Below are 55,855 nucleotides of genomic sequence, written 5' to 3' on the forward strand. Positions count from 1 at the left end.
GAGAGTTACACTACCCAGACCTGCTCGTGCTGCCTTAAAATAAGTGACAGTAGTCCGAAAGGTAGAGCAGGCTTGCGAATAAGAGGATGGGCTTGTGCTAAGTGTGGCACATGGCATGATAGAGATATCAATGCTGCTAAGAACATCCTTGCGGTCGGGCTTGACCGTCTAGATGTAGGAATCCCCTCGGTTTAGCGAGGGGAGGAAGTCAAGATTTCTACGATAATTATTGGCGCTTTTCTTCCTGAAGAAAGTACTCCAGATGACTCTGTAGTAGGATTACTTGCTGGGCTAATTTTATCTATTACGATTATTTATTTATCTATTAAGCAAGGTAAGTCTGCCCAAAAGATAGAAAATAATCAGATTAGGAATCTAACAGCAAAGCCTTTGTTTAATATGGATTTACAGCAGATAAAACCACCAAGCTTAAAGCTAAATAAAACCCCTGACAAAGAGACTGAGGTTAAGAAAAAGCGATCCTTCTTTGAGCAAAGAAGAGTCAGGTCAGAGACTTATAAACAATTAATGCTAATGGCAAGTGATGGAGAAATAAGCCAGGAGGAGGAAGAAAGAATTAAAGAGCTGCTGATGGAGGCAGAGCTTACAGACAAGCAGGAGTTAAAAGGTTTTATTAAAGCTTATAAAAAAGCTTACGAGCATGTTGTGTCTGATGAAGTGGTTACTGAGCAAGAAGACAAAGCACTAGAGCGAATACAAAGACTGTTTAATATCCCGTCTGATATGATTGCGGCAGAGCTACAGGTGTTAGATAAACATAAACTATTAAGGCAGATTCAAAGCGGTATTTTGCCGACTTGTCATACCAATATCATTTTGAAAAAAGATGAAGTTGCTCATTTTAGCTATTTTGCAGATTTAATTGAAGAAAGAGCAGTGAGAGGGCGTTACCAAGGTGGTTCAGCAGGGGTAAGTATTAGAGTGGCAAAGGGAGTTAGCTTTCGAGTGGGGCAGTCTCGGGGTACTTATCAATCAGATAGAGAGCCTGTCGCTGTCAGTTCAGGAAAGCTTATAGTCACTAATAAGCGCATTATTTTTGATGGGGATAAGAAAAGTTTCAATATAACTATTGGGCAACTATTATCTTATGAGGTTTTTGATAATAGCATTTTGGTTAAACCAACACGAGGGAACCCAAGATTGGTTGAATTAAGAGATACAAGCTATGATCCGGATATTTTAGACATGGGAATCAATAGTATTGTTTATAGCTAAACGAGAGAGTAAGTGGTTAAAACTATGTTGGTACTGTAGATCTCAGTACCAACATCTATACCAACAAATATACCGCAATTTTATAAAATTATTCTGAGCTTTAGAAGGAAGGCAGAGTAGGGAGAAAGCGGTAAGATTTAAAATGCCAGTTAAATCAAAAGTTTACAGCCATAAAAAAAGACCTGCCATATTAATATGACAGGTCTTTTTCATGTTTGGTCGGAACGGCAGGATTTGAACCTGCGACCCCTACACCCCCAGTGTAGTGCGCTACCAGACTGCGCTACGCCCCGATGGACAAACTATTTTACTCATAAAAATATTTAATGCAAGCCCTAGCCAGCTATTAACCCAAAATCTCTTTCAAAATCTGGTTAACTTGCTGTGGGTTGGCTTTACCGCGGCTGGCTTTCATTACCTGACCGACTAGACCGTTAAAGGCTTTGGCTTTACCACCTTTGTACTCATCAACCATAGCTTGGTTATTAGCAATAACCTCTTCAACCATGGCCTTAATGGCTCCGGTATCCGTCTCTTGCTTCAAGCCTTTGGCTTCAATAATCTTATCAGCGGCATCTGCGTCTGTACCGCCTTCACCGTCATAAAGTGCAGTAAAGACTTGTTTTGCTAACTTACCTGACAAGGTGTTGTCGTTGAGGCGCTTTAACAAGCCAGCTAACTGTATTTCACTGATAGGAGACTCAATGATACCTTTGTCTTCTTTGTTTAAAGCGCCCAGTAAGTCACCCATGATCCAGTTGGCAGCTAACTTAGCGTGTTCCTTACCTACGGTGTCAAGAACAGCCTCAAAGTAGTCAGCCAGCTCACGGCTACCGGTTAAGATACGCGCATCATACTCTGATAGGCCAAGCTCTTCTTCAAAGCGGGCACGGCGGATAACCGGAAGCTCTGGCATGCTGGCACGAATGGCATCAACAGTTTCTTGTTCGATGCGAACAGGTAGCAAGTCAGGATCTGGAAAGTAGCGGTAATCGTCAGCATCTTCCTTGGTACGCATGATGCGAGTCTCATCCGCTTCTGGATCATAAAGCATGGTGGCCTGAACTACTTTTCCACCATCCTCAATAATGTCGATTTGACGCTCGATTTCACGTTTAATCGCATTTTCGATATTACGGAATGAGTTTAAGTTTTTCAGCTCAGTACGGGTGCCGAACTCTTCGCCAGGTTGACGCACAGATACGTTACAGTCACAGCGGAATGAGCCTTCAGCCATGATAGCGTCTGAGATATCAAGCCAAGTAACCAACTGATGAATGGCTTTAATATAAGCCACTGCTTCGCTTGCTGAACGCATGTCTGGCTCAGACACAATTTCAATCAATGGCGTGCCAGCGCGGTTTAAGTCAACACCTGTCATACCTGCTACAGCATCGTGCACAGATTTACCCGCATCTTCTTCTAAGTGGCCGCGTGTGATACCAATACGTTTGCTATATTCGTTCTTCTCGCCTTCATTAACTACAACATCGATGTAGCCTTTACCAACGATGGGGTTTTCCATCTGGGTAATTTGATAGCCTTTTGGTAGGTCAGGGTAGAAGTAGTTTTTACGGTCAAAGGTATTTAGCATACCAAGCTCTGCATTCACCCCGATACCAAACTTAAGCGCACGCTCAATCAAGCCTGCGTTCAATACAGGAAGTACCCCAGGTAGACCTAAATCAACGATGCTGGCCTGAGTGTTTGGCTCGTTACCAAATTTGGTTGATGAGCTTGAGAAGATTTTACTTTCAGTATTTAGTTGGCAGTGAATTTCAATACCAATGACCACTTCATAGCCGTCAACTAATAATTCTTTGCGAACCGGCTGGTGGGTGGTGTTACTTTCAGTGATAGCAGTCATTAGATGCTCTCCTGTGCAGTAGCAGATAGCTTAGTGTGATAGTCAGTGTGTTGCTGGAAGATGTGAGCGGTAGATAATAGCTTGCTGTCATCCCAGTGATTGCCAATTAATTGCAGACCCACAGGCAAGCCAGATTCAGTGAAGCCAGCAGGGGTACTGATGGCAGGTAGACCGGCTAGGTTAACCCCGATGGTATATACGTCACCTAAGTACATGGTAACTGGGTCTAAAGCGGTATCTAACTTATAGGCCGCAGTAGGGGCGGTTGGGCTAGCAATAACATCACACTTCTCAAAAGCTTTGGTGAAGTCTTCTAAGATTAAGCGGCGTACTTTTTGAGCCTTGGTATAGTAAGCGTCATAGTAACCGGCAGATAGAGCGTAAGTCCCCATCAAGATACGGCGTTGTACTTCATCACCGAACCCTTCAGAGCGGGAGCGGGTGTATAGGTCTTCTGAGTCTTTTGGTTCTTCACAGCGATAACCAAAACGCACCCCATCAAAACGAGATAGGTTTGAAGAGGCTTCAGCAGGAGCCAGCATATAATAAGTGGCTAGCGTAATAGCAGGATCAGTAATGTTTACTTCCACAATAGTAGCGCCTAAGTCTTCGTACTGTTTTAATGCCGCACGAACGTTTGACTCTACTTCTGAATCCAAACCTTGGCCAAAGTATTCTTTTGCCACACCAATGCGTAGACCAGTAAATGGCTTGTTAGCGTCCGCTTGTTCAGCAGCGCTGTGCATCTCTGCGATATAGTCAGGCACATCGCGTTTGATAGACGTGGCATCACGAGGGTCATGGCCCGCCATAGGCTGTAGCAAATAAGCACAGTCTTCAGCAGAGCGGCCAAAAGTACCGGCTTGATCCAAACTTGAAGCATAAGCAATCATACCGAAGCGTGAGACGCTGCCGTAAGTGGGTTTAAAGCCTGTTAGACCACAGAATGAGGCTGGCTGGCGAATAGATCCCCCAGTATCACTACCAGTCGCAAAAGGTACGAAGCCTGCAGCCACAGCAGCAGCAGAGCCGCCTGATGAGCCACCTGGAACACGGCTGGTATCCCATGGGTTATTCACTGCACCATAGTAAGAGCTTTCGTTGTCCGAGCCCATCGCGAACTCGTCCATATTCAGCTTACCTAAGCACACAGCACCCGCTTCACGAATGTTAGATACGATGGTGGCATCATAGGGTGACACAAAGTTGTGTAGCATTTTTGAGCCAGAAGTGGTCAGTAGACCCTTGGTACAAAATAAATCTTTATGAGCCATAGGTAGGCCAAGTAGCGTTGAGGTATCGCCTGCACTGCGCTTTTCATCAGCAGCTTTGGCCGCCTCGCGAGCGCCTTCTTCATCAACGGTAATAAAGCTGTTGATTTTCTCATCAAGTTTATTGATGCGTTTTAAAAAGTGATCAGTCAGTTCCACGCTGCTAAACTGCTGGTTTTTTAGACCATCAGCAAGCTGAGCAACAGATAAGTGATGTAGGTCAGACATATTGGGTGTCCATTATTATTAATTGAAAGTAAGGGTAGAAAATAAAATTATTTGGCTATTCATCATCAGCTGTGGTTTTATAAGCCTTTTTATAAGTTTTCGCTTTAAGCCGGTATTTGTTTTTTAGCCACACTCTGCTTTAACTCAGGTGGGTTTTATTTAATTTTAAGCAAAGCCAAAAATGAAGTAGCGAAATAGACAAGGGGTGTTTAGTCAATAACTTGCGGTACCAGATATAAACCTTGCTCTACAGCAGGAGCCACAGATTGGTTTAATTCACGGTCAATATCTGCATTTGGAATATCAGCACGTAATTCTTGAGCCGCTTCATGTACGTTGGCTAGCGGAGCTAAGTTATCGGTATCTACGCTTGAAAGGGTTTGCATCATGTCTAAGATTTTAGCGATGTCCTCAGCGAAGTTTTGTGCCGCTTCTTCATCTACCGCAAGGCGAGAAAGCTTGGCTACTTCCAAAATATCAGTGGTACAAATTTGATCTTCGCGGTTAGGCGATTGCGGATTTGGTGTGCTATTGGTAGTCATGAGACAAAGCATCCTTTTTGAAATCGGTTAATAGAAAAGTTAGCAAACACAGCGAATAAAAAAGTTAACAAAAATTAGTGCAATAGAAGTTTATCAGACTGTTTTGTCGTATCGGGCTATTATAAAGCAACTGACACTTATTTTCAGTGGTTACCTTGATATGCGATCGGATATTAAAATTGCAAATATTAGTCACATCAGTTTTCAAAATAAGTCACAATAACTCCAAAATTACTATTAACACGGTATCATTATTAGCTAATTAATGATTTTGACATGAGATGTTGCAATTTAATGCTGTATAGTCATATGAAAAATATGATATTTGAATGATTTATCTATAATTAACCGCTATAATTTGCACCACCTGAATATTTGAGCAAATTTTCAAGGATTATTCTTGTCGTCATGCTTTACTTTAGTTAAAGTGTGTCATTTCTATTCGACAAAATCTTAAAATATTTTTTAAAATATTAGACTCTTTTTTTTGAGAGCCAGTCTCTGCTTATTGAATGCACGGGATGATGACGCTACTCTTTAACTCGCAATACGCTGGAACACGATACATGAACCCGTTTGGATTTCTATCTAACAATATCGCCATTGACCTTGGTACTGCCAATACATTGATTTATGCGCCTGGAAAGGGTGTGGTTCTCGACGAGCCTACCGTAGTGGCTCTGCGTAGTAATCGTACTCAGAACCCAACGGTAGCTGCTGTCGGCATTGATGCAAAGCAAATGCTAGGTCGTACTCCCGATAATATTACCGCAATTCGACCTTTAAAAGATGGGGTTATTGCAGATTTTGAGGTGACTCAAAAAATGCTAAAACACTTCATCAATAAAGTGAAAGCCAGACGCTTTTTGGCTCAGCCCAACGTTGTGGTTTGTGTGCCTTGCAAATCTACTTTAGTTGAGCGTCGCGCTATTCGTGAAGCGGTATCTTCAGCGGGGGCTAACAAGGTTTTCTTATTAGAGGAGCCTATGGCAGCAGCAATCGGTGCAGATTTACCCGTTCATGAAGCCAGTGGGTCAATGGTTGTAGATATCGGTGGTGGTACCACAGAGATTGCAGTTATTTCACTATCAGGTTGTGTCTATGCAGATTCAATCCGTATTGGTGGCGATATCTTTGATGAAGCGATTATCACTCATGTACGCCGTAACCATGGCTGTGTGATTGGTGAAACTACTGCTGAGCGTATTAAGCAAAGCGTAGGTTCTGCCATTGATGAAGACGCTAAGCTTGAAGTTGAAGTTCGTGGTCGTAGCATGGCAGAAGGGGTGCCTAAGACTCTAACCGTAACTTCTGAAGAAATCCAAAAAGCCTTAAGCGACTCATTAACCGGTATCGTTAGTGCAGTTAAAACCGCTCTTGAGCAAACCCCACCTGAATTGTCATCAGATATCGCTGAGCGTGGTATTGTGTTGACTGGTGGCGGTGCCTTGCTACGTAACTTTGATAAATTATTGTCAAAAGAGACTGGTCTTCCAGTGACTGTGGCTGAAGATCCGTTAACGTGTGTGAGCCGTGGTGGTGGTGCTGCATTGGCCTTTATTAATAACAAAAGTTTAAATATGATTTTTGTATAGTCTATAAGTTTGTAAGTTCACTATGCCAACGACCCTCTTTGCTCAGTACAATCTTACTTTAAAAAAAACGGCGGCCGTATTATTGGTCGCTATGGTTTTGATGTTACTGGACAGCAAAAATCCTGACTGGTTTAATCCCATACGCGATACTAGCCATTCAGCGATGCAGCCCATTTATCAAATGTCGGTACTGCCAACCTTTGTCAGTCACTGGGCAGACGGGACTTTGATGAGTAAAGAGGCATTACGCCGTGAAAATGTGCAATTGCATGCCCAGTTGTTACATGCTCAGGCGAAGCTACAACAGCAAGATTATGTGTTGGCTCAAAATGCGCGTTTGCAAGGTATTTTATCTACCACTAAGCCGGATCAGTATGAATTAAATTTGGCGCAGGTGATTGGTACTGATACCAACCCCTTAAAGCAAATTGTGGTATTAAACAAAGGCAGTAAAGATGGCGTACAAGTCGGGCAAACTGCCATTGATGAAAATGGTATCCTGGGCCAAATCATCAATGTCTATCCCAATACCAGTCGCTTGCTACTGATTACCGATGAGCTTCAATCTGTGTCGGTTACTGTTAGAAGAACAGGTCAGCGTGCTATTGTTACTGGAGAGGGGACACCAAGCTCACTGAAGCTTGATTATATTTTCAAAACTTCAGATATTCGAGTGGGTGATGAATTAATCTCTTCAGGTCTAGGGGGCCGTTTTCCAGCCGGCTACCGTGTAGGACGTGTAGAGTATATCAACCCTGAACAAAACGAAAACTTCATGAATATTGAAGTGACGCCGGCAGCTGACTTCGTTAACAGCTCTTATGTGTTAATTATGCAAGACAGTGAACATGCGCCCAACTATAGAGACGATAGATTCACAGGCTCTTTAGAACTTACACAGACCCCTTATGTTCCTCCTAGCCGCTCTCCTGATGCTAAGTGAGTGACACAATAATGTCTGTTAGCCTACCTCTACAGCCCAGTTTTTGCCCTCAAGTTTTAAAGCCTAGCTTGTCAGCTAGGCAACAAGGGTTTGCCGGTGTTGTTTTTGACCTCATTTTTCTCATGACCTGTCCCCTCATAAATAGTCATTGCCTAAGCTTATCTATTGAGGCTTCTTAAAAGGCGCTACTGCTATTATGATGAAAACTCCTTTAAGTCCCTTCCAGTCGTTGATGTTAGTTATTGCAAGCTTTGTAGTAGCTTCTGTGATCAATATCTATCCTATGGGACTAGAAGCCTCCTTACTGCGCCCAATGGCCCTCATTATGGTGCTGATTTTTTGGTTAATATTTAAGCCAAAATATGTGGGAGTGGTGACCGCTTTTACCATTGGGATTATCTCAGATTTGCTATTAGACACGCGCTTAGGTCAGCAAGCCTTTGCTGCTGTGATTATGGCTTTTTGTGTTAGGTTTCTAGGGCAGTATATTAAAGAGTTGAATTTATCTATGGCTTGGGGTGTGGCAACCATTGCCTTAATAGTTTTTCAGGTCATTCTATGGTCGGTGCAATATCTTACCCAGAACATATTTTTTGCCAACGCCTTATTTAGTTTATTAATTAGTATCGTTACCTGGCCTTTGGTATTTTTATCCCTGCACCGTTTTATAAGAAAATACTAATTATAATAAAGTCCTAGGACAACTCCCGCTATCTTGGCTTGAACAGGCCTACACTTGAATTAAGCCCTCTTAACTTCCTGAAAATCTTGAGCATGTAATGAAAATTATTCTGGCTTCTACTTCTCCTCGTCGTCAACAATTATTAGCTTTGGCAGATATTGACTTTGTTACTCAAGCGGTAGAGGTCGATGAAAGTGTGCTGCCCGATGAGACGCCTCAGGATTACATTGTCCGAATGGTGCAAGCTAAGGCAGCAGCTGCTGGACAAGACCTGACTGAGCTGTATGAGACAGGGGAGGGTCATTACTTAGTGATAACCTCAGACACTATCGGTGTGCTTGCTGATGGGGTATCTATATTAGTAAAGCCCACTGACAAGGCGGATGCCTTTGCTATGTGGCAAAAGATGTCTAATACTCAGCATGCGGTTTGGACGGCAGTTCAGTTAACTGTGTTTGATAACAAAGGCAACTCGCTACACACAGAAAACATCTTAGAGAAGACAGAAGTTACTTTTGTTGAGTTGGATGAGCCTGCCATGGAAGCTTACTGGGCCAGTGGTGAGCCTGCTGATAAAGCTGGGGGCTATGCCATTCAGGGCAAAGGCGCAGCTTGGGTAGAGCGTATCAATGGTAGCTACTCTAATGTGGTAGGGCTTCCTTTATCACAGACCTTGGTAGCAATTAAAAATATTGAGAAGAAGGTAGCAGGCTTATAGTAGACGAGATAACAATTTTTTAGCGTCAGTGGTACACTGGGGCTAATAAAAAGATATTTTCGTCATTTGCTATAAAGGCAAAATATCTCGCTATAATTAGTTGTCTTTACCAAAATATATTTAACCAATAATAAGATAAAAAGGTCTGCTATGTCAGAAGAGCTACTCATTAATGTCAGCCCAATGGAATCTCGAGTTGCCGTTTTGGACAATGGCGTGGTCAGCGAGGTTTATATTGAGCGTCATAATAAGCTTGGCTTGGTGGGCAATATTTATTTGGGCACAGTCGTCCGTGTTCTACCGGGTATGCAAGCGGCGTTTGTGGAAATTGGGCAGTCTCGTACTGCTTTTTTGCACGTCAATGATATGCGCCGATTACCTCGGCCAACGGTCATAGAAGATAAGACTTCTGCCGCCCGCCATCATAATAAACAAGAGCCTACGGTTTTAACCAGTATTCCTGTCGACCGCTCTGAGCATATTGCCGAAAACAAGTCGGGTGAATCTTCCTCATCAGAGTCTGAGCTGGCTAATTCTTCCAAAGTAGAGGTGGAGCCAGGCAGTCTTAGAGAAAAGAAATCTGCCTTGGCTGATGAAACTGAAAATCTGCAAAGTGACTTGCTGGATAACTCTTTATTAGATAACGACTCCCCCGATAAAGTGGGCAATGCGATTACTCAAGTAGAGACGCCGCCTACTGCTGCTAAGGAACGTCAAATCATTGAGCCGCCACGTCACGAACTGATTCAGTATCGCTTGCATGAAGGCCAAAAAATTCTGGTGCAGGTCACCAAAGACCAATTAGGCACCAAAGGCGCGCGTCTTACCACCAACATCTCTTTGCCATCTCGCTATTTGGTTTATTTGCCTTCTAGCGAGCATATTGGTATTTCGCAGCGTATCGATAATGAAGAAGAGCGTCACCGCTTAAAGACAGAGCTGTCACAGCTGATGCAAACCGTTAACTTGACGGGCGGGCTTATCGCGCGTACAGCAGCAGAGCGGGTCCCTGTGGCCAAGCTTGAAGAGGATATTTATTACTTAGTACAGCTATGGCGTACCATTCAAGCGCGCAAAGAGGCTTCAGCAGGCAGTGGTAAAACAGCGGTTCTGATTTATCAAGAGCTCTCCTTGCCACTGCGCTCAATTCGAGATTTGGTACACCCAGATACCGAAAAGGTCATCGTTGATCATGAAGGCATGTATAACGAAGTGCGTCAGTTTGCCAAAGAGTTTGTGCCTTTTATTTATCCGCGTATTTTACCTTATATGGGGGAGCAGCCTTTATTCGATGTGCATCGGGTAGAGGAGGACTTAAGAGATGCGCTAAAGCGTCGGGTGGATTTAAAGTCGGGCGGTTATCTAATTATTGACCAAACCGAGGCGATGACCACCATTGATGTCAACACAGGCTCGTTTGTCGGTGGTCGCTCGCTTGAGGACACGGTATACAAAACCAACTTAGAAGCCACTCACGCCATTGCTAGGCAGCTTAGGTTGCGTAACTTGGGCGGCATCATCATTCTTGACTTTATCGATATGTTAGAGCAAGAGCATAAAGATGATGTGCTAGAGAGTTTGCAGCATCAGCTGTCTCAAGATTATGCCAAGACCAAGATTACTCAAGTCAGTGAGCTTGGGTTGGTTGAGATGACCCGCAAGCGCACCCGTGAGTCATTAGAACAGCAGCTGTGTGAGCCTTGTAAGACTTGTGAGGGTAAGGGCTTTATCAAGACCGCTGAGACGGTGTGCTTTGAGATTTTCCGTGAGATTATGCGCTGTGCACGCACCTATAACTCACCGAAGAAGTTCACTGTCGTTGCTCATGCCTCTGTCATTGATTTACTGCTGTCTTCTGAGGCAGACACTGTCGCTGACCTGGAGTATTTATTAGGTAGAGTCATCACTTTTGAGGTAGAAAACCTATACACCCAAGAGCAATATGACATCGTTTTAGATTGATAATTAAGGGCGAGATAGAGAAGGGGGCAGTAAGTGTTATTAAAATGTAAAAGTGACAATTTATTCCCCTTTTATCCTCATTAAAACTTAGGAATACCCTTGCAATCGATTATCAAGTGTGTATAATACAACCCACTGAATTTATATGAGCGTTTCAAGTAAGTGTGATCAAATACGGCAGCGTATTGAACTGTAATCACTTGTAAAGCTTGACGTTAATACAGCTGAAGCATCGTTTTCGGCACTAATTTCATTCTTCTTTGCTACCTTCCTATATGGAAATGGTGGGCAAGGATTAAACTTATTTTGTTTTTTGAATTGTTGAATGTGATTAATCTCACGATTTAACCAAAGAATAAATCATTTATATAACGGCTATTTATCATTCAAGACCTACCATTAGGGTAGCAACGATGATAAAACCACTTATTAGGAGCTTGCTGGCATGGCTAACCAGAGAATCCGTATCCGACTAAAGTCTTTTGATCATAGATTGATCGATCAGTCGGCACAAGAGATTGTCGATACCGCAAAGCGCACTGGTGCGCAAGTTTGTGGTCCTGTACCGTTGCCTACTCGCATCGAGCGTTTCAACGTCCTAACCTCGCCACACGTCAACAAAGACGCGCGAGATCAGTACGAGATTCGTACTCATAAGCGTATGCTTGACATCGTGCAACCTACTGATAAAACAGTTGACGCATTGATGAAATTGGACTTGGCTGCTGGTGTAGACGTTCAAATCGCATTGGGTTAATCAAAAGCGCGTATATTTAAGCGTAATGATTAATGAGACGCGACTTTTAGAAATTACCCCAAACTATTAATTGAAGATATAAAGAGGTTTAACATGGCGATCGGTTTAGTCGGTAAGAAATGCGGCATGACCCGTGTCTTCACTGAAACAGGCGCTTCTATCCCTGTAACGGTTGTTGAGGTCGATGCAAACCGCATTACTCAAATTAAAACCAATGACACTGACGGCTATCAAGCCATCCAAGTAACCACTGGTGAGCGTCGTGACAGCCGCGTAACTGCAGCACAAAAAGGTCACTTTGCTAAAGCTGGCGTTAAAGCTGGCCGTGGTACATGGGAATTCCGTGTTACAGAAGAAGAACTTGAAGGACGTGAAGCGGGTAGCGAAATTGCTGCTGACCTATTCGAAGCAGGGCAACTTGTTGATGTTACAGGTCAAAGTAAAGGTAAAGGCTTCCAAGGTGGCGTAAAACGTCATAACTTTAGTATGCAAGATGCTACGCACGGTAACTCAGTATCGCATCGCGTATTGGGTTCAACAGGTCAGAACCAAAGCCCAGGTAAAGTTTTCAAAGGTAAGAAAATGCCAGGGCAAATGGGTAACAAACGTGTTACCGTTCAAGGACTTGAAGTCGTGTCAGTAGACGCTGAAAAAGGTCTTCTAGTCATTAAAGGTGCCATTCCAGGTGCCAATGGTGGCGATGTCATCGTACGTCCGTCAATCAAAGCCTAAGCAAGGGGATTAACGTGAATTTAAAAACTGTTACAGGCGCAGCGGTTGAGCTGTCTGACACGGCATTTGGTCGTGAATTCAACGAAGCCCTCGTTCACCAAGTCGTCACTGCTTATTTAGCAGGCGCACGTCAAGGTAGCCGCGCACAAAAGACTCGTGCTGAAGTTTCTGGCGGTGGTAAGAAACCATGGCGTCAAAAAGGTACTGGCCGTGCACGTGCTGGTTCTACGCGCAGCCCAATCTGGGTTGGTGGTGGTCGAGCGTTTGCTGCTAAGCCACAAGACTGGTCACAAAAAGTGAACCGTAAAATGTATCGCGGTGCGATGCAGTGTATCTTAGCCGAGTTAGTTCGCCAAGATCGTCTAATTTTAGTTGAAGACATCACTGTTTCAGCTCCAAAGACAAAAGAACTAATTAGCAAATTGGAAGAACTTAATGCACCACGTGCATTAATCGTGACCAATGAAGTTGATGAGAATCTATACTTAGCTGCCCGCAACATTCCACATGTGAATGTACTTGGTACTAACGAAGTGGATCCTGTTAGCTTGATTGCGTTTGATAAAGTCATCATGTCTGTTGACGCAGCGAAACAATTTGAGGAAGCACTAGCATGAATAACGCAAGACTTTATCAGGTCTTAAAAGGGCCTGTGTTCTCAGAAAAATCTCAGCTGTTAGGTGACTCACTAGGTGTGCAGGTTTTCAAAGTTGATAACAATGCCACTAAGCGTGAAATCAAAAAAGCAGTCGAGTTAATGTTTGAAGGTGTGGAAGTTACTAAGGTAAACACCTTAAATGTTAAAGGTAAAACAAAGCGCTTTGGTCGCACTGTAGGTCGTCGTAATGACTATAAAAAAGCCTATGTGACTTTAAAAGCTGGTCAAGATGTACAAATGGCTGATGCTGGTGAAGAGATTGCAGACAATGCAGCTTCTACTAGCGAAACAGCGAACAACGAATAAGGATACAAATCATGCCTATCGTAAAAGCAAAGCCAACATCACCAGGTCGCCGTTTTGTTGAAAAAGTGGTGCATCCACACCTTTACAAAGGTCGTCCGCATGCCCCACTTGTTGAAGCACAAGGTAGATCAGGTGGTCGTAATAACAATGGTCGTATTACGTCACGTCATATTGGTGGTGGACACAAGCAACACTATCGTATTATCGACTTCAAGCGTACTAAAGACAATATCCCAGCAACGGTAGAGCGTATTGAATACGATCCAAACCGTACTGCACATATTGCATTACTTAAGTATGCTGACGGTGAGCGTCGTTATATCATCGCTCCTAAGAAACTTAAAGTTGGCGATACTGTAATGTCAGGTGAGTCATCACCTATTCGTCCAGGTAACTGCTTACCACTTAAAAACATCCCTGTAGGTACTACTATCAGTAGTATCGAACTAAAAATCGGTAAAGGCGCGCAATTAGCTCGTTCAGCTGGTGCTTCAGTTCAACTACTAGGTAAAGATGGTATTTACGCAATTATCCGTTTACGCTCTGGCGAAACTCGCCGTGTACACGTAAATTGCCGTGCAGTTATTGGTGAAAACTCTAACTCTGAAAATAACCTAAAATCACTTGGTAAAGCAGGTGCAGCACGTTGGCGTGGCGTTCGTCCACAGACTCGCGGTACTGCGATGAACCCGATTGATCACCCACACGGTGGTGGTGAAGGTCGCACAATGGGTAAACATCCAACTACGCCATGGGGTCAGAAGACCAAAGGTCTTAAAACGCGTCACAATAAGCGTACTGACAGTATGATCATCCGTCGCCGTCGCGCCAAGAAGAAATAAAGGAAAATTTCATGCCTCGTTCATTGAAAAAAGGTCCATTCATTGATGCGCATCTGTTTGCCAAAGTAGAAAAAGCTGTTGAGTCTAACTCACGCAAGCCAATCAAAACTTGGTCACGTCGCTCGATGATTCTGCCACAAATGGTTGGTCTAACAATTTCTGTTCATAATGGTCGTACACACGTACCGGTTATCATTAGTGAGCAAATGGTTGGCCATAAACTAGGTGAATTTGCCCCGACTCGCACATATCGCGGTCATGGCTTTGACAAGAAAGCAAAAAAATAAGGTGCTCACTATGGAAGTAACTGCAAAATTACGCGGTGCCGCCATTTCGGCACAGAAAGTTCGACTTGTCGCAGATGAAGTTCGTGGTAAGTCTATTGAGCGTGCTTTGGATATCCTTGCGTTCAGCAATAAAAAAGGCGCAGTATTCGTTAAGAAATGTCTTGAGTCTGCTATCGCTAATGCTGAACACAACCACGGTTTAGATATCGATACGCTTAAAGTATCAACTATCTATGTGGATGAAGGCATCACGCTAAAGCGTATCCTACCACGTGCAAAGGGTCGTGCTGATCGTATCAGTAAGCGTACCTGTCACATCACTGTTAAGGTAGGAGAATAATTCATGGGACAAAAAGTACATCCAATCGGAATTCGTCTTGGTGTTGTAAAAAAACACAACGCTAACTGGTATGCAGACCCAAAACAATATTCTGAATACCTACTTAACGATCTACAAGTACGTGACTATCTTCGCAAGAAGCTAGACAATGCTATGATTAGCCACATTTTGATTGAGCGTCCTACTGGCGCTGCTAAAATCACAATCTCAACGGCTCGTCCAGGTATCGTTATTGGTAAGAAAGGCGAAGATATTGAGAAGTTACAAAAAGAATTAACCAAAATGATGGGCGTACCAGCTCAGGTTAATATCGAAGAAATTACTTCTCCAGATTTAGATGCTCGTCTAGTTGCTGAAGGTATCGCTAGCCAACTAGAACGCCGTGTTATGTTCCGTCGTGCTATGAAGCGCGCAGTACAAAACAGCATGCGTTCTGGCGCTCAAGGTATTAAAGTTGAACTGTCTGGTCGTTTAGGCGGTGCTGAGATCGCTCGTACTGAGTGGTATCGTGAAGGTCGTGTACCTTTACACACTCTACGTGCAGATATCGATTATGCATCAGTTCGTGCAGAGACTACTTACGGAACCATCGGTGTTAAAGTATGGATTTTCCGTGGTGAAATTCTAGATGGTATGGATAGCGTTTATAATCCACCTAAAGAAGATAAGACTCGTGCGCCAAAACGCCGCGGCCGTGGAAACCGTCGCAATTCAGACAGAGCAAACACAGATAGAGGTTAAGCTATGTTACAACCAAAACGTACCAAATTTCGTAAAATGCATAAAGGGCGTAACACGGGTTTAGCACATCGTGGTAGCACTGTTGCATTTGGTCAGTTTGGCTTAAAATCAGTTGGCCGTGGTCGCATGACTGCTCGTCAAATTGAAGCCGCACGTCGTACTATTACTCGTAAGGTTAAGCGTGGTGGTAAAATCTGGATTCGTGTATTCCCAGACAAACCAATCACCAACAAACCATTAGAAGTTCGTATGGGTAAAGGTAAAGGTCCTGTAGAATACTGGGTATGCGAAATCAAACCAGGTAAAATGCTTTATGAGATCGAAGGGGTTTCAGAAGAATTAGCACGCGAAGCGTTCACGCTTGCAGCAGCTAAGCTTCCCTTCAAAACTACCATTGTTAAGCGGACGATAATGTAATGAAGATCAGTGAATTACGAGACAAATCAGTAGAAGAGCTGACTGGATTACTAGACGAGAAGCAACTTGATGCATTCCGTCTTCGTATGGCGAAAGCCACCGGTCAACTAGGTAGCACACACGAAGTCAAAGCAAATCGCCGTGCGATTGCTCAAATTAAGACTTTGATTAATGAGAAACAAAGAGGCGCCTAATGAGTAACGATATTCAACAAACCGAAGGTGTAGGTATTGTTACTGGTAAGGTTGTCAGTAACAAGATGGATAAGTCTATTACAGTGCTAATCGAGCGTAAAGTTCGTCACCCACTATATGGCAAACAGATCCGTCGTTCTACAAAAATTAAAGCCCACGACGAAAACAATGTCTGTAAAGAAGGTGACGTGGTTCGTATTATTGAAACACGCCCAATCTCTAAGACTAAGTCTTGGAAACTAGTTGACGTTGTGGAAACAGCGGAAAAAATATAAGCAAATTGCAATTGGCAATAATTACTGGTAAAATACGTCCCCTTTATGGCGACATACCAGATTAGTGAATACTTCATGTGGTTTTCTATAATTGCATGAAGTTATTCACCAGTATTGTTATTGCCTGTTGTATATGATTGGAGTAACGCGATGATTCAGACTGAAACAATTCTGGAAGTTGCAGATAATAGTGGTGCACGACGTGTACAGTGTATTAAGGTACTAGGCGGTTCACATCGTCGTTATGCCTCTGTAGGCGACATCATTAAAGTATCTGTTAAAGAAGCAATTCCACGTGGTCGTGTTAAAAAAGGCGATGTAATGAATGCTGTGGTTGTACGTACCAAAAAAGGTGTACGTCGTCCAGATGGTTCAGTACTACGTTTTGATGACAACGCTGCAGTATTGCTTAACCAGAACAAAGCCCCGATTGCCACTCGTATCTTTGGGCCGGTAACTCGTGAACTACGTGGTGATCAATTCATGAAGATTGTATCACTAGCACCAGAAGTACTGTAGAGGTAACCCATGGCTAAATTACGTAAAGGCGACAGTGTTATTGTTATTGCTGGTAAAGACAAAGGCAAACAAGGCACTGTGCTAGCGGTAAAAAATGACCGTATCAAAGTTGAAGGCATTAACATCGTCACCAAACACCAAAAGCCAAATGCGGCAACTGGTGCTGAAGGTGGTATCGTTAAGCAAGAAGCATTTTTACATATTTCTAACGTCGCAATTTTTAATGCGCAAACCCAAAAAGCTGATCGTATTACTTATCAGTTTGACGAAGACGGCAACAAACAACGCGTCTATCGTTCAAACGGTGAAGTAGTGGCGACTGCGTAAAACACTAAGGGTGTAATAGCAATGGCTAGATTAAAATCACTATACAATGACCAGTACAAGCAACAGATCAAAGATGAACTAGGCTTGGAAAACGTCATGCAAGTACCAAAGATCACCAAAATTACTCTTAACATGGGTGTTGGCGGTGCTTCACAAGACAAGAAGCTTTTAGAAGGTGCCGTAGCGGACATGACTGCAATTGCAGGTCAGAAGCCGGTAATCACTAAAGCTCGTAAATCTGTCGCTGGCTTTAAAATTCGTGAAGAATGGCCAATTGGCTGTAAAGTGACACTTCGTGGCGAGCAAATGTATGAGTTTTTAGATCGTCTCATTGCTATTGCTATCCCACGTATCCGTGACTTCCGTGGCTTTTCACCAAAAGCTTTCGATGGTCGTGGTAACTACTCGTTAGGTATTAAAGAGCAAATCGTTTTCCCAGAAGTCGATTATGATAAAATTGATCGCCTTCGTGGGCTTGATATCACTATCACGACATCTGCTCAGGACGACGAGCAGGGTCGCGCACTGCTTAAAGCATTCGGCTTCCCATTCAAATAGGAATAAAGCATTATGGCAAAAAAGAGCATGATTAATCGCGAATTAAAACGCGAGAAAATGGTTGCTAAGTATGCTGAGAAGCGTGCAAATCTTAAAGCAATCATTAGTGACATGAACGCAAGTGATGAAGAAAGAATGGAAGCCATTCTTGAACTTCAATCACTTCCACGTAACTCGTCTCCAGTTAGACTACGTAACCGTTGTGGTGTAACTGGCCGTCCTCATGGTTACTTCCGTAAGTTTGGTTTATCACGTAACATTTTACGCGAACGCGTAATGCAAGGTGATGTTCCAGGCGTTCGTAAAGCTAGTTGGTAAGGGAGTAATACTATGAGTATGCAAGATACAGTTGCTGATATGCTAACCCGTATCCGTAACGCACAAATGGCACGTAAAGTTTCTGTTGCTATGCCAAGCTCAAAACTACGTAAGTCAATTGCTGACCTACTAGTTCAAGAAGGTTACATCGCATCTGCTGAAGTAACTGAAGAAGGCAATGGCAAAGCAACTTTAAGCATTGAATTAAAATACTTCGAAGGCAAGCCTGTTATCGAAGTAATCAAACGCTACAGCCGTCCAGGTTTACGTCAATACCGCGGTAAAGACGCAATCCCATCGGTACAGCAAGGTTTAGGTGTTGCGATCGTTTCAACCAGCCAAGGTATTATGAGTGATCGCGCTGCTCGTGCCGCTGGCATCGGTGGTGAAATCATCGCATTCGTTGCTTAAATCATATTTTGTATTATTTAACTTTTTTAAATTCTATTAATAGGGTATAATGGGCGCCTTTATTTAGGCACCTAGTTACTCATAATAGTTAAAAGCTTAAGTAATATAGAGCTGATTATTTAAATTAACAGGCCTAGTGCCTGTTAATTTTTTCATAATCATTCGTTATTTATCTGTTATTAAGGAATATTCCTATGTCTCGTGTGGCTAAAGCCCCAGTAGCACTGCCTAAGGGCGTAAGTGTTACTTTGAACGGTCAGCAGGTTGAAGTTAAAGGCAGTAAAGGTACTATGTCTTTACACCTGCATGATTTGGTCGAGCTAAAACAAGAAGATGATCAACTGATCTTATCACCTGTTTCTGACTCTAAAGAAGCTTGGATGCACACTGGTACCATGCGTTCATTAGTGAACAACTTGGTGGTAGGTGTTTCTGAAGGTTTTGAAAGAAAACTTCAGTTGATTGGTGTTGGTTACCGTGCTCAAGTAGCTGGTAGCAAAGTAACTCTAAACGTTGGTTACTCACATCCAATCGAATACACGCTTCCAGAAGGTGTTACTGCTGAAACCCCAAGCCAAACTGAAATCGTTTTAAAATCAAACGATAAGCAGGCACTAGGTCAAGCTGCTGCGAAAATCCGTGGTTATCGTCCGCCTGAGCCATATAAAGGTAAAGGTATCCGTTATAGTGACGAGCATGTGGTTCGTAAAGAAGCTAAGAAAAAATAAGGTGAAATGACATGTTTGATAAAAGAGCTGCTCGCTTACGTCGAGCTAAAAAAACACGTGCCCACATCCGTCATTTAGGTGTGCATCGTTTAGTTGTTAACCGTACTCCACGCCATATCTATGCTCAGATCATTTCTCCAACTGGCGGAGAAGTATTGGCTCAAGCTTCAACACTTGACAGCACTTTACGCTCTGGCGCTACTGGTAACGTTGATGCAGCTACTGCTGTAGGTAAACTTATCGCTGAACGTGGAAAATCTGCTGGTATCACTAAAGTTGCCTTTGACCGTAGTGGTTTCAAATACCACGGCCGCGTTAAAGCACTAGCTGACGCCGCTCGTGAAAATGGATTGGAGTTTTAATCATGGCTAAAGTAGAGCAAAATGACGGTTTAGTAGAAAAATTAGTTTCTGTTGATCGTGTATCTAAAGTTGTAAAAGGTGGTCGTATTTTCTCATTCACAGCATTAACTGTTGTTGGTGATGGTAACGGCCGTGTTGGTTTTGGACGTGGTAAAGCTCGTGAAGTTCCAGCTGCTATCCAAAAAGCACTTGAAGCTGCTAAACGCAACATGATCACTGTAGATCTTGATGGCGTTACTTTACAGCATCCAATTGTTGCCCGTCATGGTGCAAGTAAAGTATACATGCAGCCAGCTACTGAAGGTACTGGTGTAATTGCCGGTGGTGCAGTTCGTGCCGTACTAGAATCAGCTGGTGTAGAAGACGTATTAACTAAGTGTTACGGTTCAACGAACCCAACAAACGTAGTACGTGCAACATTCAATGGTTTACGTGATATGTCGTCTCCTGAAAAGGCGGCTGCAAAACGTGGTAAATCTGTAGACGAAATCTTGGGCTAACCATTATTTAGATATTAAAGTAGGTGAGTTACGATGAAAAAAATGAAAGTTACTCAAATTAAATCTGGTGCCCATCGCCTCAAGAGCCATAAAGCTTGTCTTATGGGCCTTGGTTTACGCCGTATTGGACATACAGTTGAAGTTGAAGACACGCCTTCAACCCGTGGAATGGTGAATCGCATCAATTACATGGTTAAAGTGGAGGAAGCGTAATGGGACTTAAATTAAACGAATTATCGCCAGCCGTAGGCGCCAAAAAAACTGCACACCGTAAAGGTCGTGGTATTGGTTCTGGCCTAGGCAAAACTGGTGGCCGTGGTGTTAAAGGTCAGAAGTCACGTTCAGGCTCAAGCATCGGTGCTGGTTTCGAAGGCGGTCAAATGCCTTTATACCGTCGCGTGCCTAAGTTTGGTTTTACCAGTCAAATGGCATTAACTACTGCAGAAGTACGTCTTTCTGAACTTAACAAGATCGATGGCGATGTAGTAAGCGTTGAAACTTTAAAAGAAGCAAACATCATCCGTCATGACATGAAACGTGCGCGTATCATCTTATCTGGCGAGATCACTAAAGCTTATACATTTAAAGGTGTTAAAGTGACCAAAGGTGCTAAAGCTGCTATTGAAGCTGCTGGTGGCACAGTTGAGGAAACTCAGGAGTAATTTAAATGGCGAAGCAATCTGTGCCTACCTCTGCAATTCCGATGAATCCGCTTGTCTTTATTCGTAAGTATGATGAGCTATGGAGTCGCTTGTTGTTTTTGATGGGGGCGCTGGTTGTTTACCGTTTAGGTTCACATATTCCAGTTCCTGGTATTAATCCAGTCAGCCTAGCTGAATTATTCTCTCGTAACGAAAACACCATCTTGAGCATGTTCAACATGTTTTCAGGTGGTGCTTTAGAGAGAATGTCAATTATGGCGCTTGGAATCATGCCATATATCTCAGCTTCTATTATCGTTCAGATGATGTCGGCCGTAATGCCGTCATTAGAAGCTTTGAAGAAAGAAGGAGAGTCTGGCCGCCGTAAATTGAATAAATATACGCGGCAGGGGACTCTCTTTTTGGCATCTATCCAAGCCATCTTTATGTGTACTGGATTAATCAGTCAAAACCTGACATTGTCTTCAGGATTAACATTTTATATACCTGCTGTGAGCTCCCTTGTAGCAGGCGCCATGTTCTTGATGTGGCTTGGTGAGCAAATTACAGAACGCGGTGTGGGCAATGGTATTTCAATGCTTATTTTTGCGAGCATTGTGGCCAGTGTACCTAGTATGTTAGGTCAGTCCTTTGAGATGGTAAAAAACGATCCTCAAAGTCTGATTGTACTGCTGGTATTTGCGGTATTAGGCATTGCAGTAACAGCAGGCATTGTGTTTATTGAAAGAGCACAGCGCCGTATTCCTGTGAACTATGCCCAAAAGCAGCAACTGGGTCGTAAAATTTATGCTGATCAACAATCACACTTACCGCTGAAAATTAACATGGCAGGGGTTATCCCAGCTATTTTCGCAAGTGCGTTGTTGATGTTCCCGGCAAGTTTAGGTCAATGGGTGGGTAACTCTGCCGATCCTAGTGCCTGGCAGCAATTTTTACAAACCATGTCATTGGTTCTAGCACCGGGTCAGCCATTATATTTGGCTCTATTTGGTGCAATGATTGTTTTCTTCTGTTACTTCTATACGGCGCTAGTTTTTAGTCCTAGAGAAGTGGCAGAGAACTTGAAGCGCAGTGGTGCTTATATTCCAGGTATTAGACCGGGTTTACAAACACAGCGTTATTTAGATCATGTTTTAAACCGTCTAACCTTTATCGGTGCGATTTATATGACTGTGATCTGTTTAATGCCGATGCTGCTACAGTCTTCATTTGGCATACCATTCCACCTAGGTGGTACATCACTTTTAATTATGGTAGTCGTGGTTATGGATTTCATTTCACAGCTACAGGCTCACTTAATGACACATCAGTATCATGACCAGACCCTAATCAAATAGTTTTAACTTATATTTAAAGTATTTGAGTAGGTCTGTTCAATAGGAGAAAATTATGAAAGTTCAAGCATCTGTTAAGAAAATTTGTGGTAGCTGTAAAGTAGTTCGCCGTAAAGGTAAAGTACACGTTATCTGTAAAGCAGAACCACGTCATAAACAGCGTCAAGGTTAATTGTTAATTTTTGTATTTTAGAGTAATTTATAATACAGATTACGAATTAAGCTTGAAAATTTAGGGCGGATGAGCTATCATCCGCCACTTGCCGTCGTTTACTAACTTTTATTTGGTTTTTTGGTACAAAACCAGACTGTCAAACACAAGATCATGTAAATGGCAAAATCTGAAACATAAGTCTGAAGATTATTTTTATATAATAAAGACTCATTTTTCATAACTGGAGAGAAATCAATGGCTCGTATTGCCGGCGTCAACATCCCGGATAACAAGCATGCAGTGATTTCATTGACTTATATCTTTGGTATTGGTCGTACTACCGCTCAGAAAATCTTAGAAGCGGTTGGTATCGAACCTACTACTAAAGTGAGTCAATTAGATGACGCACAGCTTGATGCTATCCGTGCAGAAGTTGGTAACTACATGACTGAAGGTGACCTTCGTCGTGAAGTTTCAATGAATATCAAGCGTTTGGTCGACTTAGGTTGTTACCGTGGCATCCGCCATCGTCGTAACTTACCTGTAAGAGGTCAAAACACGAAGAATAACGCTCGTACTCGTAAGGGTCCGATTCGTTCAATTAAAAGATAATTAACTTAGGAAGCTAAAAGATGGCAAAAGACACCCGTGGTCGTAAAAAAACGGCACGTCGTTCGGTATCCGAGGGCGTAGCCCACATTCATGCGTCTTTTAATAACACCATTGTAACGATTACTGATCGTCAAGGTAATGCATTGGCTTGGGCCACCTCTGGTGGACAAGGCTTCCGTGGTTCACGTAAATCTACACCATTCGCAGCCCAGGTTGCAGCTGAAGTTGCTGGTAAAGCAGCTCAAGAAACTTATGGTGTGAAAAATGTCGATGTTCTGGTTAAAGGTCCAGGACCGGGTCGTGAGTCTGCGGTAAGAGCTTTAGGTGCATTAGGTTATAAAATTAACAGCATATCTGATGTAACCCCAATCCCACACAACGGTTGCCGTCCGCCTAAAAAGCGTCGCGTATAAACTATTGTTACCGTATTTTTTGCTTTATTATTTATAGCAAATTATACGGTGTGTGTATTAAGACGAAATTACCGTTACAAGTTACTATTAAGACGTAACTCAAGGAGACACAAGCATGGCCCGTTATATTGGTCCAAAATTAAAGTTGTCGCGTCGTGAAGGTACTGATTTACAATTAAAATCAGGTGTGAAGCCTTATGACGTTAAAACTAAGAAAGCAGGTCGCGTACCTGGTCAACATGGCAACACCCGTAATAAAGCTTCTGAATACTCGCTACAGTTGCGTGAGAAGCAAAAAGTTAAGCGTATGTACGGCGTTTTAGAGCGTCAGTTCGCTAACTACTATAAAGAATCTGCACGTGCTCGCGCTGCAACTGGTGAACACCTATTGCAAATGCTAGAGCGTCGTTTAGACAACGTAGTATATCGTATGGGCTTTGGCTCAACTCGTGCTGAAGCACGTCAGTTAGTAAGCCACCGTGCGGTTATGCTTAAGAAAGCTGGTCGTGATGAGTTTGTTCGTGTGAACATTCCATCTATCCAAGTTCAAGATGGCGATGTGATCGCTATTCATGAAAAAGCGAAAGAACAGTTACGTATTAAGAATGCTATTGAACTTGCTACCCAACGTGGTATCCCTGAGTGGTTAGACGTTGATCATAGCAAAATGCAAGGTACATTTAAGCAAGCTCCAGATCGTATTGATCTACCTGCAGAAATCACCGAAAGCTTAATCGTTGAATTGTATTCTAAATAATCGCTAACAATAATTTGATTAACTAATCGAGGTGACAATATGATGCTTAATGCTACCGAGTTTCTGACCCCTAATGCCATTAATGTGGATGCGGTTGATGAAACCAACGCTAAAGTCACGCTCGAGCCGTTAGAACGCGGCTTTGGGCATACCTTAGGTAATGCCCTTCGTCGCATTCTTTTATCTTCGTTACCTGGTGCAGCGGTAATTGAAGCAGAAATTGAAGGTGTAGATCATGAATATTCTACCCTTGAAGGTCTGCAAGAAGACGTTCTAGATTTATTGTTAAATCTAAAAGGTCTTGCAATCACTATGCACGATCAAAATGAAGTGTTTTTAACACTAGACAAAAAAGGTCCTGGCATTATCACAGCGGCAGATATCGAACTGCCACATAACGTTGAGATTGTTAACCCTGATTTGGTTCTAGGTACGCTAGGTGACCGTGGTCATCTAAAAATGCGCTTACGTGTGGTTATGGGCCGTGGTTATGAGCCTGCTAACCTTCGTCGTGAAGACGGTGACACGAAGGCCATTGGTCGCTTGAAATTGGATGCTAGCTTTAGCCCAGTTTCACGTGTGGCTTACCAAGTTGAAAACGCTCGTGTTGAACAGCGTACGGATTTAGACCGTCTAATCATTGAATTAGAAACCAATGGTACGATCGATCCTGAAGAAGCAATTCGCAAAGCAGCAACTATTTTGCAGCAACAAATCTCGATTTTCGTAGATTTAGAAGCAGAAGAAGCGCCAGAGCCTGTGAAAGAGAAAGAAGAGGTTGATCCTGTGCTATTACGCCCAGTAGATGACCTTGAACTAACGGTTCGCTCAGCCAACTGTTTAAAAGCTGAAAACATTTACTATATCGGCGATTTGGTTCAGCGTTCAGAAACTGAACTGCTTAAAACACCAAACCTTGGTAAGAAATCATTAACCGAAATTAAAGACGTATTAGCGTCTAAAGGTCTTGAACTGGATATGCGCCTAGAAAACTGGCCACCAGCGGATCTACGTGTTGATGACCGTTTTTCTTACCGTAGCCGTTAAACTATTAAGGATATTTGACCATGCGACATCGTAAGAGTGGAGTTAAGCTGGGTCGCACCGGCAGCCATCGTAAGGCAATGTTCCAGAACATGACAAACTCTCTGTTTGAGCATGAACTGATCAAAACAACATTACCTAAAGCTAAAGAGCTTCGCCGTGTAGCTGAGCCTTTAATTACTTTGGCAAAAGAAGATTCAGTTGCTAACCGCCGTTTAGCATTCAGCCGTATGCGTAACAAAGATATGGTTGGTAAACTATTTGGTACACTAGCACCACGTTATCAAGAGCGCCCAGGTGGATACATCCGTATCATCAAATGTGGCAATCGTGATGGTGATAATGCACCAATGGCCTATGTTGAACTAGTAGACCGTGACTAATTTTTATTAGTTGTTTTACTGGTACTTGTGCCAGTAAAAAGAAACCTCAGTAGCGGTATAAATTCTGTTTTTCATGATTTATACAGTTGCTGAGGTTTTCTTATGCCTACTACTATCTTGTGCCCATTATAAATAGCTAACTAAATAGCTAAATAGAAAAATGGCGGATTAATCTAATTAATCCGCCATTTATATTGTTGTATTCAACTGCTTAACTATTACTTAGCTGACTCAGTTGATTTAGTTAATGCAGTGTGGCAGTAGGCATGCTGCTTAGTCAATTATTTGACTGGCATCACCAGCCCCTTGGCGAACTAACTCTGGTGGGAACACAGTCATATCAACAATGGTGGTTAGCTTGGTAGTTAGTACCCCTGCATTAATCATGATATCGATATTATTTCCTAGCTTTTCTTCGATATCAAAGGGGTCATCTAAGGCCAACTGCATGTCTGGTAGGATTAAAGAGCTGGTTAAAATAGGCTCTCCCATTGCTTCAAGTATCATCTGAGAGATAGGGTTAGAAGGGACCCTAATACCAATAGTCTTTTTCTTAGGATGCGATAGTTTCTTTGGGACATCTTTAGTGGCATCTAAGATAAAAGTAATAGGAGCTGGGGTAGTCGCTTTTAACAGCTTAAACTGTTTGTTGTCGACTGTGGCATAAGTGGCGATTTCGCTTAGGTCACGGCACAAAAGGGTAAACTGATGCTTATCATCAAGTTGCCTGATCAGTCTTAGCTTTTCAATGGCATTTTTTGAGCCTATTTTGCAGCCAAATGCATAACTGGTGTCTGTGGGGTAGACAATAAGTTGGTCCTGGTTTAAAGCGTCTACAACCTGACCAATAAGTCTTGGCTGCGGGTTATCTGGGTGTATGTATAGAGTTTGCATAAGATGCCTCCCTGTTTATTTTTTTCAATATTTTATAAACGGCATTATTGTCGTTATTATGGGTTGGTTTTTAATTATAGCTATTAAGGATGGGATTTTAACAAAAAGCGGTTTTAGCCCATCTCATTGTCTATACTATCATGACATACCAAGGCTAGGACTGTTAACAGCGTTTTTGCATCCCTAGGTAAGTTTTGTGGGGCATCGATATATAGTTTAGCTTGATTGTAAACATCTATCTCAAAAGTGCTCTGGCTGGTGTCGAAGTCAGCATGTAGATTATCTTGGGAGACTCTAAAGGGTCTGCCGCACATAAGACTAAATAAGCATTCAATGGCTTGAGGCTTGATTTCGACTTGTTCAAAGGCCTTTTGCTGAGCTTCAGTACGACCATCAGGAGCGTACCAGTAACCGAAGTCAGGTAGGGTGCGACGATGGCTGCCTGCCAGACTCCAGTGGCTTATTTCATGCAAAGCACTTTGAAAAAAGCCATGCGCAAATTCAATACGAGCAGGACCAGATTCAGTGGCTGGAAAATATTCAGGTTCACTTTCTCCGCGTACCAATTCAACGTTTTTGGCCGAAAAGACAGTATTAAATAAATCTATCAGCCAATCTACTTGTTCCTTCTCTATTGACTCAGCAGAGCGAGCTTTTGGCTCGTTTGGATCAATGTGTTGTAACTGTTGCCATTGCTGCTTAAAAGCCTCTGTATCGAAGTAGGCAGCGTTATTACAGTCATTAGCGATGGAGGTAGGGGGCTGAGTTAGATAATCAGCTAATTTACTGATGGCTAGCTTAGAAAAATGAATAGCAGACATAGAATATGAAATATTCCTAGGTAAAGATTAGAGGAAAAGGCACTAGGGTGGTAATTACTGCCCTAAGCCCTCAGATAAAAGAGTAAGTGGTATGCCATTCTATCAATTAATTTGACGCTGACAACCTTATAGCATTTAACGTCAGTGATTATCAGAAATTAAATATAGCCAATGACAAGTAAAGCAGGTTTGGCAGGGTAAAGGGCAGTTGATTGCCTGATTACTTAGAGGCCACATCGATATCAGTTTTAAATGAGAGAGAAGTATGACAAAATACAACCAGGATAATATGTCCACTAACCTGACGGATTCTAAATTGAGTAACCCTACACCCAATAGCAATACAGAAAAAAGCGCCCAACAGTTACCCAACCATGTTAACTTAGAGAAGTGGGAAGATGCCGGCTATGTATGGTCTGGTACTATCACGCCACGTATGCTAAGCAGACTGGTAGATACAGTTCCTGAACAGTATCAAGACAACGCCATCGAATTAAGATGTGAGCTAAAAAAACAAGGTCAGCTACTGACTTTGATTATGCAGTTCACTGGCGATATTTGGGTAACCTGTCAACGCTGCTTAACTCCTATGAGTATCGATGTCACTCATGATGCTGAGTTGATATTGCTACAGTATGAAGAGCAGCAAGGTTTGGTTGATGAGGCAGATGACTATCTTTTATTAGAAGAGTTATTGGCCGATCAGCCAGAGAACAAAAAAGGTGATAGACTGCTACCTTTGAAGAAGCTAGTGGAAGATGAGCTTTTACTGGACATCCCACTTTCTGCCAAACATGATGATTGTGAAATGGCGGTTGAACAAGTGGGTGAGATTATCGAGCAAGAGCCTGAAAATCCATTTGCAGCTTTAGAAGCCTTAAAAGGGAAGTTATAACTGAGCCTTTAATCCAGTTTTTATACGGATTTATTAGGCGAAGTAAACTTGGTAAAGTATTACCCCTTTATTTTATTGTCTAAAGCGAGTATAATCCCTCGTTTATTATTCCCAGATTTTAAACCTATTTGATTTTTAATAAGAGTTGCTCTTATTGAGGTCAATAGAGAACTCATTTTGCTAAGTGAGCATATTGTATTTTATAACCAAGTGTATATAAAATACAGGGCCCTCACCAATACAGCATATTTTAGAATAGGAGCAAGACCCATGGCTGTTCAAAAAAGTCGTAAAAGCCGCTCACGCCGTGATATGCGTCGTTCACACCACCATATGGAAGTTGCTGAGCTAAGCATCGATGCTACCACTGGTGAAAAACATCGTCGTCATCACATGACTAAAGATGGTTTCTACCGTGGCCGTCAATTGTTCAAAGCGAGCCAAGAAGACTAAGTTACAATCATTTTAATGATTGTGGTTTAATATAAGAGCTAAGCCTTACTAATGACTTCTATAGCATTAGTGGCGCTTGGCTCTTTTTTTATGAGTATGTTTAGGCACAAGAAGGCTGAAAATGTCATTTAAATCGTCGCAAGCAGTTAGAAAACAAGGTCAACCAGATATGCCACGTCGTATCGCGGTTGTATTTCCTGGCCAAGGTTCGCAAACTGTAGGTATGCTAAATGAGCTAAGCGAAGAGTATCCTATCGTTAAGCAAACATTTAGTGAAGCCAGTGAAGCGTTAGGATTTGATTTATGGGCAGTATGTCAGGATGAAGAGGAACTGGTCAAAACTGAAAATACTCAGCCTGCCTTACTAGCAGCTAGTATAGCTATCTGGCGTATTCTTAAAGAAAAATTGGACTTTGAGCCCTTATATTTTGCAGGACACTCTTTGGGCGAGTATAGCGCTCTATGTGCTGCAGGCTCTATTAAGTTTGAAGATGCTATAAAGCTGGTTCATGCTCGTGGTCAATTTATGCAGCAAGCTGTGATCGGAGTCGACACTAAGATGGCAGCAGTACTGGGCCTAGATAATAGCCAGGTGACCAGTCTTTGTGAACAAGTCGAAAGCAACCATGACGATACTGTAGTTAGTGCTGCTAACTTCAATAGTCCCGGTCAGGTTGTGGTAGCAGGTAACACAGAAGGCGTTGACATTCTTAGCCAACACATTCAATGTATGGGTAAGAGAATGTTACCCCTGAAAGTGAGCGTTCCTTCGCACTGTGCATTAATGCAACCGGCCACCGATGCTTTAGCTGAAAAGCTGGCTGAATGTGAGTTTCAGCTGCCAGAAGTGCCAGTCATTCAGAACAGATATGCGGCTCAAGAAAAGACAGTTATGGCCATCAAAAAAGCCTTAACTGAACAGCTAAGCAATCCTGTACTGTGGACTCAGACCATGCAAAAGCTGGCTGATAAACACATTAATCTGATTATTGAGTGTGGGGCAGGTACGGTTCTAAGTAACCTTGCCAAAAGACAAGATACGCCAATCGTCACTTATCCCACAGATAAGCCGGATCGTCTCGCTAAACTATTTGATAAGTTGAATGAGGAGCTTCCATGAGCCGTACAATTACTTTAGTAACTGGTGCCAGTCGTGGTATTGGTAAAGCCATTGCTAAGCGTTTTGCTAAGCAAGGGCATTTCGTTATTGGTACTGCTACGACAGCAGAAGGGGCTCATTCTATTGATGAGTATCTGCATGATGCAGGCGGCATTGGTCGTGTCCTAGATGTCACCAGTCAAGAGCAAATTGATAAGCTATTTGAAGAAATTGAAAGCGTCTATGGTAGCGTTCAAGTTTTGGTAAACAACGCAGGTATTTCCCAAGACGGCTTGCTAATTCGTATGAAAGATGAAGACTGGGATAAAGTGGTAGATACCAACTTGACCGCCATCTATCGTGTGAGTAAGCGTGCGATGCGAGGCATGATGAAAGCTCGTAAAGGTCGTATTATCAATATCACTTCTGTGGTAGCTGAAATGGGGAATGCCGGTCAGGCCAACTATGCCGCGACCAAAGCTGGCGTTGAAGGGTTCAGTCGTACTTTAGCTCGTGAAATTGGTTCTAGACAAGTCACAGTAAACTGTGTGGCTCCTGGTCTTATTGAGACAGATATGACCGATGAGCTGGATGAACGTCTATTAAACTCTATGCTCGATGCTGTGCCAGTTGGACGTTTGGGACAGCCTGAAGACGTGGCTGCAGCCGTCTCTTATTTGGCCAGTGATGAAGCCAGCTACGTGACAGGGGCGGTGATACCTGTTAACGGCGGTATGTACATGTAATGTGCTAATTTATTAGAATTAGTCTATGGCTTTTGTTATTATACACAGCAGATATAGAAAACAGTTGTACACAGAAGAGAAGTTGAATTACGATAGCTGATAATTGAGATTGGACTGATACTGACGTTACAATGTTTAAGCTTTAATTATTACTAAATCATTTTAAACCCATAACTCACTTTAAACTAAAAATAAGGATGGAGATTCCTATGAGCGAAGAAATTGAATTAAAAGTAAAATCAGCAGTTGCCGAACAATTAGATGTTGATATTGATGACATTAACAATGATTCTTCATTCATCAATGACTTAGGTGCTGACTCTTTAGACGTAGTAGAGTTGGTTATGACTTTCGAAAATGACTTCGATATCACTATTCCTGATGATGACTCAAATGAGTTAACCACTGTACAAAAAGCAGTAGATTACATCAAATCAAAACTTGAGTCTTAAGCCTTAATTTTCTTGAGTAAAATTGAAGTTTACGCTTTACTAAATGTGATCATGATTGATAAAAAAAGACCATAAATTAATTTATGGTCTTTTTTTTATTTGAACTTTCATGAGGTAATGGTTTTATTAAATTACTATCAAAAGAAATAAAACTTAACAATTATCTACATACGCATAGTAATAAATAATTTGGGTAGTCAGTATACTAAAAAAGTGGAAGACACAGTTATAGGTCACGCTTAGGGCTGCTTATCGGGTCTATTATTGCTGGTTTGGTTTAGGACTAAATTAAGTTTGGTACTAAAGTTAAAGTCAGTAGTGAGATAGATTTAGTAAAAGCGACTTTGAATAATAATAGTAGGTCTTAGAATTATACGTGGCTTGGCTTATATATTGACAATAAATTGATAAACAATAAATTATAGGAGAAATTCATGGGAATTTTTAGTTTTGCAAAGGATATGGGCGACAAGATTTTTAATCGTGATGACACTAAAAAAGAAACAGAATCACATGCGGATGCTAATAAAGCACCGGCAGCCGGTGAGCCATCAGCTCAATCAGTTGCTAACCTTTTATTAAAGCGTATTCAGCAGCAGAACCTTAATATCACTGACCTGAAAGTTAAATATAATGCGACTACAGATACTGCAGAAATTAGCGGTAATGCCGAAACTCAAGCTGACCGTGAAAAAGCAATTATCGCTATTGGTAACGTTCAACACGTAGCAAAAGTTATCGATAATATCGATATTAAACAAGACGCTCCTGAATCAACTATGTACACTGTAAAATCTGGTGACTCTTTATCTAAGATTGCTCAGGAAGTATATGGTTCAGCCAACGAATACAATAAGATTTTTGAAGCCAACAAGCCAATGCTGACTAGCCCAGATAAAATCTATCCAGGTCAAGTACTACGCATTCCTAAGCCATAATTATCCCTAAACGATAATTAAGCTATCTCTTTAAGAGAGAAACCGTTAAGAGAGTAATACTCCTCTTGTACGGTTTGGAATAGAAAAAAGCACCCACTTTCAAAGTAGGTGCTTTTTTTATTGTTAATCACAAACGATTTAAAACAATCCTATTTCTCCGCTGCTTTTGAACGTTGTTCTGAGATTGCCCACTGAATATGCTCGTCTAATACCTCTCCTAAAGTTCCTAATCTTGATTCAAGTAGAGCAATATTTATTTCATCATAAGGGGCATTGCCTATCCCGATGGCTAAGTTGCGTAAGAAGTTGTTATAACCAGTGCGGCGAATGGGACTGCCTTGAGTTTTGGTCAAGAAGGTTTCTTCTGACCACTGCCACAACTCAGCCAGTAAACTGTTGTCTAAGTTATGGCGAGCTAGAAAATCATCAATAGGGCTGACTTTGGCATAACGATTCCATGGGCAGATCAGCTGACAGTCGTCACAACCAAATACTCGGTTGCCAATGGCCTTTCTATATTTTTCGTCAATGACACCATCGTGCTCAATGGTCAAATAGGAGATACAAGCGTCTGCTTTGAGCCTGTAGGGGCCTATAATGGCTTGGGTAGGGCAGATATCTATACAGGCGCTACAACTACCACAGTGAGCCGTTACGGGGCTATCATCAGGTAAGGTTAAGCTCAAAAACAGCTCACCTAACACAAAAAAAGAGCCGGACTGTTTGTTAATCAATAAAGTGTGTTTCCCAGTCCAACCGAGTCCTGCGGCATCCGCTAAAGGCCGCTCAAAAATAGGGGCTGAGTCGCTAAAAGGTCGAAACACAAAAGGCTGTTCTGCATTAACGTCTAGGTGTTGCCACTGAGGCAACATGGCTTCTATTTGTTGTGCTAGCTTCTTTAATCGTGAGCGTAGAGTTTTGTGATAATCACGACCGCGAGCATAACGGGCAATAATGGCATGATTGGGGCGAGAATTGTCCTCTATTTGCCGCGGCTTAGGAGGGGTTTCAAGATAGTCCATTCGTACCGATATGATGGTACGAGTACCTTCTACCAATAGTCCTGGGTTGGCTCGCTTATCATGATTTAATTCCAAAAAGCTAAGTTGACCGTGATGCCCTTCTGCCAACCAGTCGCGTAGCCCTTGCATTTGTTGTTCAAAAACCGGGTGAGACACACTGATAAAGCCGCAGTCAGCAAAGCCTAACGCCAATGCTTGCTCATGTATCCAGTTTTTGACATCTTGTGCGTCATTAAAAGGATTGAGGCTAAGAGGCTGGGAGGTGTTTGAATCTGGAGGGGAAGAAGCTGTCATAAACAGGGGACTCGAAGCTTATATAAAGGAGTATGATAAGCTATTATCAAACAAATATAAAACCTAGCTAAGGCTCGCTTTATCTAGCCCTACTCATACAAGGAGTGCTTGAGATATGCCACTACGTCATATGCCAAACCAAGAGTATCGTCAGCCCATCGCTTTATTTACCCCAAAGCAGGTCTATGCTATGGAAAAAATTTGGTTTGAGAAAGGCAATATAAGCTATTCATTAATGCAGCAGGCCGCTTGGCAGATTGCTCACTGGGTAAATCAAAATATTGTGGCCAGAGCTTATCCTCAGCTAGATGAAAAAGGCAGGCCTTATATAGCAGAGAATACAGCATTAACGGCTTGTGTCTGGGTGGGCAGTGGCAATAATGGTGGTGATGGGTGGTTGGTCGCGTATTACTTAAAACAGATGGGTGCCAAGGTGTCTGTTATCGAGGTGGCTCAAGCGTCAACAGATGATGCCAAATCTGCAAAGAATCAAGCCATACAAAGTGGGATAACCGTTTATCCCTTCTCTGAAGGGCAGTATCAATCTGTAGTAGCTGACGCAGACTTATATATCGATGCTTTATTTGGTATTGGCTTGGACCGAATACCCACTCAGGCTTATGCAAAAGCCATCATGGCAATTAATGAGCGTAAACGCTATCAAGCAGATAGGCTGAATGTCCTTAGTATTGATATACCAAGTGGACTAGTGGCCAGTACCGGACAGGTATTTGAGGGGTGTGCGGTCAAAGCTGATGTTACCTTGTGCTTAGTAGCACGCAAATTAGGACTACATATCAAAGATGCGGCTGACTATTGTGGTCAAATAATAGACATACCTTTGATACCAAGTGCCCTAAATCAGCCGCCTGTGGCTTGGCTGCAGTATCAAGCTACGCCGCTGATCCAACGTGAAAATAACACTCACAAAGGCAGCTTTGGCCATGCGTTAATAATAGGCGGCAATCAGGTAGATGGCTCTCAGGGCATGGGTGGCGCTACTATTTTGTCAGCAACAACGGCCTTTGCTACTGGCGTAGGTAAGCTGACAGTGGCGTGTCATACCGCGTTTCATAGTAGTCTGATTGGCAGCGTCCCTAACGCTATGAGTTTGGATTTACACAACACTCAAGCGGTGAAAGCTTTAATAGAGCAAAGTGACACCATCGCCATAGGCATGGGCTTAGGACGAGATGAGTTAAGTCTTCGTTTGTTTGCAGAATATCTACAGCACTCTCTAGAGCTGGGTAAAGATTTAATTATTGATGCTGATGGTCTGTATCATTTGGCGACGCTAGCAGATGAGACCCCACAGCTTATTGAGCAGTTAATTGCTCATGCTAAGCTCAATGAAGTTTGGTACACCCCGCATAGTGGTGAGGCTGCGAGACTGCTGAACACTAAGGCAAGTGAGGTTGAAGCTGATAGGTTAGCCGCTTTGTCCAGCTTACAAAATAAATATCACGGCAGCTGGCTATTAAAAGGAGCAGGCTCTATGGTGATGAGTAATCAGCAGGTTTATGTCTGCGGTGCAGGCAATCCAGGTATGGCCACAGCTGGCATGGGAGATGTTTTATCAGGTCTAGCAGCAGGTCTACTCGCGCAGTCTACTCTGGCTAAGAGCACCCGAAGCCTACATCAAGCAGTGATGTTACATGCAATGGCAGGAGATAAGTTACAGCACACAAAAGGGGCGTGGGCGGTTCAAGCCAGCGATATGCCAGAAAAGGTAGGTGAGATATTTAAACAATGGACGCTAAATTAAGCTCAATAAAGGACTTTATAGCGGATTCTTACAGTATTGAGCCAGTAACTTTTGGGTATCTTCTATTTTGACAGCCACTTCTACTGGGTTTAAATAGTAACGCTCTCCACCAGATTTGGACTCATAAATATCTCCTCCAGCTTGTAAGTTAGACAGGTTGTTGTTGAGTTTTTGGCACTGAGAAGCAGTGGCTGCATTTGGGCCAGAAGATTTTGATGTGGGGACGGGAGGGTTTTGATTGTTGCCAGTTAGGTCTTCGCTAATTTGATTACTGCTGATAGGCGCCAAAAGTCCTGGCTGGCTTGGCTGACCATCACTACGCATTTCAATGACTTGCGCCTTACTGCCTGTCTCAGGTGCAAATTGTGAGTACTTAGTCTCACCAAACTTGCCCACACTTTTATAAATGGTTTTATAGCCGATGTGTTGTTGCGTTTGCGCTTGTTGTGCCAGAGCCAGGGCAGGACTAAAAGCACAAAGGCCAGCTGTTATTATTATCTGGAAGGCATCCAGAACCCTATTGCTACCAATAGGGTTTTTTACTGTGCGATAACGCAGGGGGAATGCCATGGGGCTGATGTCCAGATAAAGGGGAAGAGGCTGTAATCAACAGCTGAGAGTGCTAAGTTTAATAGCGCTTAATGCCCTTATCTTTAGGAATGGTCTCTTCATGGAGTGGGAATTTGGCTGGGTCATCGATGGTTTTACGGTCGTTGAAATAATGATTTAGAGTGCGTCTAACCGCTTCGAACGCAATGTCATCCCATGGGATATCAGCTTCTTCAAATAAGGCACATTCTAAACTTTCGGGACCGACATCATATTTGCCTTCTTGTAGTTCAGCCAGATACAGAACATAAATTTGACCAATATGAGGAATGTCGTATAGGCAATAAAGATGAGAGTTGATGGCCACAGCGTCGGCCTCTTCTACGGTTTCACGAGCTGCGCCTTGCGCCATGGTTTCCCCAATTTCCATAAAGCCTGCAGGTAGGGTCCAGTAGCCATATCTAGGCTCAATAGCACGGCGACAAAGCAGTACTTTACCTTCATGAATGACGATGGCACCACAGATTACCTTTGGGTTTTCATAGTGAATATAATGGCAGCTGGGACAAACCAAACGGGGATTGTTATCTCCCTCAGGAATCTTGTGTTCCGCTTGGTGGCCGCATTGTAAACAGTACGCCATAGGGCAGTCCTTATTATTGTATGTTGTGACTTTATCAATGTTTTTAGAATGTAGAATATTTTTTTATAAGCGGGCTATAACTGTATGATGATACGCTTGATATCATTAATAATACAAAATAACCTAAACGTGCAAGTCATCAAGATAGCATACTTAAAGGCAATACGTTAGTCTAACCTTAGTCTGTTAACTGTTTGAAATTTATTTAAAAGGTCTTATGAAACCCTCTACTGAAATGACATCGGCTATAAGAATGAAGCATCAAAATATCCACTCTCCTAGATTTGAAGAGTTGGCTGTGGTGTTGCCGGAGTACATCACCCACCCTGAGCTAAGGCAGATGGCACAGCGAGTACAGCAGGCTATGTTTCAAGATGGTGTTGTGAGTTGTCATACCCATAATAATACATTTGAACACGAAGGGGAGATTGGTCGAGTAAAGGCCATACTAGATCACCTTATTAATACTCCAAACTCTGATGCGGCAGTGTTGGTGCTCATTACCAATGAGCCACAGCCAAAGATATTGTTAACCAGGCGAGCAGCACATCTAAGCAGTCATGCCGGTGAAGTCTCTTTTGCAGGAGGTAAGCATGATGACGGTGATGGTAACAACGTGGTCACGGCTTTACGTGAAGCCTGTGAAGAAACCGCATTACCACCCAATAAGGCTCAGATTGTCGGTCAGCTGCCCACCCAGATTTCTAAAAAAGGGTTAGAGGTCAGGCCGATTGTGGCATTGGTAGAGCCGCCAGTGACTTATGTTCCTGAGCTTGGAGAAATCGCCCGAATATTTTGGGGAGATTTTAAAAAGATAATCACTGAGCCTACTTGTGATTATGTGCTGCCTTATACGATGGGAGGTCAAACCATTCACATTAAGACGCCTTGCTGGAAAATAGAAGGTGAAGTAGTGTGGGGACTGACTGGTAGGATATTGGCCAGCTTACTAGAAGTGGGTTTTGATCGACAGATTGAGTGGTATTATCAGCCAGTAGAGGAGCAGTCCCAACTGGCCGATAACGAATAGGTTTGGCTGTTATTCCTTAAATGATGCGAATAGTACCCGTATATATTTTGGTTATTTGGCCCTCACTGCTCGTTTTAAGCTGTAAGCTGCCATCTTCGTTTAGGCCTACTATCTCTCCTTGTAATATCACTGGTTTTGCAGTATCTAAAGCCGACTGATCAGCCTGTTTTAAAGGGTGCTGGGTGATTTGTACCTGACGACCTGCTAGCACGTTGACTGAGTTATAGTCGTTAATGAAATTAGGTAGGCTATAGGCTTCTTGTTTAAAGCTGATAAATTGTTGGATGGCACGCAAAATCGTAGCACTAACAGGCAGGTATAAATCATCTGCTTTAGGGTGAGGGAAGGCTTGCGTTGTTAGCCCAGTTGCGTGTTGAGTGGTCTGGCTTTGTGCTTTTTTATTTTTATCCGTAACGGCTTGCTCGGTCTCATTTATAATTTGACTTAAGCTGACCGCTTGATAATCCATACCTTCCTTGGTGGTGTTACAAAGCACTGGGGCGGCCTCGATATTTATACCTACCCCCACAATAACCCCAGTAATTTTGTTATCGACCAATACCGGTTCAATTAAAATACCCGCCAACTTTCTAAAGCTATTACGCTCAGAGCAGTTTGCTTCTGTTGTTTCCTGCGCTGCATAGTAACCAATATCATTGGCCCATTTAACCCCAATAGCGGGAAGGTTGGCCGCATGACGCTGACGGTTTATCTGCTGGATAATGGGCAGGCGAGTTAAATGAAAGCCGACGACCAAAGACAATAAGCCGGAGATGGGTACTGACAAGGGGTGATATAACGAGAGATAGATATTGCCGATAGGGGATTGCCAGGTACGGGCTCTTTGACCTCGCCCTGCGGTTTGGGTGCTGGCCGTTAGTAGGTAAGGTTGGTTGCAGTCTATTTTTTGTTCAGCCAAACTTTGCATAAGTTCATTATTGGTTGAACCACACACAGCTAGATGATGATGCGTGATAGGCTGAGAGGTCTGAGGGGTATAAGAATACATAGCGAAGCCTAGATTTAGCTTATAGGAGATGTCAGGGTAGTTTATACGCTTAATGCGGTCAATAGCTAAAGCTAGGGTAGGGTCATAGATTGTTTCAATTTCAATAAATGCTTTTGCTATACTGTGAGTTTCCTATTTTTAGATAGCTAAGAAGTGGCATTATGATGATAGTTTGGTTCTTGGCCGCTGGCGCTTTTGCAGGGGTGTGTGCAGGTTTATTCGGTGTCGGTGGGGGTATGATCATTGTCCCTGCGTTGGTATGGATTTTTACTGCCTACGGTTATTCCCCAGAGATTATTGCACATTTAGCAGTCGGCACTTCTTTGGCTACTATCATTGTGACTTCAATTAGCTCACTAACAGCACACAATAAACGTGGCGGCGTTCGATGGGATGTCTGGAAAAATATGGCAATAGGTCTAGTAATAGGCAGCTTATTGGGAGCTGCAATTGCTGAGCAGATTCATGGCTTAATGCTACAAGCCCTGATTGGGGCAGGGGCGTTACTGATTGCTTTTAAAATGCTGTTTTTGTCTAATAAAGAAAATCTGGGTAAAGCGTTGCCCTCGGCGCCAGTACAAGTAGGAGCAGGGTCTGGCATTGGTATGGCTTCTGCCATCTTTGGTATTGGCGGTGGCAGTTTAACGGTGCCGTTTTTGACTTGGGCGGGACTGCCCATGCGTCAGGCAGTCGGCACCTCAGCTGCTTGTGGCTTACCTATTGCTTTAGCAGGGGCTATTGGGTTTGCTTGGTTCGGTAAAAACGTCGCTGAATTACCCCCTGGTGCGGTGGGCTTCGTTCACGTCATCGGCTTTATCTGTATCTCATTTGCCAGCTTTATTACTGCCAAGCTTGGCGCTAAGTGGGCACATCAGTTACCTGCCGCCACATTGAAAAAAAGCTTTGGGGTGTTGTTATTGATAGCAGGAAGCCAGCTGTTATGGTCCGGCTTATCAGGAATGAATATTATCTAACAAGGTTACAAACCGCTACTTGTTATCCAAAGCGTCTAGGCCAAGGCGCATCCACTGTATCGCTAATTCATTGCGGTCGGTGATCATATTCCACAAGGCATCTTCACTAAAGATAGAGTGGGCAGATCCTGAGTATTCAATCGGTTTATCTTCTTCGCGGTCGGTCATCCACTGCGGGTCTTGATAGTACGCCTGTAACTCAGAGTATAAAGCTTCAGCTTCTACAAAACGCTGTTGAGCTTCTACTTGCTCGCGGTGCAGCTCACACCAACGCTCAAATTTTTGTTGTAGTTGCTGGGGGTCGTATTGAGACATAAGGCCTTCTTAATTTAGGTGATATAACAGAATAAATGTAATTGAGTCTAAGCTAATGGCATCTAATATAAGCACTTTGAGTAAGCAGTTCAAATAAGTCTTATTAACGATTTGTATATTTCGGCTAAAAAAGGGCTAGGCCTGTAAAACCATAGAATTTCAGGTAAAATACGCCACTTTATCACCTATCGCCGTAAAACCACCCACTTCAGGGGGTGGATATAAGGCGACATATACTGTCGTAAGAAGCAGTTAAAGGGTTGTAAGCTAAAATTAACCTCGGCATACTAAGTATATGAAAACACTCAAGCTACGCATTAAAGACAAACACTTAAAAGAGCTGAATCGTCTAAGCGGTTCAGTGAACTTCGTGTGGAACTATGTTAATGCGTTAAGTTTTGAGCATCTAAAACGTACTGGTAAGTTTTTTAGTGCTTATGATCTAAGTGAGTATACCAAAGGTAGCGGTGAATATTTAGGATTACACAGTCAGACCTTACAAGCTATCAATGAGACTCATGCCAAGGCCCGAAAACAATTTAAAAAAGCCAAACTTAGCTGGCGCAGCAATCGCCCTGATGCCAAGCGTAAATCACTAGGCTGGATACCTTTTAAAAAGTCTGCTATCAAGCATCTAAGCACAAGACAAACGGGAAAGAAAGCACTTAAATCAACCCTTCAATTATCACTATCCAAAGGTCAAAAGCTTATTATAGATGTATTCGATAGCTATAACCTAAGCCTATATCAAATTAACACCTTAGAGATAGTACAAGACAGCCGTAATCGCTGGTATGCGTGTATCACTGTTAAAGACTACCCAAAACAAGTAAGTGGGATGGGCCGCGTTGGTATTGATTTGGGCTTAAAAGAGTCTGCTACTACCTCAATGGGTGACAAGCTAACTATTAAGCAGACTCAAAAATGGGCTAAAAAGCTTGCTATCGCTCAACGTGCTAACAATAAAAATCGTGTCAAAGCAATCCATGCCAAAATTAAAAACACAAGATTAGACTTAACTCATAAATTCACCACCAAACTTGTCAAAGATAATGCCTTGATTGTGGTTGGTGATGTTAAATCACGCTCATTTACAACTAAAAAAACCAACCTCGCTAAATCAACATACGATGCAGGTTGGTTTGAACTCAAACGACAACTGGAATATAAATGCAAGCATGCAGGTTGTCAGCTTGAGATCGTAAATGAGAGTTACACTACCCAGACCTGCTCGTGCTGCCTTAAAATAAGTGACAGTAGTCCAAAAGGTAGAGCAGGTTTGCGAATAAGAGGATGGAGGTGTGCTGAGTGTGGCACATGGCATGATAGAGATATCAATGCTGCTAAGAACATCCTTGCGGTCGGGCTTGACCGTCTAGCGGTAGGAATCCCCTCGGTTTAGCGAGGGGAGGAAGTCAATATGTGTCATTATTGCTACTAATTCTTCTAACCTTTAACCTCATGCGGCCTTCATGCGTCTAAAATCTCTTAAGCTGGCAGGATTTAAATCTTTTGCTAACCCCACAACCTTTACCTTCCGACATGGTATTACCGCCATTGTCGGTCCAAATGGCTGTGGGAAGTCCAATGTGATTGATGCCATTCGCTGGGTGCTTGGCGAGTCTTCTGCCAAGCAGCTCAGAGGCGGGGCAATGAGTGATGTTATCTTTGCTGGAACGCAAAACAAAGCGGCAAAAAGTGTCGCCAGTGTTGAGCTGACCTTCGAGCACACTCAAGATGAACAAACGGGCATTCGCCACGAGTTAAACCTATACCATGAGTTATCAGTACGCCGTCAGATCAATGTTGAGGGCAAGTCTGATTACTTTATCAATGGGACCCGTTGTCGTCGCCGTGATGTGGTGGATGTGTTCTTAGGAACAGGATTAGGGCCGCGTAGCTACTCTGTGATTCAGCAGGGAATGATTGGACGTATTGTTGACTCAAGCCCACAGCAGCTGCGTGAGTTCATTGAAGAGGCTGCGGGGGTATCACGTTATCAAGCACGGCGTGAAGAAACCCAAAAGAAGCTGCTAAAAACTCAAGAAAATTTAGAGCGTCTGCATGATATTGAAGCTGAATTAAGCCGTCAGAAAAAAAAGCTGGTTAAGCAGGCAGAAAGTGCCAATCAATATCAGCAAATTCAGGAGCAGTTGGCGACTGTCAAAGAGCAGCTGGCCATTCATCAGTTGTGCCAAGCTAAGTCATTACAAATGCAGCATAAGTCTAGTGAAGAGTCGCTGACCAAATCAGTGACCACTTTGCAGCAGCAGTACAGCCAATTAAAAGCCAAATTTAGCAAGTTGAGTGATCGCTTAGCTCAAGAGCAATGGCTAAAAGATGAAGCCCGCGACAAGCTACACGTACAGGATATGCAGCGCCAGCAAGCTGAGCATCAGCTACATACGCTGCAAGCCAATATCAATCAGCTTGATGGGCGTTATCAAGCCAACATAGAGCGTCAAAAAAGAGCCGAGAACTCGTTGGCAGAGGCAGAAAAAGAACAGCAACAGCAAGCTGAAATTATTGGCTCAATAACGCCTAAAATTACTAAGCTAGAACAGCGACAACAGCAGAGCCAACAAGCTTATGCCCCCTTGCAAACCCGTTGGAATGAGGTGAATGCTGAAGTTCTAGATTTAGAAAAACAACAGCGCCGCTACGAGCAGCAACTTGCTCTTGATAAGCAGGCTGACAGCCGTGTACAAAAAGACTTGTCTAAGTGGCAAGCACAGCAAGACTCTTGGCAGCAAGAGGCTACCAAATGGGGTTTATCTCCCGAAACAGGGGCTTCTGATAAAGACGGTGAAGAGCTTCAGGACAATCCTGTTCAAGCTTTGGCCGAGCTTAAAAACAAGCTGTCTGGGCTGATGAAGCAGCAAGAAACAGTGACTGAAAGTTTAGAGACTGAGCAGCCCGCCTTAAATGAGCTGTCGCAGAAGTTAACTACTCAGCAAACGCAGTTGGCTCAGTTAGAGAAGCAGCACGCCAGCTTAATGGCAGAATACGAGACGCTGCACAGTATTGTCCATCCCAAAAAGAGCAGTACAGAGGATAAGTCAAAACAGGATACAGCGAGCACAACAGACTCCTCGTCAAATAAGGCCGAGCCAAGCAATAGCTCAGTGGCAGCCTTAAGCAAGTTGCCAGCATTACATCAGCAGATTCGATTGACTCAAGCTGGTGAGAAGCATGCTTCTGTATTGGATCGCTGGTTGGCCTTTTGGCTAGATAGCCGAGTCATTGACATCACCTCGGCCGAAGACAAAGCACAAGCAGGGGAGTGGTATCAGCTTTTATCTGGATTGACCGGCCCAGATGCCGACTTACCTGCTAACAAGGCGGCCGATAAAACCAAAAATAAAGCTAACCACAATAAAGCCAAGCCGTCAGCTGATCAGCCGGAAAATAGCGTACTTTTCGCTGGTGCCGTAGCAGCCAATCAAGTCAAAAGTATCGGTGATGAGCTGATTCCTTTGGCTGAGTTAATTGTGGCTCCTAAATTAAGTTTATGGCAGCAGTGTTATCTTTACGTGCCGGAGGCTGACCAAGGCACCTCTGACCAAGAAGCGTTACAGAGGGCTGCAACTTTAATGGTTCAGTTGCCACAGTCTGCTCTAATCTTAACGGCATCTGGCTGGATCATGGGTCACTTTGGTGCCTTGCACTTATCTAAGCTTAGTAATGAGTCACAAAACTCACAGTTTTTGAGTGTGCGTTTACAGCAGCAACAGCGTCTGGCCGCTTTGGAAGATAAGCTAAATGACATCGAAGAGCAGATGGAAGCGCTTAGTAAAGCAGTCAAAGCCAGCCAGTTAAAAAAAGAGCAAAGCTCGGTGTTTGTAGAGGAGTTAACTGCACAGCTGTCGGCGTTGACGCATAGTTTGCACACTTTAAAACAGCAGCAAGTTGAGCTACAGGCTAAGCAAGACAGACAGCAAAGTGAACAACAGCGACTCATTAAGCAGCGTGAGCAATTAGATACGGACTATCAACAACTACAACAGCAGCAGTCACAGCTTGCCACCAGTATGGAGCAGGCCACTAAGCATTTACAAGATATAGAGCCTAAGCTGATTGTAGTAAAAGACGAGCTGCAGCAAATAGAACAAAAGCGTCAATCCATCAGCCAGCAAGAGCGGGAAGAGGCGAATACGTTACGTCAGCTGCAATTAGAATTAAATAAGGCGGAGCTTGCAGACAAGCACAGTCAGCAACAGTTACAGCAGCTTGTGATAGAGCTAAAGCAGTTGAAACACAGCCAGCAGAGGCTAGAACAAGAGCAACAACAGACGGAAAGTCAGTTGCCTAAGTTAGAGACCAGCTTAAAGCAGGCCAATGATAGCCATCATCAATTGCAAACGGCGTTAGAGGAACGCAATGCCATTATCAATACATTGCAAGCTGAAGCCGATACCTTAAAAAAACAGCAAGATGACACTGAGCAGCAATTACAGCAGCAGCAGCAGAGCTTGGCAGAGACAGTAACCCAAGTAGCCATTGCTAATGAGCGTATTAATGAGGCAGGTGAGCGGCTTAAGCAGGTTAATAATGAGCTTAGTGCTGAGCGTGTACTGACGGATTATCTGACCCATGGCCGTAGCTTATCGCAAGCTAAGGTAAGTAAGCTGCAGTCTGATGAGACTGAACTGAGTCGTAAGCTCGATAATATGGGACCGGTGAATTTGGCTGCAGCTGCAGAATTAGCCGCTGTTGATGAGCGTTTATTGCCGTTAGAAAAGCAGATAAATGATATTACCGCAAGTATGGCGACCTTAACGGATGCCATTGCCTCAATTGATGCCAAGACCAAGACTTTATTTTTACAAACCTTGGATGCGGTGAATGAGTCGCTAACCCATTTATTCACCAAAGTATTCGGTGGCGGCCAGGCCAGCCTGACCTTGATTAAAGAAGAGGACTTGGCTCAAAATGAGCAGTGGCGCGCAGGCTTAGAGCTAATGGCTCAGCCTAAGGGTAAGAAAAACAGCCGCTTGGCAGTATTGTCTGGCGGCGAAAAAACACTGACCGCATTAAGCTTAATATTTGCTATTTTTAAACAACATCCTGCGCCGTTTTGTGTACTAGATGAAGTGGATGCTCCCTTAGACGATGCCAACGTTACTCGGTTCACCAACCTAATTTCAGACTTAGCTGATGAGGTGCAATTTATATTTATCAGCCATAATAAGCTGGCGATGCAAATTGCAGATGAATTAAAAGGGGTCACTATGCCGCAGCCCGGCATCTCCTCTTTGGTAAGCGTCAGTTTAGAAGAAGCTGAGCATTATTTAGAGCCCTCCGCCTAAAAGTGACAGGAGTCCTGGCTAATTTTATAGGGTTATAAATATTTTGTAGTTTCTAGTTACATTGGCAGAATAGATTCGTAAGCCCTTATCGCGTTAAAATAAAAGACAGACTATTACTTAATTAAAGTACTAAATGTTTTTTTTGAAACTTTGTTATATTTTTTGTGATTAACGCTTATAGGGCCAACTTAAATAGTTACCTATTGCCAGTCACCATTGATGACGAGCGACCGTAAGCGTGCTAGACTAATCTCGTTTTTTCTATCTTACTTTTAGGACGCGTATATCATGACCACCGTAGACTATATATTAATAATCATCGCTGTTGTAATTATGGTGGTAGGTCTTTATATTATTATTCGCGGAGTTCTAAGCCGCAAAGACAATACCAACTCTCAAGCCATTATCCGAGATAAAAATGGTATTCCTATCATCCCTCGTCATGAGCGTAACCTAGTCGAACAGTCAGAACCGGTACAGATAGAAGAAAGCGAAACCACCATTACGCCAGATCGTGAGCACCTTCAGCCCGTGATTGAAGAAGAGGGAGCTGTACCCGCTTCTAACGGTTTTGTTGAAACTCAGCCTCATCAGGCAGCGACGTTAGAAGATTATGAGCAAGACGCTCAATATGAGTCGGATAATGACTATGAGGCAGCCCAAACCCCCTCACAAACCATGCCTTTTAGCAATCCGTTAAATACAGAGTCTGCGCAAGATACTACCGCTGAAACACCCACCAAAACTGACTTAGAACTGGCGGGCTTACAAATTGATGACAATGAGGACGATGTGTTCTCAACTTTAGCCTCAGCAACCGAAAAGCTGATGCCAATGATTGAAACAGCTGAAGAGACTGAGTTTGCTGACAATAGCCCTATGCTAGATCATCATCTGTTAGCTGAAGCCGACCAAGATCAAAACAGTCCGCTAAATCATGCTCAAGAAAACATTAATATCACCATAGTGCCTAAGAGTAATTATGAGCTTATTGATGGTAAAACTATCCTATCGATAGTTAATCAGTATGGCTTAAAGTATGGTGCGATGAATATGTTCCATCGTTATGAGCATAAAGATGGCTCAGGTATATTATGGTTCAGTATGATGGGCATTGATCAAGAGGGTATTACTCCTTTTGATTTAAATCTACTGACCACCTCTAAATATAATGGTTTGGTGCTATTTTTATCCTTGCCACACCCCAAGGCCACTCAAGGCTTTGATACCATGATGAGTGTGGTGAATCTGATTGCTAATGATTTAAATGCGTTGATCTTGGATGAAAATAACGAAATATTGACTCGTGAGCGTAGACAGCAGCTACGTACTGAAGTTCGGGAGTACCAAGCACAAGCAGAGCTTCGATAGACAGCTTGAGTCTGGTTTGAATAATAAAACGGACTAATCCTAGATTATAAAAAAAGCCGTAGCCTAATAAGCTACGGCTTTTTTGTTAGCCCAATTTATTCACTAAATGTAACGGCAGATGTTTCATGGCTTTACCGATGACCAACCAAGGCAGAGCGGGGACACAAGCTTCCTCAGCGCCTGATTCGATAGCGGCAACCAAAGCATTACTACCCGTCACTTCATCTACTTCAAAAGGCAATTTTGGGGCACCTTCGTTGATTTCTGTGCGGATATAACCAGGATAAATCGTGGTGACCTTAATAGGCAGATTATCTGCGAGCATCTCGGCGCGAATGCCTTCCGCTAAGTGGGCTAAACCGGCTTTACTTGCTGCATAGACGGTCAAATGCTTTGGCATACCACGCATGGCTGACATGCTTGAGATAACTACCAGATGGCCAGAGTTTTGTTCTCGAAAGATTTCCATAGCCGCTTCACATTGGGCCAATGCCGAAATAAAGTTAATCTCAGCGGTGCGTTGGTTGATATGAAAGCGGCCAGTACCTACGCGGCGACCTTCACCGACACCAGCATTGACGATGACGCGATCAATAGAGTCAAATTGCTGTTGAAAGGCTTTAAAGGTATCAAATACAGCATCGTAATCGCTGACATCTAAAGCGGTTAGCTCAACACGAATATCAGGGTTTTCAGCCAGTATCTCAGTTTTTAAAGCTTGCAGGCGGTCGGTACGACGCGCGCAAATGGCTAGGTTGTAGCCAAGTTTGGCGAAAGTGCGAGCCATACCAGCCCCGATACCAGAGCTGGCTCCGGTTATTAATACGGTCTTGCCTTTACCGGTTTTATCTTCGATTAACTTGGTTAAGTCCTGGCTTTGGAGTGCAGATTTGGTTTCAGCGAGTTTGGTTTGTACTCCGCCGACCAGTCCTTTTTGAAGCGTGTTAAATAACGAGTTTTTCATATATATCCTTATAACTTGAAAATATGGGTTACGCCAACCTCAAGTAAATAGCTTGGGTCAGCGCTTATTACTTATTTGAATCAGTGCCAGCTCACCAAGCTTTCTCCCTCATGATACAGATGACTGTGCTCATTTAAGGATAATAATCTTGGAGTGTTGCCTTTTAGCACTACCGAGGTCACCCCGGTGTTAATTAAACTGCGATTTATCTGATAAGCGGTCTTACTGAGCTTGTCGCTGTCTTGCTGTAATAAGCTGGCGGCAATCGCAGCAATTACTCCTCCAGAAGTAAAAATCAGTACATTTTTAGTTTGCTGCTGCTCAGCGTAAGTCATCAGTTTTTGCAAAGCTTGCTGTACTCGCAGATTAAACTGGGGCCAACTTTCTAAGTAATCAGCATCATGCTGCCCTGAGTGCCAGCGAATCATGGCTTCATTAAACAGCTCAGCCAAACGAACCTTAGGTACAGGAGCTTGAGCCACAGCGGTCATTATGCCAACCTCTGTGGCAAAGCTTGGGTCAAACTTGATAAACACATCTTTGTGATTAAACTCATTTAATTCTTCAATAACTAAAGGTTTAGATGCCTTTAAAGTAGAGGCGTTATCAGTGTTATAAGTACTCAAAAAATGCGTAGCGGAGTCTTGCTGGCGAACTAAGCTGCCCGTCACAATGGCATCAATCTTACGCTGGGTATTGGCATAGTGTTGGCCTAATAATGCGGCTTGCTGACTTCCTAGTGACGACAGCTTGTCATAGTTTTTTTGACCAAAAGAGGCTTGTCCATGCCTAGCAAAAAGCAAAGTAGTCATAATGTCCTTGTTACAATGAATGAAAGGCGGTTGGCTGCTGTTATAAGGTTTGTCACAAAAAAAGTCACAAACCGGTCAGCAGCCTTTATTTTAGGCAAAGCCGACTAATTTTTTACCAAACGCTTAGCAACAGAGTGCACCGGCTTTGGCAGTTTGCCACTATCGACAGCTCGTGCAGCTTCTTGCTGGGCAATAAGCTTTAGAGCGCGAGCATGTAGAGCATGGGTGATAATCCAAAAGTTTTTAAACGCAGGATTATCGGTCTGCTTGTTGTAATAGCGGTAGTAGATTTGCTGAGCGATACCGGCCAAACGGAATAAGCCAAACACTTCGTAAAATGCCCAGTTGTCTGTGGTCATATTCATCTTAGTGAGATAATAATCCACCACTTCCTTACGGGTCATCATGCCGTCTAAATGAGTGGGCTGGCGGCGGGACTGACGCATGATAACGTTGTCATCTTTTTGTACCCAGTAAGCCAAAGCACTGCCTAGATCCATCAAGGGGTCGCCCAAAGTGGCCATTTCCCAGTCAAGTACCCCAATGACCGAAGTCGGGTTTTCTGGGTCTAATACCACGTTATCAAAGCGCCAGTCGTTGTGAATGACACAAGTACGACTGTCTTTAGGTAAATTGCGTTTTAACCATTGGCGGACCAGATAAAAGCTAGGGACGTTGGGAGTTTTTGCTTTTTTATAACGTTTCTCCCAACCCATGACTTGGCGCTGGCAGTAGCCTTCGCCTTTACCAATAGCGTTTAAAGCAGGGTTTTGCTGATAGTCCACTTGATGTAGCTCAATAAGAGCATCTAACACATTGGTACATAAGCTGCGGACCTGTGAGCTATCTAAATCTAACTGCTTTGGTAAGTTGGCACGAGGAATAATACCCACCAAACGCTCCATCACATAAAAATCGCAACCAATGACAGACTCATCGGTACACAGCGCTATCATATTAGGAACGTAAGGATAGTCCTCTTTTAAGGCTTGTTGAATGTTAAACTCACGAACCATATCATGGGCGGATTTGGCCTTAGTACCCGCAGGAGGGCGGCGTAAAATTAAATCGGTATTGTCATAGTGCAGGCAGTAGGTCCAGTTGGAGGCTCCTCCAGAGAATTGACTGACCTCTGGTGTGCCTTGAACATCAATATTTTGTGATTTCAACCACTCAGTTACTGCTTTAGCATCTAAAGTTTCGCTCTCTCTGACCTTGGTGGGCTTGTCTATTACTGCACTGGTTTGTGCAGGAGTCACTAAGCCCTCGGTAGAGGGGTTGTTAGATTGTTGAGGGGTGCTCATAAAAATCCCTTTTATATCGCCAAGAATTGAGTTTCGGTACAAAAACGAGTTTCGGTACAATAATAAGTAAAGAAACGGTTATTTTTTTGATTTAGGACGGGTATAGCCGTTTCTTTTTAGCTCAAGCTTGGCAATCATGCCTTTATGAACTTCATCTGGGCCATCAGCTAAGCGCAAGCTACGGGCTTGGGCATAAAATGCTGGGAGCACAGTATCTTGACTCACACCCATACCGCCGTGTATTTGCATCGCCATATCTACCACTTCTTGCAGCACATTTGGGGCAACCACTTTAATGGCTGAGATTTCAGTCAGCGCTTCCATCACGCCATGAGTGTCCATTTTATGAGCGGCATTTAAAGTAAGTAGGCGGGCTTGATCAATTTTAATACGGGCTTCAGCGATACGCTCTAAGTTACCGCCCAGCATCAACAGGGATTTACCAAAGGCTTTTCGGCTCATACCTCGATGAATGGCAAGCTCCAATGCTTTTTCAGCGGCACCAATACAGCGCATACAGTGGTGAATTCGGCCAGGACCTAAGCGACCTTGAGCGATTAAAAAGCCCATACCCGGACCTCCAATGATATTGCCCACCGGCACCCGTACGTTATCAAAGACAACTTCACCATGACCATGAGGAGCATCATAATCGCCAAATACGCGTAGCATACGCTCAATTTTAATACCTTTGGTATCAATAGGCACTAGAACCATTGAGTGTTGTTGGTGACGGCCTAAGTCTTCATTTGGGGTGTGCGCCATGAAGATAATAAAATCAACATCAGGGTCGCCTAAACCTGAAGACCACCATTTGCGGCCATTCAGCACAATCTCATCCCCTTCCACAATGGCAGTCGCTTCCATATTGGTGGCATCACTTGAGGCGACACTTGGCTCGGTCATACAAAATACCGAGCTGGTTTTGCCGTCTAGTAAAGGTTGTAAATAACGTTTCTTTTGTTCTTCGTTACCAAAGCGCCATAGCAGCTCCATATTGCCGCTGTCTGGGGCGTTACAGTTGAAGATGTTGGGGGCAATCAGGCTACGACCTGTCAGCTCAGCAATGGGGGCATAATCCGTGACCGATAAGCCTGCACCCAAAGTTTCATCAGGTAAGAACATATTCCACAGGCCTGCCTCTTTCGCTTTTTGACGTAAGGCATAGTACTGCTCAGGCCACTGCCACTGGGTCCAGTCACCATGATTATTTGCTTGGTGACTTTGCTCGATAATTTCAGCTTCGATAGGTTCGATTTCGGTTTCGATGAATTCTTTGGTGCGTTGATAAAAATCTTGGCCGCGTTCACTGACGTTGAACATAATAAAATCCTTTTTATTGAAGGGGTTAAATGAATTCCTTGAGCTTAACTCTACCATTATTTTATGACTTTCTTGTTATTTGCTTCTGACTCAACAGTACTTATTTGGTTATTCTCTTTAGCTTTAGGGGCCGGCTAGGGTGAGTTTACTTAGGCATCTATATCTGAAAATTGTTATCATAATAATCCAAAATTTTTAAACCCGTATTTGCCCTAACTTAAGATGTCTTCTATGACAAAAACAACTTCCAATAAAAGTCAGGCTACTCAAATGAATGCCAATAACCCCCTCAATGTAGAGCAACGAGAAATTGTCTCAAAGATGCGTGCTTTGATTACCGAAGTGCGCAAACATAACAATGCTTATTATGTGATGGATGCTCCTACCATCAGTGACAATGAGTATGACCAACTGCGCTTGAGCCTTATTGAGCTTGAGGAGCGGTATCCAGATTTAACTCAACCAGACAGTCCTACCGCAAGTGTGGGAGATGATCCTTTGCCGTCTTTTTCTCAAGTACAGCATGATATTCCTATGCTGTCCTTGGGCAACGTCTTTAATAAGGACGACCTAACCGAATTTATGCGCCGAGTAAACGATAGACTTAGCGACAAAGATAAAAATCCCAGTTATGAAGTGGAGCTGAAGTTAGATGGTCTAGCGGTCTCCCTTAAATATCACAAAGGTCAGTTTGTCAGAGGGGTAACTCGGGGTGATGGACAGACTGGGGAGGACATTACCCAAAACGTGAGAACCATCAACAATATTCCTCTGGTGCTAGAAGATGCCTTTGATATTGAGGTGCTTGAAGTGCGTGGTGAGGTGCTGATGCCTAAAGCAGGCTTTGAGCGTCTAAACCGAGAAGCCAAGCAGTCAGACGGAAAAGTTTTTGCTAACCCACGTAATGCCGCTGCAGGTAGCTTACGTCAGCTTGATCCTGCTGTGGCCGCCAACCGTCCCTTGGCCTTTTATGCTTATTCAGTCAACCAAGGACTACCTGAGCACATTACTCAGCAATCTAATGCTTTGGCTTGGTTAAAAGAGATTGGCTTTACGGTTAGTGACGTAAAAGTTGTTAATACAGTGGAGGAAATCCAGTCTTACTATGAGTCAGTGATTGAAACTCGCAGTGGTTTGGATTTTGAAATTGATGGCATGGTTATCAAAGTTGATGACCTACAGCTACAAAGTCAGCTCGGCCATCTGTCTCGTGAGCCACGTTGGGCCACGGCATATAAGTTCCCAGCAGAAACAGCGATTACCAAACTTAATGCCATTGAATGGCAAGTGGGTCGCACGGGTCAAATTACTCCAGTTGGTAAGCTTGAGCCGGTACAAGTGGGCGGGGTAACAGTCAGTAATGTGACCCTGCATAATATTGGTGAGATTCAGCGTCTTGATGTACGAGTTGGAGACACCGTTAGCGTTCACCGTGCTGGTGATGTGATTCCTAAGGTCACCCGAGTGTGGCAGGAGCTGCGTCCTGAAGACGCGCAGTCAGTGACTTTGCCTACTCATTGTCCTGTGTGTGACTCGCCTGTGGTCCTGCCAGAAGGGGAGGCTTTAGCCCGTTGTACAGGCGAGCTGTTTTGTCCCGCGCAGCAGCAAGAAGCGCTTATTCACTTCGTCTCTCGTAAAGCAATGGATATCGAAGGACTTGGGGAGCGCTGGTTAATTAGCTTCTTTGAGCATGGCATTGTCAAAACTGTGGCAGATATTTACCACTTGCATGAACACAAAGCAGACCTGGTTAATTATGAGAAACTGGGTGAAAAATCCGTTAACAACATGCTAACGGCCATTGAAGAGAGTAAAAAAACCACTTTATCGCGCTTTATTTACGCCATAGGAATCAAAGGGGTGGGAGAGACCACAGCGCAGAACTTAGCCCAGCACTTTGGTGACTTAGAGCCTTTAATGGAAGCCAGTATTGAAGCGTTAGAAGCTGTCCCCGACATTGGTACTATTACCGCTGAGCTGATTTATAATTTCTTCCGTGCTGAGCATAACGTGGAAGTTATTGAGGCTTTAATTGAAGCTGGCGTGCAGTGGGATAAGGTTGAGCAGGTCGCCTCTGATAATTTACCGTTAGAGGGTCAAACTTGGGTAATCACTGGAACCTTGGTCGCCAGTGGAATGTCGCGTGATGAAGCCAAAGCCCGTCTGCAAGCTTTAGGGGCCAAAGTTTCAGGCAGTGTCTCAGCCAAGACTTCTGCGTTATTGGCCGGTGAAAAAGCAGGGTCAAAGTTGACTAAAGCCGAAAGTTTGGGCGTGCGTGTGGTATTAGAAGAGGAGTTCTTAGCGCTTATTGGTGCTTAGTAACCGCCTTTTGCCCTCATTTGATTGTCTGTTGCAAAGCCATCACTGTATAGGAGTGGTGGCTTTTTTTATTTTAATCGATGACAAGGCTATCGACTTTAGGTTTGCAATCACAGTATGATATTTGGCTAAAGCTACGGAGGGTCGGGCTAAATAGGACATCAAGGATATCAGCCAATAAATAAGGACGGGTTATGCAGTACAACGTGATTGTGATTGGTGCAGGGATGGTCGGCACATCCATTGCTTGGCACTTACAGAAGAACGGGTCTAAGGTTTTATTGCTGGATAAAAAGGCACCCGGCAGTGAGACTTCCTATGGCAATGCTGGGCTTATTCAGCGGGAAGCCATTCATGCTCATGCTTTTCCCAGACAGCTTAGCAAGCTGGTTCAGGTGCTGCCCAATCAGCGCACTGATGTTCGCTATAGTCTCTCAGGTGTTCTACGCTATTCCTCGGCTTTACTGCAATATTGGAAGTACTCAAGCGATAAGTATTTGCCACAGATTGAGCAAGAGTGGTCTACTTTAATTAAGCACTGCATTGATGAGCATGCGGTTATGGTGGCGGAGACCAAAGCTGAGCATCTCATTAAAAAAGTAGGCTGGATTGAATTGCATCGCTGTCAAAATGAGTTTGACGCTGCGTTAAATTTAGCAAAAAACTGCCCTGATCCTGAGATTGAATATCAAGCCTTATCGGTGTCTGAGCTTCAGGCTATAGAGCCTAATATCAATGTCTCAGAGTTGGTGGGAGCTATCCACTGGAAGAATACTTGGCAAGTTAACAATCCGGGTGAGCTGGTTAGAGTCTATGCCAAGCATTTTGAGCAGCTGGGTGGAGAAGTTGGCCAGGCAGAGGTTCAAGCCTTACAGCAGACGGGTAAGGGCTGGCAGGTAACAGTGAAGGATAACTCCTATTTAGCCGATCATGTGGTGATTGCCACTGGAGCTTGGTCAGATAAGCTCATCAAGCCTTTGGGGTATGAGCTGCCGTTATTCCCGATGCGTGGCTATCACTTACACTTTAAACAAGAAGACGATAATGTGATTCACCATCCTTTATTTGATATGCATAAAGGGTTTGTCATTGGGCCTATGCAGCAAGGATTACGAGTGACCACGGGGGCTGAATTTAGCTTGTTAGATTCCGAAAAAAGATTAAATCAGCTCAATAAAGTCTTAGTCTGTGCCAAACAAATAGTGGGGCTTAATGAGGCAGTAGAAGCCGAGCCTTGGAGTGGATTTCGCCCTTGTATGCCCGATATGAAGCCGGTAATAGGGGCGGCTTATCAGCACCAAAACCTATGGTTTGCTTTTGGTCATGCTCACCATGGACTGACATTAGGGCCAGTAACTGGGCGTCTGATTGAAGAGATGATTCATGGTAAAACGCCTTTTGTCTCTACCGTACCTTTTGCCACGAACCGTTTTCTTAGCCAGTAATTTTTTTTTAGCCAGTAATTTTTTTAGCCAGTAATTAGGGCTATGCTAGCCACTTAATATTTAATCAAACAAAACTCAAACTATGATTTAAAAACTCAATCAAATTAGTGACACTTTACCCTTATAAAAGCGTTATCATAATACTGTGCACGACTCATCACTCAATGCTCATGGGGCGTGCTTTTTTATTGAATAATTTAACTTATTAGACTCACATTTTATTTTTGTGGGTCTAACTTAAAGGAACTTTTATGCAATACGACGTTATTGTGATTGGCTCGGGTATGGTAGGCACCTCAATTGCTTGGCACCTACAAAAAAACAACTCCAAAGTTTTAGTAATTGATAAAAAAGCGCCAGGTGAAGAAACTTCATATGGTAACGCAGGTTTAATTCAAAGAGAGGCGGTATATCCAAAAGCTTTCCCACGAGAGATGGGTGAGATCTTTAGAGTGCTCCCTAACACCAGTACTGACATCCGTTATCGTTGGTCTGCTTTGTTTAACTATCAAAGTGCGTTATATCAGTATTGGACCAACTCAACCCCAAAAAAATTAACAAAAATTGAAGATGAGTGGGCGACGTTAATTGAGCATTGCACCAGTGAACATGATGTAATGATTCAAGCGTCAGGCGCAGATGAATTAGTGCGTAAAGGCGGTTGGTTTGAAATTTACCGCACCCAGAAAAAATACGATGAAGCCATTAAGTTAGCTGAAAGAGCGGCTACTAAAGGGGTTGAGTACAAGCTACTAACTCCTGAAGAATTAAAAGAATTTGAGCCAAATGTTAACTTTGATGAATTCATTGGTGGTATCCACTGGCAGAACTCTTGGCAGGTAAAAAACCCAAGTCGTTTGGTAAAAACTTATGCCAAAAGCTTCGAAGCCATGCAGGGTGAAATCAAGCAAGCAACTGTCAAAAACATTGAGCAAATGGAAGACAAAAGCTGGCAAGTAACCGCTGAATCTGCCGAAGGTGAAGTGGCTACTTATAACAGTACCCATGTGGTGATTGCGGCGGGTCCTTGGTCAACACAATTAACCGGTCCTTTAGGTTATAACTTCCCATTATTCCCAATGCGTGGCTATCATCAGCATTTCAAAGTCAGCGAAGGCAACCGTATCGGCCACAGCTTATTTGATGCAGAAAAAGGCTATTTGATGGGCCCTATGGAACAAGGCATTCGTATTACCACGGGCGCAGAAATGACCACTCTAAATGCTCCGAAAAACTTCGGTCAGCTTGAAGCGGTATTGAAAATTGCCAAAAACGTATTGCCATTAGAAGAAGCGGTAGAGTCTGAAGCTTGGTGTGGTTCTAGACCTTGTATGGCAGATATGAAGCCAGTTATTGGTCCTGCGCCAAGACATGAAAAGCTGTGGTTTGCCTTTGGTCATGCGCATCAAGGCTTTACTTTAGGCCCAGCGACAG

Annotated in this window: 63 protein-coding genes, 1 tRNA gene and 1 pseudogene (1 of these 65 cut by a window edge); 50 read left to right on the forward strand and 15 right to left on the reverse strand. The window is 43.3% G+C overall.

Going from position 1 to position 55,855, the window contains the following annotated elements; genetic code table 11:
* Both A1232T_RS05270 and A1232T_RS05275 read left to right on the forward strand, forming a co-directional pair.
* On the forward strand, positions 1-195 hold a 195-nt coding region (locus A1232T_RS05270), incomplete at its 5' end, for a zinc ribbon domain-containing protein (protein ID WP_143513954.1).
* 204 nt (positions 196-399) lie between these two features.
* Positions 400-1,236, forward strand: coding sequence for a tellurite resistance TerB family protein (locus A1232T_RS05275; protein WP_077448441.1), 837 nt, complete (start codon positions 400-402; stop codon positions 1,234-1,236).
* Between the two features lie 216 nt (positions 1,237-1,452).
* Here the strand turns inward: A1232T_RS05275 and A1232T_RS05280 are convergent.
* The 4 genes from A1232T_RS05280 to gatC all read right to left on the reverse strand — a co-directional run bounded on the left by A1232T_RS05280 (position 1,453) and on the right by gatC (position 5,144).
* Positions 1,453-1,529: transfer RNA gene (locus tag A1232T_RS05280), tRNA-Pro, on the reverse strand.
* Positions 1,530-1,582: 53 nt separating this feature from the next.
* The gene (gatB, locus tag A1232T_RS05285; RefSeq protein WP_077448442.1) at positions 1,583-3,103 is read right to left on the reverse strand and encodes an Asp-tRNA(Asn)/Glu-tRNA(Gln) amidotransferase subunit GatB; all 1,521 of its coding nucleotides are present in this window, start codon (positions 3,101-3,103) and stop codon (positions 1,583-1,585) included.
* A complete protein-coding gene (gene gatA / locus A1232T_RS05290; RefSeq protein WP_077448443.1) occupies positions 3,103-4,602 on the reverse strand; it encodes an Asp-tRNA(Asn)/Glu-tRNA(Gln) amidotransferase subunit GatA in 1,500 nt (499 codons plus the stop codon). The genes gatB and gatA overlap by 1 nt, the downstream gene beginning before the upstream one ends.
* A gap of 209 nt (positions 4,603-4,811) precedes the next feature.
* Positions 4,812-5,144, reverse strand: a complete 333-nt coding sequence (gatC, locus tag A1232T_RS05295) for an Asp-tRNA(Asn)/Glu-tRNA(Gln) amidotransferase subunit GatC (protein ID WP_208606916.1) — start codon at positions 5,142-5,144, stop codon at positions 4,812-4,814.
* Positions 5,145-5,710: 566 nt separating this feature from the next.
* Between gatC and A1232T_RS05300 the strand changes: the two genes are divergently transcribed.
* From A1232T_RS05300 to rplQ, 33 genes and pseudogenes are all read left to right on the forward strand, one after another.
* Complete coding sequence (locus A1232T_RS05300) at positions 5,711-6,739, forward strand: rod shape-determining protein (RefSeq protein ID WP_077448444.1); 1,029 nt, start codon at positions 5,711-5,713, stop codon at positions 6,737-6,739.
* Between the two features lie 22 nt (positions 6,740-6,761).
* Positions 6,762-7,682, forward strand: a complete 921-nt coding sequence (gene mreC, locus A1232T_RS05305) for a rod shape-determining protein MreC (RefSeq protein WP_077448445.1) — start codon at positions 6,762-6,764, stop codon at positions 7,680-7,682.
* Positions 7,683-7,878: 196 nt separating this feature from the next.
* Positions 7,879-8,364, forward strand: a complete 486-nt coding sequence (gene mreD, locus A1232T_RS05310; RefSeq protein ID WP_077448446.1) for a rod shape-determining protein MreD — start codon at positions 7,879-7,881, stop codon at positions 8,362-8,364.
* A gap of 97 nt (positions 8,365-8,461) precedes the next feature.
* Positions 8,462-9,082, forward strand: coding sequence for a Maf family protein (locus tag A1232T_RS05315; RefSeq protein WP_077448447.1), 621 nt, complete (start codon positions 8,462-8,464; stop codon positions 9,080-9,082).
* 150 nt (positions 9,083-9,232) lie between these two features.
* Positions 9,233-11,044, forward strand: a complete 1,812-nt coding sequence (locus tag A1232T_RS05320; protein WP_077448448.1) for an Rne/Rng family ribonuclease — start codon at positions 9,233-9,235, stop codon at positions 11,042-11,044.
* 445 nt (positions 11,045-11,489) lie between these two features.
* Positions 11,490-11,801: a 30S ribosomal protein S10 gene (gene rpsJ, locus A1232T_RS05325; protein WP_007394248.1), complete on the forward strand. Its 312-nt coding sequence runs from the start codon at positions 11,490-11,492 to the stop codon at positions 11,799-11,801.
* Between the two features lie 93 nt (positions 11,802-11,894).
* The gene (gene rplC / locus A1232T_RS05330; RefSeq protein WP_077448449.1) at positions 11,895-12,533 is read left to right on the forward strand and encodes a 50S ribosomal protein L3; all 639 of its coding nucleotides are present in this window, start codon (positions 11,895-11,897) and stop codon (positions 12,531-12,533) included.
* A gap of 14 nt (positions 12,534-12,547) precedes the next feature.
* Positions 12,548-13,150: a 50S ribosomal protein L4 gene (gene rplD / locus A1232T_RS05335; protein ID WP_077448450.1), complete on the forward strand. Its 603-nt coding sequence runs from the start codon at positions 12,548-12,550 to the stop codon at positions 13,148-13,150.
* On the forward strand, positions 13,147-13,497 hold the full coding sequence (gene rplW / locus A1232T_RS05340) for a 50S ribosomal protein L23 (protein WP_011959715.1): 351 nt from the start codon (positions 13,147-13,149) through the stop codon (positions 13,495-13,497). Before rplD ends, rplW begins: the two co-directional genes overlap by 4 nt.
* Before the next feature lie 11 nt (positions 13,498-13,508).
* Positions 13,509-14,339, forward strand: coding sequence for a 50S ribosomal protein L2 (gene rplB / locus A1232T_RS05345; protein ID WP_077448451.1), 831 nt, complete (start codon positions 13,509-13,511; stop codon positions 14,337-14,339).
* 11 nt (positions 14,340-14,350) lie between these two features.
* Complete coding sequence (rpsS, locus tag A1232T_RS05350; RefSeq protein WP_007394243.1) at positions 14,351-14,626, forward strand: 30S ribosomal protein S19; 276 nt, start codon at positions 14,351-14,353, stop codon at positions 14,624-14,626.
* A 10-nt stretch (positions 14,627-14,636) separates the two neighbouring features.
* Entirely contained in the window at positions 14,637-14,966 is a 330-nt protein-coding gene (rplV, locus tag A1232T_RS05355; protein ID WP_011959717.1) for a 50S ribosomal protein L22, read from the forward strand.
* Between the two features lie 3 nt (positions 14,967-14,969).
* A pseudogene (gene rpsC, locus A1232T_RS05360) lies at positions 14,970-15,771 on the forward strand (30S ribosomal protein S3).
* Positions 15,711-16,124 carry a 50S ribosomal protein L16 gene (gene rplP / locus A1232T_RS05365; RefSeq protein WP_011959719.1) on the forward strand — a complete coding sequence of 138 codons (414 nt, stop codon included), beginning with the start codon at positions 15,711-15,713 and terminating at the stop codon, positions 16,122-16,124. Before rpsC ends, rplP begins: the two are co-directional and overlap by 61 nt.
* Positions 16,124-16,318 (forward strand): 50S ribosomal protein L29, encoded by a 195-nt coding sequence (gene rpmC, locus A1232T_RS05370; protein WP_028858245.1) that lies wholly within the window; start codon positions 16,124-16,126, stop codon positions 16,316-16,318. The genes rplP and rpmC overlap by 1 nt, the downstream gene beginning before the upstream one ends.
* Positions 16,318-16,593: a 30S ribosomal protein S17 gene (gene rpsQ / locus A1232T_RS05375; RefSeq protein WP_037031557.1), complete on the forward strand. Its 276-nt coding sequence runs from the start codon at positions 16,318-16,320 to the stop codon at positions 16,591-16,593. The genes rpmC and rpsQ overlap by 1 nt, the downstream gene beginning before the upstream one ends.
* A gap of 150 nt (positions 16,594-16,743) precedes the next feature.
* Positions 16,744-17,112 carry a 50S ribosomal protein L14 gene (gene rplN / locus A1232T_RS05380; protein WP_007394238.1) on the forward strand — a complete coding sequence of 123 codons (369 nt, stop codon included), beginning with the start codon at positions 16,744-16,746 and terminating at the stop codon, positions 17,110-17,112.
* A gap of 9 nt (positions 17,113-17,121) precedes the next feature.
* The gene (gene rplX, locus A1232T_RS05385) at positions 17,122-17,439 is read left to right on the forward strand and encodes a 50S ribosomal protein L24 (protein WP_077448453.1); all 318 of its coding nucleotides are present in this window, start codon (positions 17,122-17,124) and stop codon (positions 17,437-17,439) included.
* 21 nt (positions 17,440-17,460) lie between these two features.
* On the forward strand, positions 17,461-17,997 hold the full coding sequence (gene rplE / locus A1232T_RS05390) for a 50S ribosomal protein L5 (protein ID WP_007394236.1): 537 nt from the start codon (positions 17,461-17,463) through the stop codon (positions 17,995-17,997).
* Positions 17,998-18,009: 12 nt separating this feature from the next.
* Complete coding sequence (gene rpsN, locus A1232T_RS05395) at positions 18,010-18,315, forward strand: 30S ribosomal protein S14 (protein WP_077448454.1); 306 nt, start codon at positions 18,010-18,012, stop codon at positions 18,313-18,315.
* A 12-nt stretch (positions 18,316-18,327) separates the two neighbouring features.
* Positions 18,328-18,726, forward strand: a complete 399-nt coding sequence (gene rpsH / locus A1232T_RS05400; protein WP_077448455.1) for a 30S ribosomal protein S8 — start codon at positions 18,328-18,330, stop codon at positions 18,724-18,726.
* Between the two features lie 194 nt (positions 18,727-18,920).
* Positions 18,921-19,454, forward strand: a complete 534-nt coding sequence (gene rplF, locus A1232T_RS05405) for a 50S ribosomal protein L6 (RefSeq protein ID WP_077448456.1) — start codon at positions 18,921-18,923, stop codon at positions 19,452-19,454.
* Between the two features lie 11 nt (positions 19,455-19,465).
* On the forward strand, positions 19,466-19,816 hold the full coding sequence (gene rplR, locus A1232T_RS05410) for a 50S ribosomal protein L18 (protein WP_077448457.1): 351 nt from the start codon (positions 19,466-19,468) through the stop codon (positions 19,814-19,816).
* A gap of 2 nt (positions 19,817-19,818) precedes the next feature.
* A complete protein-coding gene (gene rpsE, locus A1232T_RS05415) occupies positions 19,819-20,316 on the forward strand; it encodes a 30S ribosomal protein S5 (protein ID WP_077448458.1) in 498 nt (165 codons plus the stop codon).
* 33 nt (positions 20,317-20,349) lie between these two features.
* Positions 20,350-20,529 (forward strand): 50S ribosomal protein L30, encoded by a 180-nt coding sequence (rpmD, locus tag A1232T_RS05420; protein ID WP_007394230.1) that lies wholly within the window; start codon positions 20,350-20,352, stop codon positions 20,527-20,529.
* Complete coding sequence (gene rplO / locus A1232T_RS05425) at positions 20,529-20,978, forward strand: 50S ribosomal protein L15 (RefSeq protein WP_077448459.1); 450 nt, start codon at positions 20,529-20,531, stop codon at positions 20,976-20,978. The genes rpmD and rplO overlap by 1 nt, the downstream gene beginning before the upstream one ends.
* A 5-nt stretch (positions 20,979-20,983) precedes the next feature.
* Complete coding sequence (gene secY / locus A1232T_RS05430; RefSeq protein WP_077448460.1) at positions 20,984-22,315, forward strand: preprotein translocase subunit SecY; 1,332 nt, start codon at positions 20,984-20,986, stop codon at positions 22,313-22,315.
* Between the two features lie 52 nt (positions 22,316-22,367).
* Complete coding sequence (gene rpmJ / locus A1232T_RS05435) at positions 22,368-22,484, forward strand: 50S ribosomal protein L36 (protein WP_007394227.1); 117 nt, start codon at positions 22,368-22,370, stop codon at positions 22,482-22,484.
* A gap of 237 nt (positions 22,485-22,721) precedes the next feature.
* Positions 22,722-23,078 (forward strand): 30S ribosomal protein S13, encoded by a 357-nt coding sequence (rpsM, locus tag A1232T_RS05440; RefSeq protein WP_028858236.1) that lies wholly within the window; start codon positions 22,722-22,724, stop codon positions 23,076-23,078.
* 20 nt (positions 23,079-23,098) lie between these two features.
* The gene (rpsK, locus tag A1232T_RS05445; protein ID WP_007394225.1) at positions 23,099-23,491 is read left to right on the forward strand and encodes a 30S ribosomal protein S11; all 393 of its coding nucleotides are present in this window, start codon (positions 23,099-23,101) and stop codon (positions 23,489-23,491) included.
* Between the two features lie 115 nt (positions 23,492-23,606).
* Positions 23,607-24,248 carry a 30S ribosomal protein S4 gene (gene rpsD, locus A1232T_RS05450; RefSeq protein WP_077448461.1) on the forward strand — a complete coding sequence of 214 codons (642 nt, stop codon included), beginning with the start codon at positions 23,607-23,609 and terminating at the stop codon, positions 24,246-24,248.
* 39 nt (positions 24,249-24,287) lie between these two features.
* Complete coding sequence (locus A1232T_RS05455) at positions 24,288-25,295, forward strand: DNA-directed RNA polymerase subunit alpha (protein ID WP_028858233.1); 1,008 nt, start codon at positions 24,288-24,290, stop codon at positions 25,293-25,295.
* A 20-nt stretch (positions 25,296-25,315) separates the two neighbouring features.
* Positions 25,316-25,675 carry a 50S ribosomal protein L17 gene (gene rplQ, locus A1232T_RS05460; protein ID WP_028858232.1) on the forward strand — a complete coding sequence of 120 codons (360 nt, stop codon included), beginning with the start codon at positions 25,316-25,318 and terminating at the stop codon, positions 25,673-25,675.
* A gap of 273 nt (positions 25,676-25,948) precedes the next feature.
* Here rplQ and A1232T_RS05465 read toward each other — a convergent pair whose 3' ends face one another.
* On the reverse strand, positions 25,949-26,569 hold the full coding sequence (locus A1232T_RS05465; protein ID WP_077448462.1) for an L-threonylcarbamoyladenylate synthase: 621 nt from the start codon (positions 26,567-26,569) through the stop codon (positions 25,949-25,951).
* A gap of 113 nt (positions 26,570-26,682) precedes the next feature.
* A complete protein-coding gene (locus A1232T_RS05470) occupies positions 26,683-27,390 on the reverse strand; it encodes an elongation factor P hydroxylase (protein ID WP_077448463.1) in 708 nt (235 codons plus the stop codon).
* 265 nt (positions 27,391-27,655) lie between these two features.
* On the opposite strand from A1232T_RS05470, the gene A1232T_RS05475 reads away from it, so the two are divergent.
* The 6 genes from A1232T_RS05475 to lysM all read left to right on the forward strand — a co-directional run bounded on the left by A1232T_RS05475 (position 27,656) and on the right by lysM (position 31,973).
* A complete protein-coding gene (locus A1232T_RS05475; protein WP_077448464.1) occupies positions 27,656-28,285 on the forward strand; it encodes a YceD family protein in 630 nt (209 codons plus the stop codon).
* 270 nt (positions 28,286-28,555) lie between these two features.
* A complete protein-coding gene (rpmF, locus tag A1232T_RS05480) occupies positions 28,556-28,738 on the forward strand; it encodes a 50S ribosomal protein L32 (RefSeq protein WP_011959737.1) in 183 nt (60 codons plus the stop codon).
* Positions 28,739-28,859: 121 nt separating this feature from the next.
* On the forward strand, positions 28,860-29,858 hold the full coding sequence (gene fabD, locus A1232T_RS05485) for an ACP S-malonyltransferase (RefSeq protein ID WP_077448465.1): 999 nt from the start codon (positions 28,860-28,862) through the stop codon (positions 29,856-29,858).
* The gene (gene fabG / locus A1232T_RS05490) at positions 29,855-30,583 is read left to right on the forward strand and encodes a 3-oxoacyl-ACP reductase FabG (RefSeq protein ID WP_077448466.1); all 729 of its coding nucleotides are present in this window, start codon (positions 29,855-29,857) and stop codon (positions 30,581-30,583) included. The genes fabD and fabG overlap by 4 nt, the downstream gene beginning before the upstream one ends.
* A 209-nt stretch (positions 30,584-30,792) precedes the next feature.
* On the forward strand, positions 30,793-31,035 hold the full coding sequence (gene acpP / locus A1232T_RS05495) for an acyl carrier protein (protein WP_037031550.1): 243 nt from the start codon (positions 30,793-30,795) through the stop codon (positions 31,033-31,035).
* A 434-nt stretch (positions 31,036-31,469) separates the two neighbouring features.
* Positions 31,470-31,973, forward strand: coding sequence for a peptidoglycan-binding protein LysM (gene lysM / locus A1232T_RS05500; RefSeq protein WP_077448467.1), 504 nt, complete (start codon positions 31,470-31,472; stop codon positions 31,971-31,973).
* A gap of 149 nt (positions 31,974-32,122) precedes the next feature.
* Here lysM and queG read toward each other — a convergent pair whose 3' ends face one another.
* A complete protein-coding gene (gene queG, locus A1232T_RS05505) occupies positions 32,123-33,289 on the reverse strand; it encodes a tRNA epoxyqueuosine(34) reductase QueG (RefSeq protein WP_077448468.1) in 1,167 nt (388 codons plus the stop codon).
* Positions 33,290-33,404: 115 nt separating this feature from the next.
* Here queG and A1232T_RS05510 point away from each other — a divergent pair, with 115 nt between their 5' ends.
* Entirely contained in the window at positions 33,405-35,054 is a 1,650-nt protein-coding gene (locus A1232T_RS05510) for a bifunctional ADP-dependent NAD(P)H-hydrate dehydratase/NAD(P)H-hydrate epimerase (RefSeq protein WP_077448469.1), read from the forward strand.
* 15 nt (positions 35,055-35,069) lie between these two features.
* Here A1232T_RS05510 and A1232T_RS05515 read toward each other — a convergent pair whose 3' ends face one another.
* On the reverse strand, positions 35,070-35,624 hold the full coding sequence (locus tag A1232T_RS05515; RefSeq protein ID WP_077448470.1) for a hypothetical protein: 555 nt from the start codon (positions 35,622-35,624) through the stop codon (positions 35,070-35,072).
* 58 nt (positions 35,625-35,682) lie between these two features.
* Positions 35,683-36,246 (reverse strand): NUDIX hydrolase, encoded by a 564-nt coding sequence (locus A1232T_RS05520; protein WP_077448471.1) that lies wholly within the window; start codon positions 36,244-36,246, stop codon positions 35,683-35,685.
* A gap of 217 nt (positions 36,247-36,463) precedes the next feature.
* Here A1232T_RS05520 and A1232T_RS05525 point away from each other — a divergent pair, with 217 nt between their 5' ends.
* On the forward strand, positions 36,464-37,276 hold the full coding sequence (locus A1232T_RS05525; protein ID WP_244152391.1) for an NUDIX hydrolase: 813 nt from the start codon (positions 36,464-36,466) through the stop codon (positions 37,274-37,276).
* 16 nt (positions 37,277-37,292) lie between these two features.
* Here the strand turns inward: A1232T_RS05525 and A1232T_RS05530 are convergent, their stop codons facing one another.
* Positions 37,293-38,285: a biotin--[acetyl-CoA-carboxylase] ligase gene (locus A1232T_RS05530; protein WP_077448473.1), complete on the reverse strand. Its 993-nt coding sequence runs from the start codon at positions 38,283-38,285 to the stop codon at positions 37,293-37,295.
* 161 nt (positions 38,286-38,446) lie between these two features.
* Between A1232T_RS05530 and A1232T_RS05535 the strand changes: the two genes are divergently transcribed.
* Positions 38,447-39,259, forward strand: coding sequence for a sulfite exporter TauE/SafE family protein (locus tag A1232T_RS05535; protein ID WP_077448474.1), 813 nt, complete (start codon positions 38,447-38,449; stop codon positions 39,257-39,259).
* A gap of 15 nt (positions 39,260-39,274) precedes the next feature.
* Here A1232T_RS05535 and A1232T_RS05540 read toward each other — a convergent pair whose 3' ends face one another.
* Positions 39,275-39,574: a DUF4298 domain-containing protein gene (locus tag A1232T_RS05540; protein WP_077448475.1), complete on the reverse strand. Its 300-nt coding sequence runs from the start codon at positions 39,572-39,574 to the stop codon at positions 39,275-39,277.
* Between the two features lie 295 nt (positions 39,575-39,869).
* On the opposite strand from A1232T_RS05540, the gene A1232T_RS05545 reads away from it, so the two are divergent.
* The 3 genes from A1232T_RS05545 to A1232T_RS05555 all read left to right on the forward strand — a co-directional run bounded on the left by A1232T_RS05545 (position 39,870) and on the right by A1232T_RS05555 (position 46,254).
* Positions 39,870-40,976 carry an RNA-guided endonuclease InsQ/TnpB family protein gene (locus A1232T_RS05545; RefSeq protein WP_077448476.1) on the forward strand — a complete coding sequence of 369 codons (1,107 nt, stop codon included), beginning with the start codon at positions 39,870-39,872 and terminating at the stop codon, positions 40,974-40,976.
* 70 nt (positions 40,977-41,046) lie between these two features.
* A complete protein-coding gene (locus tag A1232T_RS05550) occupies positions 41,047-44,883 on the forward strand; it encodes an AAA family ATPase (protein ID WP_077448477.1) in 3,837 nt (1,278 codons plus the stop codon).
* 288 nt (positions 44,884-45,171) lie between these two features.
* Entirely contained in the window at positions 45,172-46,254 is a 1,083-nt protein-coding gene (locus tag A1232T_RS05555) for a cell division protein ZipA C-terminal FtsZ-binding domain-containing protein (protein ID WP_077448478.1), read from the forward strand.
* Between the two features lie 85 nt (positions 46,255-46,339).
* Here the strand turns inward: A1232T_RS05555 and A1232T_RS05560 are convergent, their stop codons facing one another.
* From A1232T_RS05560 to A1232T_RS05575, 4 genes are all read right to left on the reverse strand, one after another.
* On the reverse strand, positions 46,340-47,218 hold the full coding sequence (locus A1232T_RS05560) for an SDR family oxidoreductase (RefSeq protein WP_077448479.1): 879 nt from the start codon (positions 47,216-47,218) through the stop codon (positions 46,340-46,342).
* Positions 47,219-47,298: 80 nt separating this feature from the next.
* Complete coding sequence (locus A1232T_RS05565) at positions 47,299-48,030, reverse strand: histidine phosphatase family protein (protein ID WP_077448480.1); 732 nt, start codon at positions 48,028-48,030, stop codon at positions 47,299-47,301.
* 104 nt (positions 48,031-48,134) lie between these two features.
* Complete coding sequence (locus tag A1232T_RS05570) at positions 48,135-49,334, reverse strand: phosphotransferase family protein (protein WP_077448481.1); 1,200 nt, start codon at positions 49,332-49,334, stop codon at positions 48,135-48,137.
* Positions 49,335-49,412: 78 nt separating this feature from the next.
* Positions 49,413-50,657 carry an acyl-CoA dehydrogenase family protein gene (locus tag A1232T_RS05575; RefSeq protein WP_077448482.1) on the reverse strand — a complete coding sequence of 415 codons (1,245 nt, stop codon included), beginning with the start codon at positions 50,655-50,657 and terminating at the stop codon, positions 49,413-49,415.
* A 270-nt stretch (positions 50,658-50,927) separates the two neighbouring features.
* Here A1232T_RS05575 and ligA point away from each other — a divergent pair, with 270 nt between their 5' ends.
* The 3 genes from ligA to A1232T_RS05590 form a co-directional block, all read left to right on the forward strand.
* Entirely contained in the window at positions 50,928-52,976 is a 2,049-nt protein-coding gene (gene ligA / locus A1232T_RS05580; RefSeq protein WP_208606917.1) for an NAD-dependent DNA ligase LigA, read from the forward strand.
* 194 nt (positions 52,977-53,170) lie between these two features.
* A complete protein-coding gene (locus A1232T_RS05585; protein WP_077448484.1) occupies positions 53,171-54,421 on the forward strand; it encodes an NAD(P)/FAD-dependent oxidoreductase in 1,251 nt (416 codons plus the stop codon).
* A 251-nt stretch (positions 54,422-54,672) separates the two neighbouring features.
* Positions 54,673-55,855, forward strand: the 5' portion of a protein-coding gene (locus tag A1232T_RS05590; protein ID WP_077448485.1) for an NAD(P)/FAD-dependent oxidoreductase. 83 nt of this gene lie beyond the right edge of the window; only the first 1,183 of its 1,266 coding nucleotides appear in the window; its start codon is at positions 54,673-54,675; the stop codon falls past the right edge of the window.

This window comes from Psychrobacter pasteurii, from assembly GCF_900162815.1.
GTDB classification, from domain to species: Bacteria; Pseudomonadota; Gammaproteobacteria; order Pseudomonadales; family Moraxellaceae; genus Psychrobacter; species Psychrobacter pasteurii.

Coding starts and splice junctions, on each gene's coding strand:
- rplC (WP_077448449.1), top strand. CDS start 11,895: ATGGCGATCGGTTTAGTCGGTAAGAAATGCGGCATGACCCGTGTCTTC.
- gatB (WP_077448442.1), bottom strand. CDS start 3,103: ATGACTGCTATCACTGAAAGTAACACCACCCACCAGCCGGTTCGCAAA.
- rpmJ (WP_007394227.1), top strand. CDS start 22,368: ATGAAAGTTCAAGCATCTGTTAAGAAAATTTGTGGTAGCTGTAAAGTA.
- A1232T_RS05520 (WP_077448471.1), bottom strand. CDS start 36,246: ATGGCGTACTGTTTACAATGCGGCCACCAAGCGGAACACAAGATTCCT.
- rplF (WP_077448456.1), top strand. CDS start 18,921: ATGTCTCGTGTGGCTAAAGCCCCAGTAGCACTGCCTAAGGGCGTAAGT.
- A1232T_RS05510 (WP_077448469.1), top strand. CDS start 33,405: ATGCCACTACGTCATATGCCAAACCAAGAGTATCGTCAGCCCATCGCT.
- mreC (WP_077448445.1), top strand. CDS start 6,762: ATGCCAACGACCCTCTTTGCTCAGTACAATCTTACTTTAAAAAAAACG.
- rpsD (WP_077448461.1), top strand. CDS start 23,607: ATGGCCCGTTATATTGGTCCAAAATTAAAGTTGTCGCGTCGTGAAGGT.
- rpsH (WP_077448455.1), top strand. CDS start 18,328: ATGAGTATGCAAGATACAGTTGCTGATATGCTAACCCGTATCCGTAAC.
- rplW (WP_011959715.1), top strand. CDS start 13,147: ATGAATAACGCAAGACTTTATCAGGTCTTAAAAGGGCCTGTGTTCTCA.
- rplV (WP_011959717.1), top strand. CDS start 14,637: ATGGAAGTAACTGCAAAATTACGCGGTGCCGCCATTTCGGCACAGAAA.
- A1232T_RS05585 (WP_077448484.1), top strand. CDS start 53,171: ATGCAGTACAACGTGATTGTGATTGGTGCAGGGATGGTCGGCACATCC.
- queG (WP_077448468.1), bottom strand. CDS start 33,289: ATGACAGCTTCTTCCCCTCCAGATTCAAACACCTCCCAGCCTCTTAGC.
- A1232T_RS05545 (WP_077448476.1), top strand. CDS start 39,870: ATGAAAACACTCAAGCTACGCATTAAAGACAAACACTTAAAAGAGCTG.
- fabD (WP_077448465.1), top strand. CDS start 28,860: ATGTCATTTAAATCGTCGCAAGCAGTTAGAAAACAAGGTCAACCAGAT.
- rpsK (WP_007394225.1), top strand. CDS start 23,099: ATGGCAAAAGACACCCGTGGTCGTAAAAAAACGGCACGTCGTTCGGTA.
- fabG (WP_077448466.1), top strand. CDS start 29,855: ATGAGCCGTACAATTACTTTAGTAACTGGTGCCAGTCGTGGTATTGGT.
- rpmF (WP_011959737.1), top strand. CDS start 28,556: ATGGCTGTTCAAAAAAGTCGTAAAAGCCGCTCACGCCGTGATATGCGT.
- A1232T_RS05550 (WP_077448477.1), top strand. CDS start 41,047: ATGCGTCTAAAATCTCTTAAGCTGGCAGGATTTAAATCTTTTGCTAAC.
- A1232T_RS05555 (WP_077448478.1), top strand. CDS start 45,172: ATGACCACCGTAGACTATATATTAATAATCATCGCTGTTGTAATTATG.
- rpsJ (WP_007394248.1), top strand. CDS start 11,490: ATGGCTAACCAGAGAATCCGTATCCGACTAAAGTCTTTTGATCATAGA.
- gatA (WP_077448443.1), bottom strand. CDS start 4,602: ATGTCTGACCTACATCACTTATCTGTTGCTCAGCTTGCTGATGGTCTA.
- ligA (WP_208606917.1), top strand. CDS start 50,928: ATGAATGCCAATAACCCCCTCAATGTAGAGCAACGAGAAATTGTCTCA.
- lysM (WP_077448467.1), top strand. CDS start 31,470: ATGGGAATTTTTAGTTTTGCAAAGGATATGGGCGACAAGATTTTTAAT.
- rplO (WP_077448459.1), top strand. CDS start 20,529: ATGGGACTTAAATTAAACGAATTATCGCCAGCCGTAGGCGCCAAAAAA.
- rplE (WP_007394236.1), top strand. CDS start 17,461: ATGGCTAGATTAAAATCACTATACAATGACCAGTACAAGCAACAGATC.
- rplN (WP_007394238.1), top strand. CDS start 16,744: ATGATTCAGACTGAAACAATTCTGGAAGTTGCAGATAATAGTGGTGCA.
- rpsQ (WP_037031557.1), top strand. CDS start 16,318: ATGAGTAACGATATTCAACAAACCGAAGGTGTAGGTATTGTTACTGGT.
- rplQ (WP_028858232.1), top strand. CDS start 25,316: ATGCGACATCGTAAGAGTGGAGTTAAGCTGGGTCGCACCGGCAGCCAT.
- mreD (WP_077448446.1), top strand. CDS start 7,879: ATGATGAAAACTCCTTTAAGTCCCTTCCAGTCGTTGATGTTAGTTATT.
- A1232T_RS05475 (WP_077448464.1), top strand. CDS start 27,656: ATGACAAAATACAACCAGGATAATATGTCCACTAACCTGACGGATTCT.
- secY (WP_077448460.1), top strand. CDS start 20,984: ATGGCGAAGCAATCTGTGCCTACCTCTGCAATTCCGATGAATCCGCTT.
- rpsS (WP_007394243.1), top strand. CDS start 14,351: ATGCCTCGTTCATTGAAAAAAGGTCCATTCATTGATGCGCATCTGTTT.
- rpsN (WP_077448454.1), top strand. CDS start 18,010: ATGGCAAAAAAGAGCATGATTAATCGCGAATTAAAACGCGAGAAAATG.
- A1232T_RS05560 (WP_077448479.1), bottom strand. CDS start 47,218: ATGAAAAACTCGTTATTTAACACGCTTCAAAAAGGACTGGTCGGCGGA.
- rplX (WP_077448453.1), top strand. CDS start 17,122: ATGGCTAAATTACGTAAAGGCGACAGTGTTATTGTTATTGCTGGTAAA.
- A1232T_RS05565 (WP_077448480.1), bottom strand. CDS start 48,030: ATGACTACTTTGCTTTTTGCTAGGCATGGACAAGCCTCTTTTGGTCAA.
- rpmD (WP_007394230.1), top strand. CDS start 20,350: ATGAAAAAAATGAAAGTTACTCAAATTAAATCTGGTGCCCATCGCCTC.
- gatC (WP_208606916.1), bottom strand. CDS start 5,144: ATGACTACCAATAGCACACCAAATCCGCAATCGCCTAACCGCGAAGAT.
- A1232T_RS05320 (WP_077448448.1), top strand. CDS start 9,233: ATGTCAGAAGAGCTACTCATTAATGTCAGCCCAATGGAATCTCGAGTT.
- A1232T_RS05315 (WP_077448447.1), top strand. CDS start 8,462: ATGAAAATTATTCTGGCTTCTACTTCTCCTCGTCGTCAACAATTATTA.
- rplB (WP_077448451.1), top strand. CDS start 13,509: ATGCCTATCGTAAAAGCAAAGCCAACATCACCAGGTCGCCGTTTTGTT.
- A1232T_RS05535 (WP_077448474.1), top strand. CDS start 38,447: ATGATGATAGTTTGGTTCTTGGCCGCTGGCGCTTTTGCAGGGGTGTGT.
- acpP (WP_037031550.1), top strand. CDS start 30,793: ATGAGCGAAGAAATTGAATTAAAAGTAAAATCAGCAGTTGCCGAACAA.
- rplP (WP_011959719.1), top strand. CDS start 15,711: ATGTTACAACCAAAACGTACCAAATTTCGTAAAATGCATAAAGGGCGT.
- A1232T_RS05530 (WP_077448473.1), bottom strand. CDS start 38,285: ATGTATTCTTATACCCCTCAGACCTCTCAGCCTATCACGCATCATCAT.
- A1232T_RS05575 (WP_077448482.1), bottom strand. CDS start 50,657: ATGTTCAACGTCAGTGAACGCGGCCAAGATTTTTATCAACGCACCAAA.
- A1232T_RS05275 (WP_077448441.1), top strand. CDS start 400: ATGGATTTACAGCAGATAAAACCACCAAGCTTAAAGCTAAATAAAACC.
- A1232T_RS05470 (WP_077448463.1), bottom strand. CDS start 27,390: ATGTCTGCTATTCATTTTTCTAAGCTAGCCATCAGTAAATTAGCTGAT.
- rpsE (WP_077448458.1), top strand. CDS start 19,819: ATGGCTAAAGTAGAGCAAAATGACGGTTTAGTAGAAAAATTAGTTTCT.
- rpsM (WP_028858236.1), top strand. CDS start 22,722: ATGGCTCGTATTGCCGGCGTCAACATCCCGGATAACAAGCATGCAGTG.
- A1232T_RS05515 (WP_077448470.1), bottom strand. CDS start 35,624: ATGGCATTCCCCCTGCGTTATCGCACAGTAAAAAACCCTATTGGTAGC.
- rpmC (WP_028858245.1), top strand. CDS start 16,124: ATGAAGATCAGTGAATTACGAGACAAATCAGTAGAAGAGCTGACTGGA.
- A1232T_RS05465 (WP_077448462.1), bottom strand. CDS start 26,569: ATGCAAACTCTATACATACACCCAGATAACCCGCAGCCAAGACTTATT.
- rplR (WP_077448457.1), top strand. CDS start 19,466: ATGTTTGATAAAAGAGCTGCTCGCTTACGTCGAGCTAAAAAAACACGT.
- A1232T_RS05540 (WP_077448475.1), bottom strand. CDS start 39,574: ATGTCTCAATACGACCCCCAGCAACTACAACAAAAATTTGAGCGTTGG.
- A1232T_RS05570 (WP_077448481.1), bottom strand. CDS start 49,334: ATGAGCACCCCTCAACAATCTAACAACCCCTCTACCGAGGGCTTAGTG.
- A1232T_RS05300 (WP_077448444.1), top strand. CDS start 5,711: ATGAACCCGTTTGGATTTCTATCTAACAATATCGCCATTGACCTTGGT.
- A1232T_RS05455 (WP_028858233.1), top strand. CDS start 24,288: ATGATGCTTAATGCTACCGAGTTTCTGACCCCTAATGCCATTAATGTG.
- A1232T_RS05525 (WP_244152391.1), top strand. CDS start 36,464: ATGAAACCCTCTACTGAAATGACATCGGCTATAAGAATGAAGCATCAA.